The sequence below is a fragment of the Magnetospirillum moscoviense genome (assembly GCF_001650635.1).
In the GTDB taxonomy this organism is placed as follows: domain Bacteria; phylum Pseudomonadota; class Alphaproteobacteria; order Rhodospirillales; family Magnetospirillaceae; genus Magnetospirillum; species Magnetospirillum moscoviense.
The window spans coordinates 1-55,705 of record NZ_LWQU01000043.1; the positions used below are offsets into that span (position 1 = coordinate 1).

Genomic DNA, 55,705 nt, shown 5'->3' on the forward strand with positions numbered 1-55,705 from the left:
TGCCGATGCAGGCCGTAGCCGCAAGGGCCCGCCTCGTAGCAGAAGTTCAGCCGCCGCCCGCCCTTGCCGAGCTTCTCCACTAGCTTGGCGATGTGATCGGCGCGGTTCGGGATGCTGCCCAACTGGCGGACCTCGCCGCCGCGCGTCCCTTCGGCGATGGCGACCGCAACCGTCGCCTTATGGACATCCAGCCCTACGTAGATGATATCGTTCATCAGGTCCGTCCCCCATGTCTGAGGCTCGGCGCCGGCCTGTCCGGCGCAACCCTCGATTGGGACATGCCGTGGGACGGACCGCCAGCCGTTTCAGGGGGCGAACATAGGGTCTAGATCTTTCCCCCCGGCAGCAGGGCGCGGTGGCAGGCGCGCCAGGCGTCGGTCCAGTCGGTCATGATGGTGTCCAGCCCCGACGACATCTCGTCGGCCACCGTCAGCAGATCGGGCGGGTCCAGCGCCAGATAGGCCTCGGCGGTGCCGCTGTCGCGGGTGACCTCCATCCCCAGCTTGCCGGCCAGGCGGATCATTGCCCGGTTGTCGGCCAGGCACAGGGTGTAAAGCCGTTCGGCACCGCGATTCCTGGCCCAGCGGATGGCCCGCTTGAACAATTCGGCGCCGATGCCCGCCGATCGATGGGCGGGGTCCACCGACACCCCCACCTCGGCCACCGCATCGCTGAAGGCGACATGGGCGGCGCCGACCAATCGGGGGCCGTCAAACACACCCAAAATCAAATCGTCAGGATCGATGCCGCCGACATAGGTGTCGATCCAATCGTCGGACACCGTGCCGTGGGCGAAACGAAAACGACGGTCGGCCGGGGCCAACCCCTTGAGGTGAAAGGCGAAATCCGGCCGTTCGTCGGGTAATAGCTTGCGGATCAGCATGAGCATGCTCCTTCCGGCGGCGCTCCCTGGATTGAATCTAAAACGGTTCTTTGCTGCGATGCAACAAAAATGCTGCAGCGCAATATGAAGATTGCGATATGACGCTTGAAATAAGCCTGTAATGCCTATAATTTCACCAAGTTGGGATTGGTGCTTATCGTTTGTGCGCCGCATGAGATCGGGGGAGCCTATGTCCGAGCCGGAACGAATTCTGGAATTGACGCGCGCGGTTCACGATGTCGCCAGCGACAAGATCCAGGAGATCAAGCGTGTGACCGGCACCACCCGCATCCTGTCGCTGAACGCCTTGATCGAGGCGACCCGGGCCGGCGAGGCCGGAAAGGGCTTCGCGGTGGTGGCCAACGAGGTCAAGAACGTCTCGACCAGCATCGATTCCATCACCCAATCGCTGGAAGGCGAGCTGTCATCGACCATCGCCGACCTGATGAATCTGGGCGAGACCCTGATCGGGCAATTGCGCGGCTCGCGCCTGGCCGACCTGGCCTTGAACATGATCGAGATCATCGACCGCAATCTGTATGAGCGCTCGTGCGACGTGCGCTGGTGGGCCACCGATTCGGCGATGGTGGATTGCCTGGCCGACGCCACCCCGACTGCGACCGCCTATGCCTCGAAGCGGTTGGGGGTGATCCTTGATTCCTACACCGTCTATCTGGATCTGTGGGTGGTCGATGCCAATGGTCGCGTCGTCGCCACCGGCCGCCCCGATCGCTATCCGCGCGCGGTCGGCACCGACGTCAGCCGGGAGGCCTGGTTCCAGAACGCCATGGCGACCGCCGACGGGACCGAGTTCGCCATGGCCGACATTTCATCGGTCGGGGCGCTGGACGGGGCCTTGGTCGCGACCTATGCCACCGCCATTCGTGCCGGCGGCGACGTCAACGGCGAATTGCTGGGGGCGTTGGGCATCTTCTTCGACTGGCGGCCGCAGGCCGACGGGGTGGTCAAGGGCGTGCGCCTGCGGCCCGAGGAAAAGGACCGGACCCGCTGTCTGTTGATCGACGCCAACCGCAAGGTCCTGGCCTCGTCGGACGGCAATGGCATCCTGAGCGAGACCATCCGCCTGGAAACCGGCTCGACCGACATGGGCTCGTATGTCGACGAGGTCGGCCGCATCGTCGGCTTCGCTGCCACCCCCGGTTACGAGACCTATGAAGGCATGGGCTGGTACGGTGTGATCATCCAGTTGCCAAGCTGACGGTGAAGTGGAAGGTCGAGCCCTGACCGGGAACCGAATCGACCCAGATCCGCCCGCCGTGTTGATCGACGACGCGGCGGCAGATGGCCAGGCCGATGCCGGTTCCTTCGTATTCCTCGCGTCCGTGCAGGCGCTGGAAGATGCCGAAGATGCGGTCGTGATAGACGGGATCGATGCCGATTCCGTTGTCGGCGACGCTGAAGGTGACCACCTTGCCGTCGATGGTGAAGGATAGCCTGACCTCGGGAATCCGCTCGGGCGAGCAATATTTCAGGGCGTTGGCGATCAGGTTCTGGAACAGGTGGATCAAGTGGGTCTTGGCCCCCAGCACGGTGGGCAGGCCGGGCGCGATGTGGATTTCGGCGCCGGTCTCGGCGATGCGGGCGGCCAGGTTGTCCAGCGCGGCGGCGACCACGATCTCGCACTCGACCGGCGCCAATTGTTCGCCGCGCCCGACCCGGGAATATTCCAGCAGGTCCAGCATCAGGTTGTCCAGGCGCTTGGCGCCTTCACGGGCGAAGCTGATATATTCGCGGGCCTCGTCGTTCAGCTGGTCGGCGAAGCGCCGTTCCAGCAATGCGACGAAATTGGCGATCTGGCGCAACGGCTCGCGCAGATCGTGGCTGGCGATATAGGCGAACTGCTCGAGTTCGGCGTTGGACCGCTTGATCTCGGCCAGATGGGCCTGGATGCGGGCTTCGGCTTCGACCTGCTCGGTGATGTCGCGGGAATAGACGATGACCTGGCGGACCCGGTCGTCGGGGCCGATCAGCGGAAAGATCGTGTTCGACAAATGGTGGCCGCCGCGCACGTCGATCAGGGTGACCGGGGCGCGCGACGCGACCACGCCGGCCACCGCGCGCTTGCGGGCCTCGATGTTGACCGGCGGGAAATAGCTCCATAGGGAACTGCCCAGGATGGTGGCGGGATCGACGCCCAGGCGCTTGGCGAACACGTCGTTGAAGCCGCGCATGGTGCCATCGACATCGAACAGCATGCAGGCGTCGGTCGAGGCGTTCAGCATCTGCAGCGCGATCGCCTGCGAGGCGCGCACTTCCTGTTCGGCTGCGCGGCGCCGCCCGATCTCGCGGATCAGGCGGCGGTTGGCCAGGATCAGCATGGCGATGAACAGCAAGAAGCCGCCGGCGGCTAAACCGCCCCACAGCATCACCTGGCGCGGCGCGATGCCGAATTCGCTTTTGACCGGCAGCCACTTGCGCCTGATTTCCCGATGTTCCTCGGGGGTGATCGTGGCCAGGGCCTTGTCGAGCGCGCTGGTCAGCAAGGGCCAGTCGCCACGCACCCCCATGCCCATCTCGGCCCCCGATAGAGTCGAGGGAGCGGCGATTTTCAGGTTGGTGTAGCCGTTCTTTTCCATTTGCCAGGCCGCGACCGCCAGAATGCCGACATAGGCGTCGGCCTCGCCGACCGCGACCGCGCGTATCGCCTGGGAACTGCTGTCGACGATCTTCAACTCGATGCCGGGATATTTGCGCTGCAATTCGGTGGTGTACCAATAGGCCTTTTCGACGGCAACGACGTGACCGTTCAGATCGTCGAGCGAGCCGACGAAATCGGCGTTGGTGCGGGTGACGATGACCACCGGGAAGCTGAGATAGGGGCGGGTGAAGCCGATTTCCTTGGCCCGCTCGGGCGTCGGCCGGGTGACCGGCTGCAAATCCATGCCGTCGCCGGTCGGCAGGCGCTTCAGGACCTCGGCGAAGCCGCCGATATCGACCGGCTCCATGGTCAGGTTCAGCCGCTTCAGAACCAAGGTCAGATAATCGATGGACATTCCGCGGACCTGGCCCTGGTCCTGGAACAAGAAGGGCGGCAAGTCGCCGTTGATCCGGACACGGACGGTTGGATGGGCGGCCAGAAATGCCCGTTCCTCGGCGGTCAGCTCGATGGCCAAGGCGCTCCTTGCCCCGCCGGGCACACCCGCCATGGCGACAACCACGAAAAGAAGGAAGCGGACCAAGGCTGCCAAGGCACCCCCGCTGGGTCTTGATGATCGATAGTGTGGGGTGATGTTCGGCGCTTCGCAACGGCCTAAATGCCGGCCCCCATGTCGATCAGGCCGGTTTGTCGCTCGACTTCCACTAAAAGGGCGTGCAGGCTTTTGTCGATGAAACCGTCGGCTTCAAGCTGGCGGACGGTGTTGATCAGATAATCGCGGTTCAGGCCGGTGGCGCCGGCTCCGTCCATGATGATGGCGGCCTGCCGCTCGAGGCCCAACGCGCCGGCATAATGGCGGTGGCCGCGATCGGCGACGAAGGTATAGGCCCGCACCTTGCGGCCGTCATCCAGGGTGACCGCCGCCCAATGGGGGCGATAGGCATAGCCGACCAATTCGCGTTCGTTCAGATAGCCGATGGTGATGTCGGCCTCGGCGGCCGGTACCCGAAAGGCCAGTCCCTTGCACGAACCGCCCCGGTCCAGCCCCAGCACCAGGCCGGGTTGTTCCGGCGTGCCGCGATAATGCATCGAGTAAAGGCAGAACGAGCGGTGCCAGCCCTTCAGCAAGGCCGGCCGTACGTCGGCATAGGCGAAGCCCGGCCGCCACATCAGCGAACCGTATCCGAACACCCAAAGATCGTCGTGCTTGGTCATGAAGCGCCAAAGGGGGTAAGGTGGCGGACTTTTTTTCCGCCTTATCAAGATTGCACCATGACCGAGACCGAGAGCGCCCGCCAGCCTGAAATCGCCCTGAGTGACGAGGATCGGCGCGGTCTTTACCGCACCATCCTGTCGCGGCGCGACGTGCGCGGGCAGTTCCTGTCCGATCCGGTGCCCGACGAGGTGCTGGCCCGGGTGCTGGTGGCCGCCCATTACGCGCCGTCGGTCGGCTTCATGCAGCCGTGGAGCTTCATCCTGGTCCGCTCGCCCGAGGTGCGCGCCCGGGTCAAGGCGGCCTTCGAGGCGGCCAATGCCGAGGCCGCCGCCCTGTTCCCCGACGACCAAGCCGCCAGCTATCGAGCCCTGAAGCTGGAGGGCATCCTGGACGCGCCCTTGAACCTGTGCATCACCTGCGACCGCGACCGGGCCGGGCCGGTGGTTCTGGGCCGCACCCACATGCCCGAGATGGACCTTTATTCCACCGTCTGCGCGGTCGAGAATCTGTGGCTGGCCGCCCGTGCCGAGGGATTGGGCGTCGGCTGGGTCAGCATCATCGAGCCCGCGCGCCTGCAAGACATCCTGGGCCTGCCGGACCGGGTGGTGCCGGTGGCCTATCTGTGCCTGGGCAAGGTCAGCCATTTCCTGGCCAAGCCGGAATTGGCCAGCAAGGGCTGGCGCCAGCGCCTGGCCTTGTCCGATCTGGTGGCGATGGATCGCTGGGGCGGCGATGCCCCCGATCCCGAACTGGCGCGCGCGCTGGATGATGCGCAGGCCTGGGCCGAAGCCGGTGGATAAGGTTGCCGCCCTCGAGGTGCGCCACCGCATCTCGCTGGCCGGCTCGGCCGAGATCGCCGCCGCCGCTTTGGCCGGCCTGCCCGGATTGGTGCAGGTCGAGGGGCGAGGCCAGCGCCTGGACCTTGCCTACGATCTGCGGCTGGTGAACCTGGATTCCATCCTGACGGTGGTGCGCCTGGCCGGAATTCAGCCGAAGACGTCGATGTTGGCGCGGCTGCACCGCGCCTGGATCCGCTTCACCGACGACAATGCCCTGTCGAGCGCCACCGATCCCGGCCATGGCTGCTGCTCGCGCCCGCCGAAGGGGCGCTGATACCCTTCGTTACAAAATCGTGCGAAATCCGACATCACCCGGTTACCGGCGGGTGGTGGAATGCCTCTGTCGACAGATTGTCGAAATCGATGGAGAAACAGACATGACCAAGATTCTTGCCGGCCTGGCGTTGGGCGCCGCCTTGCTTGCCACCCCCGCTTTCGCCGAAAATCCGGCCATGCCGATGATGGGCATGGGCGGCGGCATGGGCATGCCGATGGGGATGGGCATGCATCGGGGCACGCATGGCTGCCCTGCTGGCGACATGACCCGTCACCTTGACGGCCATGTCGCCTTCCTGAAGGCCGAGCTGAAGATCACGCCGGCCCAGGAAGCCGACTGGGCCGTCTTCGCCGACGCGTTGCGGGCGGGTGCCGCCACCATGGGGCCGATGATGGGCCAGACCGGCCCGGCCGGATCGGTGGGCGAGATGTTCACCCAGAAGGAACGGATGCTGACCACCAAGCTCGAGAACGCCAAGCGCCTGCATGCCGCCTGGGCCAAGCTGGAACCGGTCTTGAGCGCCGACCAGAAGAAGGCGGCGTCCGAACTGATCGGGTCGCGGATGATGCGGATGTAGGAAAAAAAGCCTTCCATCGATAGTGGTTAGATGGTATGATGCTTCTCGTTTTCGGAGGGTGCCTCGGTGAGTGGCGCCCTCCTCAATTTGGAGGGTGTGTGGGCATCTGCCGTGTCCAATTAAGTGTATTATTTGATGAACATCACAGTTCCGGCGAGAAAAATGATTGAAGAACGTGACGGGCTGTATAAAATGGTTTTGTCAAACAAATTCTTTTAGCCGTTTAAAAAATTTTTCAGGATAGCGCTGACCTTGTGTGATGTCAAGGGGCGGTCCTTGGTGATCTAAGGAGAATGTGATGTCGGATCCCGCGCCTCGTGCTTCGTCAACTCGCCGGGTTTACGTCGTGAATGCTGGCGGACTCAGCGATTCGGAGCGTGCTCGAGCCAATCGTCCGTTCGCCAATCGCAGGCTTTGTGTCGGTCTGGACGCTGCCTATGAAGACCGGGGTCAAGAAAGCCCTGAGGATGCCGACACAACTGATCATGTTGCCTCGAAAGCTGTTCTGCGCGATTGACGTGTCGCCTGCCCTGATTTAGCGTGGCGCTCGTGCATAGCGGGCGCCAATTTTTTTGGGTGAAGGTCTGATGAATTGCGAGAATGGCAGTGAGGTGCAGGAAGAGCATCCAACATTGGCTGATATGAAGAAGCTTGGGGCTTTGATTTCAGACGCATGCGATGCACTGTATAGAAACCATAGCAACCTGTTTCTCGTCATGGACAATAAGATTGTCGAGGATTGCGCTATCCAGGCGAGGCAGTCTCTTGCTTCTTATAACATGGACTCATCAAAAGGCGTTCACTCTGCTCCAAATCATTTTAAAGAAGCAGGTCATTACGCCTACTGGGTCAGAAAGTTGAAGCCGTTGCAGGTCGTCTCTTTGTCTGGCTTGGTTGATATGTTGAGTGATTGTGGAATCGTCTGCGATTGCCGCAATGGCTCGCTGCCTGCTGACAATCCGGGAGTTGTTCTTGTGAACGAATATGCCGCGCTCCATGTTGCTCGGGCAATAGTCCGCGCTGTCGAGCAAAGGCACTACGACGCCCTGGATCAGAATGGCAAGGTCAACGAGCAAATGCGGCGTCAGTTTCAGGAATTTCGGAGCGTCGTCAATCGACGGCTGAAGCGGATGTCCGACGATATCTTGATGTCGATCCGCTATAATTCCCATTCACCCAACAGCATGGCGATCCTGATGGAGGCATTGCTGGGTTCAGCGGCCGACGTCATCGTCAACTGAGATCGTGCCTGATCGGGTTAGGGGCCGGCCCCTTGCGGAGCCGGCCCTTCCTTTCACCGGCCGAACAGGCCGCCCGGGTTGATCGGCAGCGGGCTCTTGCTGGCGCCCGAACCCGACGAGCCGCCGCCCAGCAGGCCGCCCACGCCCTTGGCCCCGCTCAGCGCACCTTCCACCGCCTTGGTGGCCGCGCCCTGGACCATGGCGGCCAGGTCGGGGCGATAGGACAGATTGTCCCACGGCCCCTCGACGATCACCGGCACACTGATGCCGGCGGCGTCGGCCTTGCCGCCCTGGCCTTCCAGGCTGGCCACCGCCTTGGGCTCGATACGGTAATGGACGGTGCGCGGCGGCATTTCCACCGTGCCCTTGCCCTCGACCCGCAACAGCGGCGACTTCATCGACAAATCGTGGTTGCTGACGATGCCGTTGGTGATGGTGAAGGTGCCGCCCAATTCGGCGAAGTCGGTCTTTTCCATCTCCTTGGCGCCGCCGGTGAAGGCGGTGGTGACGTTTCGGACCATCGCCGCCAGGTTGATGCCCTTGATCGAGCCGTTCAGGAAGCTGACCGCCCCCTTGCCGTCGAGATCCGAGATCAACTGGCGCTGGGTGCGGCCCTTGCCGGCCACCTGGATGTCGAAATTGCCGGTACCGTCCAGCCGGTTGAAATCGGCTGCGTCGGTCAGGAACGGCTCGGCCTGCAGGCCCTTCAGGGTGAACGAGGCGTCAAGGCCGGCGCCCGGCTGGCTGCCGTCCAGCCCGATGCGGCCCTTGCCCGAGCCCTTGTACAGGGCCAACTCGGTCAGGTCGGCGACCATGCGGCCGTCTTTCAGCCCGACATGCAGGGCGCTTTTGCCGACCTGGATCTTCCTGACCTTGATGCCGCCCACCGACAGGGCGAAATCGACGTCGGCCGCCTTCAGGTCGGAAGCGTCGATGGGGTCGTCGCTCCAGTCGCTCTTGGCCGCCTTGCCGCCGCCGGCCGGAGCCTGACCGCCGCCGCCGCCCGCCTTGGCCGGCTGTTCCGGCGGCAGATAGGGGTTGAGGTCCAGCATCTCGACATCCAGCTTGCCCTTCAGGGCCGGGCGCACGCCGCCGGTATCGACGGCGAAATCGCCCTTGGCCTTGATGGCGTCGATGGCGATGTCGGTGCCGGTCAGCGCCACCTTGGTGCCGCCGGCCGCCAGATTGCCCTTGATGGCCAGCGGGCCCAGGCCGGTGCCGGCCATCTCCAGCGGCTTGCCGGTCGCCCATTGGGCCAGGTTGCGGATCGAGGGAACCGCCAGGTCCAGCACGCCCTTGATGCCGGCGGCCTTTCCGCCGGTGACGTCACCCTTGTAGGACAGCTTGACCGTCTCGGCCGAAACCGAGATGTCGGCCTGGGTGGTGCCGCCTTCGATCACCGCCTTGGGCTTGGCCACCATCAGGGCCAGCTCGATGACCTTGGCATGCCATTTCAACGACCCCTTGGCGGTCAGCGGATCGGCCAGGCTTTTCAGGTTGACCGCCAGGTTGATGGCATCCACCTCTTCCTTGGTGCCGGCCGGGCCGTCGATATAGGTCAGTTTGCCATTGGTGATGCGCACGTCGCCCAGGGCGATGTCGGGCACCGTCGGCGCACCGCCGCCCGCGGCGGGCTGCTGCTTGGGCGTCGGCATCGGGTCGGCTGCCTTGGCACCGGCCGGCTTGTCGAACACCCAGTTGGCGCGGCCTTGCTTGTCCACTTCCAGGGTGATGGCGGGATCGACCAGCACGAAGCTGTCCACCTCGACCTTGCCCGACAGGATCGGCATGATCTTCAATTGCACGTCCAGCGCGCCCAGCCGGACCAGATCCTTGGTCGAGAAGCCGGCCGGATTGGAAAGCGCAACATTGGACACCTGTACCGACAGGGACGGGAAGGCCGACACCGACACCTTGCCCTGGATCGACAGGTCGCGGCCGGTGGCGGTCTTGACCTGGGCGATCAGCTCATCCTTGATCTTCTCGGCCGGCACGAACATCGGCAACGCCACCAGGGCGCCGATCACCAGCACCACCAGAACGCCCAGGGCGATCAGCAGTTTTTTCATGGGTGTTGCTCCTTAATTGGCGAAGACTTTGCGCAAGATGTCGCTGGTCCGCTTGGTGGGGTCCGAGCGGATGGCGGCTTCCTCGCGGCCGAGATAGGTGAACAGGCCCTTCAAGCCGCCGTCCAGGACATGGTCGGTCAGCATGGCGCGGCCATCGCCGACCATCGGCAGTCCCTTGGCCGAGGCGGTCAGCGATTCATAACTCTTGACCGCGCCGGCTTCCGACACGGTCTTGTCGACCACCGGGCGCATGGCGGTCTTGAGGTCGGGGGTCATGGTCCGCTTGAAATACTGGGTGGCGGCGTCGGATGGGCCGTTCAGGATCGCCTTGGCGTCGTCCAGGCTCATCTTTTCCAGCGCGTTCCAGAAGATGCGCTTGGCTTCCGGGGCCGCCGCCTCGGCGGCGCGGTTCAGCTTCAGTTCCAGGTCGTCGGTCAAGCCGGACATCCCGGCCATCTTCAAGCCGGCCTGGACCTTCTGCAAAGAATCGGGCAGCGGTATGTGAATGGCCGGGTCGCGGTTATAGCCGTCGGCGCGGCCCAACTGGCTGGACACCTTTTCGGTGCCGACCCGCAGCGCCTCCTTGAGGCCGCTGGCGATGTCGCCGGTCGACAGGCCCTGGCCGCGCGTGCCCGAGGATGGCAGCGACACGCCGCCGCCGCCGGTCTGCTGCTCGAGGACCGCCTTGCCGAAATCCTTGAGCGAACCCTGGGCCAGGGCCGGCGGTGCCGCCACGGTCAAGGCCAGCAATGAAAGGGCTATCAGTCGCATTTCATCCCCCCGGCGGTCACGACATCCGAAAAGCCTATCCCCTTTTCGGTGTCATCACCATGGGGGAAATGCAACGCACAGCTCTGGCATCCGCTTCCTGCCCCACCCATGTGGTATGGCAAAGGGGACTTGTCCATGCGTCAGGAACACGAGCCGAAAGCTTGGCTGGGACTGGCGGCAGGCGCCTTGGGCGCGGCCGGGCTGCTGGCGCTGGTGTTGGCCGCCTCGCGGGCGCCGGGGGCGGAAAACTGGCTGCCGTCAGGGCCGGACTTCTTCAAGAAAGGGCTGGTCACCCACGTCGTCTTCTCGTTCCAGGTATGGCTTTTGGCCATGCTGGCGGCCTTGGCGGCGCGCGTGGCACCTGCCGCCACGCGGGCCGGCGCATTGGTGCCGCTGGCGCTGTCGGGCCTGGGCTGCGTGTTGCTGCTGGTGCCGACCCTGGCCGGCTGGGGGCGGGCGTCGCTGAACAATTACGTCCCGGTGCTGATCCATCCGCTGTTCTATGCCGGCCTGGGCCTGGTGGCGGCCGGGGTGGCATCGGTGGCGATCCGGCCGCTGATGGTGTGGCGAAGCCTTGATACGGTCGGTTTCGGCATCGCTTGCGCCGGGCTGACCCTGGTGGCGGCGCTGGTCTGCTTTGGGGTGGCCGCTGCCGATCCCGGCCTGGGCGAGGACCCGGTCACCGCCAACGAGCGGCTGTTCTGGGGCGGCGGTCACATTCTTCAATTCGTCAACGCCCAATTGGCGATGATCGGCTGGCTGGTGGCGGCGGGGCGGGCGTTTGGCCGGGCGCCGCCCAATCCCCGCGTGATCCGGCTGTGTTTCGCCGCCCTGGCCCTGGCCGCCTGGATCGGCCCGGTGCTGGAAGCGACCCATGCCAGCGACGATCTGGCCCTTCGCCACGCCTTCACCGGCTTGTTCCAATGGGTGCTGCCGGCGCCCCCGGCCATTGTGATGATGATTGCCGTGTGGCCGCTGATGGCGCGTGGTCCCAAGGTCGGCGATCCGGTGGCCGGCCGGGCGCTGTTCTTGTCCTTGGCGGTGTTCGGGCTGGGCGGGCTGGCCGGTTTCGCCCTGGGCGAGGGCGATACCCGCACGCCGTCCCATTACCACGCCATGATCGGCGGGGTGAATCTGGCCCTGATGGGGCTGATCCATCTGTGGCTGCTGCCGCTTCCCGCCAGTCGCTGGCTGACGGCGCAATATTGGCTGTATGGCGGCGGCCAGTTGCTGCACGCCGCCGGCTTCTATCTGGCCGGCCTGGCCGGGGTGGCGCGCAAGACCGCCGGCGCGGCGCAAGGGCTGGATTCCGCCGTCAAGCTGGCGGCGATGGGAATCGTCGGCATCGGCGGCGCCATCGCGGTGGTCGGCGGGGTGATCTTCGTCGTCGGTCTAATGGCCCGTCTCGGCGCACAGCCGCCGCAACGAGCGGACATCGTCGATCCGCACTGAGTTGCCCTCGGTGCGCACCCCCATGTCGCGCAGACGGGCCAATACCCGCGACAGGCTTTCGCGGCGAATGCCGACCCGGCTGGCCAGGATTTCCTTGTTGAAGGGCAGGGACACCAGGGCCTCGCCGACCTGGGCGTCGGTCAGGGCCAGCAGGAACTCGGCCACCCGTTGCCACGGCGGCTGCTCTTTCAGGTGGCGGATTTCCGAGGACAGCCGCTGATGCCAGCGGCACAGGCTGGCCAGCATGCGATAGGCGACGGCGCGGTCGGATTGAAGGGTGGTGATGAAGGCGCGCCGGCCGACCTTGATCAGGGTGGCATCCTCGATCACCTCGGCATGCAGGGGGAATATTCCCATCGACAGCATCGCCGCCTCGCCGAACGACGAGACCGGGGTGAACACCTCGACGATGCTTTCGCGGCCGTCGGGGGTCAGGGCGAACAGTTTCACCTGGCCGTCCAACACGATGTAGAAGGAATCGGCGGCGGCGCCGGCGGAAAACAGCAAGGTGCGGCGGTCGCAGGCCAGGGCGGTGGAATCGGCCATCAGCCGTTCCAGCACGTCATGTTCCAGTCCGTCGAACAACGGCAGGGCCATGACCTGGCGGGCCAGGGCCGGGCCGGTGGCGCGGTGGCGCGGCAGCGGGCCGTCGGGCTTCGAGCAATTGGGCTTGGGGACCAGGCATAAAGGCCGGCAGGGGCAGCTCATGAAAAGCCTCCCTCGATCAAGGATTCCAGCGAATCGCCCACCGCGCGCAACTGATCCAGGTTGGAAATCTCGACGCGGTCGCCGCGTCCGGTCTCGACGCCGAACTCGCGCAGGCGGGCGAAGGCGCGCGACAAGGTGGCGGGTTCCATCCCCAGGCGGTCGGCCAACAGGCGCTTCTCGAACGGCAGCCTTACGATGGTGCGGCCATCTCCGTCGCCGGCCAGGGTGACCAGATAGCTGGCCAGCCGCTCGGTGGTCGATTGCAGCTTGAGCTCGGTGATTTCCCGGATCTGGCCGCGCAACGAGCCGGCCATCACCGCGATCAGCGACAAGGTCAGGGCGAAGTCGCCATCGAGCAGACGGTGCAGGGCGGGGCCCGAAATCACCACGGCCCGGCCCGTTTGCACCACGCGGGCGGCGGCGGCATGGCGGGAATCGGGCATCAAGGCATTGGCGCCGACGAATTCGCCCGGTCCCAACCGGGCCAGAACTTCGTCGGGCAGATCGCTTCGTTCGGCCATCAGCTCGACCGCGCCGGCGGCCAGGACAAAGATGCGATCCGCGCTGTCGCCCTGACGGAACAGCACCTGGCCTTCCATAAGGTCGATGGTGTCAGGACTATCCAGGACCATAGCCAGCGATTCGGGCGTCATCGCCTCGAACAGCGGGTGCTCCGTCAGGACGGCAAGGGTGTCTGAGTGCATCTCCCCCTCCGAGCAGCGAGGTGGCGTTACACCCCGGCCTCTCTTCCGGCGGAGATTGCATCGATTCCATATTGGCGCCCCTTGACTTTGGTCAGGGTCAAAAAAGTTACCCCCGGGAAGCACGGCTTCCCGGGGGCGCAAGGTGGAGAAGTCAGCTCTTAGTAAATGTCGTGCTGAGTGTTGTAGACGTTGAACTTGCCGGTCGGCGTGATCAGCTTGGGATCCTTGATCACCGACTTCATCTTCCGGGTCTTGTCGTCGATGACGACGATCGCCGAAGGATCGGTCTTGCCAGCCCAGATCGAGAACCAGATCTCGTCGCCGGCGGCGTTGTACTCGCCGTGGACGACGCGCTTGATCGCCTTGGTCTCGGGCAGGTCAGCCATCTTGGCGACGTTGATCACCTCGGGGCCCTTGTCCAGGTTCTTGATGTCGTAGACCGTCACCGACTCGGCGGCTTCGCGATCGGGCATCAGGGGGGCGTCGGCCCACAGGTTGCTCGACTTCGGATGGGTCTTGACGAACAGCGAGCCCGAACCGTGGTTCTTCAGTTCGGCGACGACCTTCCAGGCGTACTGCTTGTGCTTGGCCGGATCGGTGCCGATCAGGGTGATCACGTCGGCGCCCAGGTGCGAGGTCGCCCAGACCGGGCCGAACTTCGGGTGCACGAAGTTGGCGCCGCGGCCCGGATGGGGCTTCGACTTGGTATCGACCAGGGCGGCCAGCTTGCCTTCCTTGGTATCGACAACCGCCACCTTGTTCGAGGCGTTGGCGGCGACCAGGAAGTAACGCTTCGACGCGTCCCAACCACCGTCATGCAGGAACTTGGCGGAGTCGATGGTGACTTCCTTCAGGTTCTTGATGTCGGAATAGTCGACCAGCTTGATCAGGCCGGTTTCCTTGACGTTGATGACCCATTCCGGCTTGATCTGCGACGACACGATCGAGGCGACGCGGGGTTCCGGATGGTACTCGCCGTCCACGGTCTGGCCGCGGGTCGAGACGATCTTCAACGGCTCGAGGGTCTGGCCGTCGAGGATGGCGTATTGCGGCGGCCAGTACGAGCCGACCACGGCATACTTGTCTTCATAGCCCTTGAACTTCGAGGTATCGACCGAACGGGCGTCGATGCCGGACTTCATGGTCGCCACGGTGGTCGGGGTCTCGGTCCACATGTCGATCATGTCCAGGCGACCGTCGCGGCCGATGACGTACACATAGCGGCCCGAATAGGACACGCGGGAGATGTGCACGGCGTAGCCGGTCTTGACGATGGCCCAGATCTTCTTGGTGTCGCCGTCGATCAGGGCGACTTCGCCGCTGTCGCGCAGGGTCACCGAGAAGACGTTCTTCAGGTTGATCTTGTTCATCTGCTTGGTCGGACGCTTGTCGACCGGAATATGCAGCTTCCAAGACGCCTTCATATCCTTCATGCCCCACTCCGGCGGAGTGTCCGGGGTCATCTGGATATAGGTGGCCATCTTCGCGATCTCATCCTTGGTCAGGATGTCGTCGAAGTTCGGCATGCCGCCTTCGGTGCCGTTGGCCAGAATCTTCTCGAGGCGCTGCTGACCCAGCTTCTTCGAAGCGTCGGGCTCGAGGTTCTTGCCGGTGGCTCCCTTGCGCAGGACGCCATGGCAGCCGGCACAACGCTCAAAGTAAATCTTGCCAGACGTTTCCTTGGACTCCTTGTCCAGAGTCGGCGCCGCTTCCTGAGCGAATGCCGCGCTGGCCAGCGCCATCGGCAACGCGGAAAGCATCAGGGCGTGTTTCAGTCCCTTCAACATCCTCTACCTCCACTTCTCGTCACAATTCGCCGTGCTCCCCCTGGGGCCCAGCGGTGCGGGTGGTGGCACAATGGAAGGGTTCGAAGGCGATCTCTTTAACCAAAGTCAAATGGAGGTGCTGAATTCGTATAGGGATAAAAGCGTATATGTGAGGGCGGCGTTCAAATTGACCAACATCACAAACCGCCCCGCCAACCATCGCTAGTGTGCCGGCGTCGAGCGGAGCCAAACCAACCCAGTTTGCCCAAAGTCAAGTTTCGTGGGGCAGGGACGTGTTAGGCCTCGGATATATCGGGTCGAATGACCGTCGGGATTCAAGACGATGGCTTCTAACCATTCATTTTTTGGGCGCCTTTCGCGCATGAAGATCTTCGGCGCCACTTTGGTCGGCGCGACGGTCCTGTTCGTCGGTGGCATCATATTCTGGGGAGCCTTCAACACCGCGATGGAGGCGACCAATACTATGGAGTTTTGCATTTCGTGCCATGAGATGCAGAACAATGTATACAAAGAGTATGTGAATACCATCCATTACACCAATCGGTCCGGCGTCCGCGCCACCTGCCCCGATTGCCACGTGCCGCGTGACTGGGTGCACAAGATCGCCCGCAAGATCCAGGCCTCGAACGAGCTGTATCACAAGGTGCTGGGCACGGTATCGACGCCCGAGAAGTTCGACGCGCAGCGCCTGACCATGGCCAAGCGCGAATGGACGCGCATGAAGCTGTCCGACTCTCGCGAGTGCCGCAATTGCCACACCTTCGAAGGCATGAACCCCGAATTCCAGAAGCAGCGTGCCCGCAAGCAGCACGAGAACGCCAAGGCCGACGGCATGACCTGCATCGACTGCCACAAGGGCATCGCCCACAAGCCGGTTCACGAGCAGCTGACCGACGAGGAAGTCGAAGCGTTCGAGAAACTGGGCAAGAAATAATCCGGTCCTAGGAGGGAAATGATGAAGACCACGCGCCTGTTGACCACCCTCGGTGCCGCCGCCTGCGCCCTGATACTGGGCATCGGCCCGGCCCTGGCGGCCGGCAAGACCATCGACTGGGCCAAGGCCCCAGAGGCCAAGACCACCTTGTTCTATCCGGGCCAGTCCTCGTTCGAGTGGATCCAGAACGGTCCCGACCATGGCGGTGCACGGTCCTTCACCAAGAAGGGCGAGACCTGCTCGGGCTGCCATGCCGAGGAAGCCGCCGACATGGGCAAGAAGATGGTCACCGGCCAGAAGATCGAGCCCGTGGTGATCCCCGGCAAGCGCGGCCATATCCCGCTGAAGGTCAAGGCCGCCTTCGACGAGGACACCTTGTACATGCGCTTCGAGTTCCCGGCCGGCCCGCACAACGCGGCGCCGAACGCCCCGGGCGGCAAGATGGATGCCGACAACGAGATCAAGCTGGCGATGATGATCGACGACGGCAAGGTCGATACGGCCGATCGCTCGGGCTGCTGGGCGTCATGCCACCATGATGCCCGCGACATGCCGGACGCACCCAAGAAGGACGGCCTGGTGGTCACCAAGTACCTGCCGGAAAGCCGCACCGCCATCTCGCTGAAGGATTCCCCGCGCGGCGGCTGGGACAAGACCAAGCCGGCGGCCGATCTGGACGCCGCCCTGAAGGCCGGCACCTATCTTGATCTGGTCCGCTACAAAAGCGGCAAGGGCGGCGTGTCGGAAGACGGCTACGTCCTGGCCGAGCGCGTGCTGAAGACCGGCGGAGCCGCCAATTTCGCCGGCAAGAAGGAAGGCGACAATTGGGTGGTCACCATGACCCGCAAGCTCAATCCCGGCCAGCCCGGCGACAAGGTGCTGGAAGCGGGCAAGGCCTATACCGTCGGCATCGCCGTCCATGACGACCACACCATCGGCCGCTTCCACCACGTCTCGCTGGACCTGAAGCTGGGTCTGGGCACCGACGGGGTGATCAAGGCGGTCAAGCAGTAAGGACCCTTATCCCCATCGACCTCGGGTCGGGAGAAACGCCATGCCGCGCCCTGGCAAGGTGATCCTGGTGGGAGCAGGTCCGGGGGACCCGGACCTGCTGACCGTCAAGGCCATGCGGACCATCATGCAGGCCCGCGTGGTGGTGTTCGACCGGTTGGTCGGCGAAGCGGTGCTGGACCTGATCCCAGCCCACGCTCGGCGCATCGATGTCGGCAAGGAAACCGGGCGGCACCCGCTGCCGCAAGGCCAGATCAATCAATTGCTGGTCGATCTGGCCGGGCAGGGGGAAGACGTCGTGCGGCTGAAGGGGGGCGACCCTTTCATCTTCGGCCGCGGCGGCGAGGAGGCCCAGGCCTTGGCCGAGGCCGGCATCGCCTTCGAGATCGTGCCCGGCATCACCGCCGCTTCGGGCTGCGCGTCGATCGCCGGCATCCCGCTGACCCAACGCGGCGTGGCGGAAAGCGTGCGTCTGGTCACCGGCCATCGCCAAGATGACCGCGACCTGGATTTGAATTGGGGTTCGCTGGCCGATCCCCGGTGTACCCTGGTGGTATACATGGGGGTGGCCAGTGCGCAGCGTCTCGCCGGCGGCCTACGGGGCGCGGGGCTCGCCGGCGAGACGCCAGTCGCCATCATCGAACGCGGCACCACGCCCAGGCAGCGAACCTTCTTCACCACCTTGGACCGGCTGGCCGACGACATCGCCCGCTGGCAACCGCAACCGCCGTCGCTGCTGATCATCGGCCAGGTGGTGGCCCATGCCCTGCTGCCCTCGGCGGAGGTTTCCTGTCAGGAGGCGGCGCAATGAGGGCAGCCCTGTTTCTGGCCCTGCTGTGTTCGGCCCCGGCCGTCGCCACCGAAATTCTCGCCGTCCGCCAGGGCGAGTTGCGCGACTTCGTGTCGCAAGATTGCGGCTCGTGCCACGGCATGACCCGGAATGGCGGGCTGGGTTCGCCGCTGACCGTCCAGGCGATGCGTGAGCTGGGCGACGAAGCGCTGGTCGCCACCATCCTGGACGGCCGCCCCGGCACGCCGATGCCGCCCTGGCGCGGCCTGCTGACCGAGCCCGAGGCACTGTGGATCGTCAAGCATCTGAAGGGGGACGTGCCATGAAACGGCTGATCGCCGGCCTGTCCCTGCTGTGTCTGGCCGCCTGTTCCGCGCCGTTGCGCGGTACCGGCGATCTGGGCCTGGTGGTCGAGCGCGCCGACGGGCGTCTGCAGGTGGTGGAATCGACCCATTCGACCCGGCTGGCGACCATTTCCGGCCTGGGCGATCTGTCGCACGCCTCGCTGGTCTATTCCCGTGACGAGCGCTTCGCCTTCATCTTCGGCCGCGATGGCGGCCTGACCAAGGTCGATCTGCTGGAGGCTCGCATCGTCAAGCGGGTGGTGCAGTCGGGCAATTCCATCGGCGGCGCCATCTCGCAGGACGGAAAGCTGGTGGCGGTGGCCAACTACACGCCCGGCGGCGTCAAGGTGTTCGATTCCGACGATTTGGAACTGGTGGCCGACATTCCGGCCATCGGGGCCGACGGCCAGCGCTCGAAGGTGGTCGGGCTGGAAGATTCCACCGGCAATATTTTCGCCTTCAGCCTCTACGAATCGGGCGAGATCTGGCTGCTGGACATGAAGGACCGGAAGAACCCCAAGGTCCGTAAGTATCCGGGAATCGGCAAGCAGCCCTATGACGCCCTGGTCACCGAGGATGGCCGCTATTACCTGGCCGGGCTGTTCGGCGAGGACGGTATCGCCATGCTGGATCTGTGGAACCCCGACAAAGGGGTGACGCGGATTTTGAATCATTACGGCCGTGGCGCCGAGCCCTTGCCGGTCTACAAGATGCCGCATCTCGAAGGGTGGGCGGCCTCCGGCAACCTGGCCTTCCTGCCGGCCATCGGCCGCCACGAGGTGCTGGTGGTTGATATGACCACCTGGAAGGAAGTCGGCCGCATCGCGGTCGCCGGCCAGCCGGTCTTCGCCATGCTGCAGCCGGGCGGCCGGCGCTTGTGGGTCAATTTCGCCCTGCCCGACAACGGCAAGGTCCAGGTGGTCGATGTTCCCAGCCTGAAGGTCGTCAAGACCCTGGAGCCGGGCAAGGCCATCCTGCACATGGAATTCACTCCCCGGGGCGAGCGGGTGTGGCTGTCGGCCAGGGATTCCGATCAGGTGACGGTGTGGGACACCGAGACGCTGGAACAGGTGGCGATGCTTCCGGCCGCCAAGCCGTCGGGCATCTTCTTCACCGCGCGCGCCCATCGGATCGGGCTGTAAGATGATGGACCCGCTCGACCGCCGCCTGCTCGACGAATTCCAGCGCGATCTGCCGCTGGTGTCGCGCCCCTATCTGGCGATGGGCGAACAGCTGGGTATCTCCGAGGACGAGGTGATCCTTCGCCTGGAACGGCTGCGGCTGGCAGGCTCGGTCGCCCGGGTCGGCGCGGTGGTGCGCCCGCATGCCGCCGGCGCCTCGACCCTGGCCGCCATGGCGGTGCCCCCGGTTCGCCTGGACGAGGTGGCGGCGCTGGTCTCGGCCTATCCCCAGGTCAACCACAATTACCAGCGCGAGCACCGACTGAATCTGTGGTTCGTGGTTGCCGCCGGCTCGCAATCCGAGGTCGCCGCCGTGCTGGATGGCATCGCCCGCCAAAGCGGCCTGGCGGTGCTGGATCTGCCGATGCTTGAAGATTTCCACATCGATCTGGGGTTCGGATTGTCATGGACGTGAACGGACGCGACCTTGAACTGATCGGCGCCCTGTCGGGCGGCTTGGCCCTGCAGGCGAACCCGTTCGCCGCCCTGGGCCAATCCATCGGCATGGACGAGGCCGAGGTGCTGGCCCGGCTTCAGGATTTGCGGGACAGGGGGGTGATCCGCCGCCTGGGGGTGATCGTGCGCCACCACGAGCTGGGCTACCGCGCCAACGCTATGGTGGTGTGGGACATCCCCGACGAGAAGGTGTCCGAGATCGGCAAGATTTTGGGCGCAGCACCGGAAGTGACCTTGTGCTATCGCCGGCCGCGCCGGCTGCCGGACTGGCCCTATAACCTGTTCACCATGATCCACGGCCGCGACCGCCTTTCGGTCGAACGCGCCCTGGCGGCGATGGCCGAACGGGAAGGGGTGGCCCATTATCCGCGCCATGTGCTGTTCTCGCTGCGCCGCTTCAAGCAGTGCGGGGCCCGCTATGGCCGGGCCATGGCGGCGGAATGATCGACGACACCGACCGCGCCATCATCAACGCGCTGCAAGGCGGCTTTCCGGTCTGCGACCGGCCGTTTCTGGTGGCCGCTGAATCGCTGGGCCTGACCGAAACCGCCCTGATCGATCGCATCGCAAAGCTTCGGGCCGATGGGGTGTTAAGCCGCTTCGGGCCGATGTACAACGCCGACCGCTTCGGCGGCCACAATACCCTGGTGGCGATCGAGGTGCCCGAAGATCGCTTCGACGAGGTCGCCGCCATCGTCAATGCCTTCCCCGAGGTCGCCCACAATTACGCCCGCGCCCACCGCCTGAACATGTGGTTCGTGGTGGCCGCGCAATCTCGCGCCGAGGTCGATCGGGTCTTGACCGAAGTCGAGGCGGCGACCGGCCTGACCGTCCACGATATGCCCAAGCAACGGGAATTCCACGTCGGCTTGAGATTCGAGGCATGAGGCAACTGGACGATCTGGACCGCCGCATCATCGTCGCCACCCAGGACGGCTTGCCGCTGGTGCCCGAGCCGTGGCGCCAGGTCGCGGGCGAACTGGGGGTGGAGGCCGAAGACCTGATGGACCGGGTCCGTTCCATGCAGGAAGACGGCATCATCCGCCGCATCGGTGTGGTGCCCAATCATTACGCCCTGGGCTATCGCCATAACGGCATGAGCGTGTGGGACGTCGCCGACGAGGATGTCGAGGCCGCAGGGCGGGCGATGACCGAACTGGGTTTCGTCAGCCATTGTTACCAGCGCCCGCGCTGTCCGCCGGCCTGGCCCTACAACCTGTTCGCCATGATCCATGCCCGTGACGCGGCCACTGCCGATTCCCTGGTCCAGCGCCTGGCCGAGGCGCTGGGGCCGATGAACCGGGGCCATCTGGTGCTCTACAGCACCAGGATACTGAAAAAGACCGGTTTGCGGCTGGGGGCCTGACCATGTTCCGCCTGACCCAATTCTTGCGCGAGTTGCACCACCCCACCCCGATCGGGCCGAAACGCAACCCGCCCGGCCCGGTGGTGATCTGGAACCTGATCCGCCGCTGCAATCTGTTGTGCCGGCATTGCTATTCGACCTCGACCGACAAGGAATTCGAGGGCGAGCTGTCGATGCCTGAGATTTTCGCCACCATGGAGGACTTAAGGGCCTTCGGGGTGCCGGCCCTGATCTTGTCGGGCGGCGAGCCGCTTTTACGCCCCGACATTTTCGACATCGCGGCCCGGGCCAAGCAATTGGGCTTTTCCTCGGTGGCGCTGTCGTCCAACGGCACCTTGATCGATGCCGCCATGGCCGATCGCATCGCGGCGGCCGGCTTCGACTATGTCGGCGTGTCCGTCGATGGCATCGGCGCCGTGCACGATGCCTTTCGCGGCAAGGACGGCGCCTTCGCCCAATCGCTGGCCGGCATCCGTCTGTGCCAGGCCAGGGGCGTCAAGATGGGCCTGCGCTTCACCATGACCCGCGACAATGCCCACAACCTGCCCGACATCTTGGACCTGACGGCGGCCGAAGGGGTCGGCAAGTTCTATCTGTCGCACCTGAACTATGCCGGTAGGGGCAACCGCAACCGGGGCGAGGACGCCGCCACCCAGATCACCCGGCGTGCCATGGATCTGCTGTTTTCCTGGGCCGAGGCCCATCCCCATATCGAGGTGGTGACCGGCAACAACGATGCCGACGGCCCGACCTTCCTGTTGTGGGTCAAGGGCCGCCAACCGGCCTTGGCCAGTCATGTCGAGGCCAAGCTGAAGCAATGGGGCGGCAATTCGTCGGGGGTGAATGTCGCCAATATCGACAATCTGGGCTGGGTCCATCCCGACACTATGTGGTGGCACGAGCGGCTGGGCAATGTCCGCACCCGGCCGTTCTCGGCCATCTGGTCCGACGTCTCCAACCCGCTGATGGCCGGCTTGAAACAGTATCCACGCACGCTTGGCGGGCGCTGTGGCACGTGCCGCTGGCTGGACATCTGCAACGGCAACAGCCGGGTGCGCGCCGAGAAGGCGGGCAACGACCGCTGGGGCGAGGACCCCGGCTGCACCCTCACCGACGAGGAAATCGCATGAAGTCCGTCATCCTCGCCGCCCTGGTCGCCCTGGCCTGGGTTCCCGCCTGGGCCGGTGACGACACCGCCAAGCTTTACACCGAGACCTGTGCCGCCTGCCACGGCGCCGACCGGCTGGGCGCCATCGGCCCGGCCCTGCTGCCCGAGAATCTGGGCCGCCTGAAGCCGGCCGAGGCCGAGAAGGTGATCGCCGAGGGCCGCGCCGCCACCCAGATGGAGGGCTTCAAGGACCGCCTGAGCCCCGACCAGATCAAGGCCTTGGCGGCCTATGTCTACCAGCCGCTGGCCAAGGTCCCCGATTGGGGCATGGAGCAGATCAAGGCGTCGCACCACATGGTCACGCCGCTGGCCGACCTGCCGGCCAAGCCGCCTTTTTCGTCTGACCCGTTGAACCTGTTCACCGTCGTCGAGGGCGGCGACCACCATGTCAGCATCGTCGATGGCGACCGGCTGGAAGTGCTTTACCGCTTCCCCAGCCGCTTCGCCCTGCATGGCGGCGCCAAATACTCGCCCGATGGCCGCTTCGTCTATTTCGCCTCGCGCGATGGCTGGGTGTCGAAGGTCGACATGTGGACCGGCAGGCTGATCGCCGAAATCCGCGCCGGCATCAACACCCGAAACGTCGCGGTGTCCGATGACGGCCGCTTCCTGATGGTTGGCAACGTGCTGCCGCACAGCCTGGTGGCCTTGGACGCCCGCGACCTGTCGCCCTTGCAGGTGATCCCCGTGGCCGGCGACGGCAAGACCAGCCGGGTCTCGGCGGTCTATACCGCACCGCCCCGGCATTCCTTCGTGGTGGCCCTGCGCGACCTGGAAGAAATCTGGGAATTCCCCTATGCCGACGATGCCGGTCCGGTGTTGAACGGCCTGGTCCATTCGCGCGAGAAGGGGATGGAGGAAGGGGTTTCGACCGGCGGCCGCTTCCAGGCCTTGCGCATCCGTATCCCCGATTTCATGGACGACTTCTTCTTCGACCCCACCTACGAGCGGGTGATGGGGGCGTCGCGCGACGGCTCGAAGGGGATGGTGGTCGATCTGGACCTGAAGCGGAAGGTCGCCGACCTGGACCTGTCGGGCATGCCGCATCTGGGCTCGGGCATCGTCTTCAAGAAGGACGGCAAATGGCTGATGGCGACGCCGCACTTGAAGGATTCGGCGGTCAGCATCATCGATATGGAAAGCTGGAAGACGGTCAAGCGGCTTTCCACCTTGGGGCCGGGCTTCTTCATGCGCGGGCACGAGAACACCCCGTTCGCCTGGGTCGATGTGTCGATGGGCAAGGAAAAGGACGCCCTGCAGATCATCGACACCCGCACGCTGGAAATCGCCCACACCATCCGCCCGGCGCCGGGTCGGCTGACCCGCCATGTCGAGTTCAGTCGAGACGGCAAATATGCGGTGGTGTCGCTGTCGGAAAAGGACGGCGCCATCCTGATCCTGGATTCCGCCACCTTCGCCGAGATCAAGCGGCTGCCGATGAGCGCGCCGATCGGCAAGTACAATGTGTGGAACAAAATATCCTATTCGTCTGGGACCAGCCATTGACCAAGGGCAAGGACTTGCCGCGGCTGGCTGGGAAACTATAGGGTGACGAACCGCGAAAGACGGATCGAAAATGAGTTCAGGGACCTTGATCACGCTTGAGACCTTGCGCCGCCGCAATTGGCGGGGCCTGGTGCTGTTCGCGTGGCTGGCCCTGGCCGTGGTCAATCTGGCCGGCGCCTTCTCGGCCCAGGCCGGTACTCTGCCCTCGGACGCCGAAATCCGGGCCAGCATCTGCCATGCCGGCGGGGCCGCCGACGATGCCGGCTCCCCCGAGGCCACCTCGCTTCGTCATTGCCCGCTCTGTCTGGTCATTGGAAGCGGCAGTTTCGCACCGCCGCTTGGCCAGGCCGTGCTGTTGCGCCGGCCGGTCGAGGCCTCGACCGTCGCGCTGGCCCTGGCCGATCCCGAGCGTCCGTCGCAATCGGCTTCCCGTGTCTTCGCCCCCAGGGCACCCCCATCCGTCGCGTGATGCACTTTTGATCGCCGGACCTTCGGGTCCGCCTGCATTCACGTTTTGACGGGAATTCCCTCCATGCCGTTGCTTGTCCGTGGCCGCCACCGGCGGCTTGCCCTCGCCCTTGTCTTGTCTTCCGCCCTGATCCCGGTCCCGCTATTGGCCCAGGAAGCCCAGCAACTGCAAGAGATGACCGTTACCGGCACCCGCGAGGGCGAGCTGAAATCCGAGACCCCGGCCGCCATCACCATCATCAAGGGCGGCGCCGTCGGCTTCGTCAAGCCGGCCCATCCGTCGGAAATCATCGGGCGCGTGCCGGGCGCGGTGCTGATGCAGACCAACGGCGAGGGCCACACCACCGGCCTGCGCCAGCCCATCGGCACCGATGCGGTCTATTCCTACCTGGAAGACGGCGTTCCGACGCGGGCGACCGGCTTCTTCAACCACAACGCCTTGTTCGAGGTGAACGTGCCCCAGGCCGACGGCATCGAGGTGACGCGCGGCCCCGGTTCGGCCCTGCAAGGCTCGGACGCCATCGGCGGCGTGTTCAACGTGCTGAGCAAGCCGCCCGCCGACAAGCCCGAGGCCTCGACCACCCTCGAGGCCGGATCCTATGGCTGGGGCCGTTTCCTGGGTTCGGCCAGCGACACCATCGACGGCTGGGGCCTGCGCGGCGATTTGAACCTGACCCATTCCGACGGCTGGCGCGACGCCACCGGCTATGACCGCCAAAGCGCCGGCTTCCGGATTGATCGGCCGCTATCGTCGGGCGCGCTGATCAAGGCGTCGATGTCGGTCACCAATGTCGATCAGCAGACCGGCGCCAACGCCCGGCTGTCGGGAATGGATTACAAGAACCGCGCCAGCGACAATTACCATTACCTGGCCTATCGCAAGGTCAAGGCGGCCCGCGCCTCGCTGTCCTACGAGCGCGAGGATGCCGACAGCCTGGTGTCGCTGACCCCCTTCGTGCGCTGGAACGAGATGGATCTGCTGGCCTCGTTCCTGATGTCGTCGGACCCGTCGGCGGCGCTGTCCGGCCACCAGTCGCTGGGCCTGCTGGCCAAGTACCGCCATGATTTCGCGCCCTGGCGGACCCGCCTGGTCACCGGGGCCGACCTGGATTACAGCCCCGGCTTCCGCGAAGAGGACCGCCTGCGCTTCACCAAGTCGGGCGAGTTCTTCCGCAGCTACACCAACCAGGGTCGCATCTACGATTACGACGTCACCTACATGCAGGCCTCGCCCTATGTCCATGCCGAGACCTCGCCCTTTTCGCCGCTGCGCCTGCAGGCGGGGCTTCGCTACGACGCCATGAGCTACGATTATCAGAACAACCTGTCGACAGGGGCCTTCACCGTCCCCAACGCGCTCACCAGCAGCGCCACCACCTCGACCTATTACCGGCCGGGCGACGCCACCCGCTATTTCAGCCATCTCAGCCCCAGCCTGGGAGCGACCTGGGCCTTTTCGCCCGATCTCAATACCTTCGCCCGCTACAAGCACTCGTTCCGGGCGCCGTCGGAAAGCCAGCTGTTCCGCTCGGGGCAGAATTCGGACTCGATCCATCTGCGCCCGGTCAAGGTCGATAATTACGAAATCGGCCTGCGCGGCCCCGACCGTGGCGACTTCACCTGGGAGACCGGCATCTTCCACATGCTCAAGCGCGACGACATCCTGACGCTGCAGGATGCCAGCCAGCGCATTTCGTCCAACAACGGCAAGACCCGCCATTACGGCTTCGAGGCGGCGGCGTCCTGGAAGTTCCTGCCGGAATGGACCATCGGCGGGTCGGGCACCTATGCCCGGCACCGCTATGCCGGCTGGGTGGCGCGCGGGACCTCGGGCAATGTCGACCTGACCGGCAACGACATCCCCACCGCGCCGCGCGTCGTTCACAACGCCACCCTGGTCTGGCAGCCCAAGGGCGATTGGCTGAACGGACTGACCCTGGAAGCCGAATGGGTCCATGTCGGTCCCTACAAGATGGATGACGCCAATACCAACACCTATTCCGGCCACCACCTGTTCAACCTGCGCGGCGCCTATGCCCTTGCGGAAAATCTGGAACTGTTCGGCCGGGTAATCAATGTCGGCGACAGCCAATGGGCGACCAACGCCACCTACACCAGCGGACGAGAAGAGTTCGCCCCCGGGGCGCCGCTCAGCGTGTTCGCCGGCATCACGGCGAAGTTCTGATCATGCGGCGCGTGATTTTCGTCCTTCTGGCGATGCTGGCCGCCCCGGCGGCGGCCCAGCATGCTGTCCATCAGCCGCCGGGATCATCCTGCACCGAGGTCTCGCTTCGCTGCGCCTCTGCGGTGACCCCGTGGGCAGCGCCCGACGGCACCCTGTGGCTGGCCTTCGCCGCCGCCGGCCAGGTCGCGGTGGCCCGTGCCGAGGCGCCTGGCTGGGTGCAGGTGGTGTCGGGGCCGCCGGCCGCCATCGACGACAATGGCGAGGCCCGGCCCAAGGTCTTTGCCGACGGCAAGGGCCTGGTGCTGGTGACCTGGACCGTGCGCAAGGAGCAGGCCTTTAGCGGCCAGGCGTGGATCGCCCGTTCGGCCGACGGCGGCCGCAGCTTCGAGCCGGCCCGGCCCTTGTCGAACGATCCGGTCAGCCAGCGTTTCGAGGTGGCGGGCCTCCTGCCTGACGGCACCTTGGTCCTGGTGTGGATCGACAAGCGGGCCGGGGCGGCGGCCAAGCGCGCCGGCCAGGCCTATGCCGGCGCGGCCGTGGTGGCGGCATGGTCCAAGGATGGCGGGCGTACCTTCGAACGCGAGCAGGTCGTCGCCGACCATTCGTGCGAATGCTGCCGCCTCGCGCTCGCCCCCACCGGCGATGGCGGCCTGGCCTTGGCCTGGCGGCATGTCTTCGAAGGCGGCGTGCGCGACCACGCCGTGGCCAGGCTGGATGCGAAAGGCCTGGGCGCCCCGGCCCGGCTGGCCGTCGATGACTGGCCGGTCCAGGCCTGCCCCCATCACGGCCCGGCCCTGACGGTGGCCGCCGATGGCGGCTGGCACGCCGCCTGGTTCACCAAGGGCCGGGCGCGCCAGGGCCTGTTCGGGGCGCGGTCGATGGATGGCGGCCAAAGCTGGAGCCAACCGGAACCCATCGGCGATCAGGCCCGGCGACCCGGCCATCCGGCCCTGCTGGCGGCGCCGTCCGGCCTGTGGCGGGCGTGGAAGGAATTCGACGGCGAGACCAGTGCCGTCAAGGTCCAGCACTCGGGTGACGGCGGCGTCAGTTGGGACGCCGCCCGCGTGGTCGCCACCACCGCCGAGGCTTCCGACCATCCGCAACTGGTGAACAGTGGCGGGCGGGCCATGCTGTCCTGGGCCAGCCGGGCCGAGGGCTGGCGCTTGTTGGGGCTGGAGGGGCCATGAAGGCGATCCTGACCGTGCTGGCCCTGTTGTGGGCGATTGCTCCGGCCCAAGCCGGCGACATCCGGCCCTTCGGGCGCGGCGATTGGGCGCGGCTGAGTGCGGCCCAGGCCGGCCGGCCGGCGGTGGTGCACTTCTGGTCGCTGACCTGCGCGCCGTGCCTGGCCGAATTGCCGGCCTGGGCCGCCTTCGCCAAGCGCCATCCCGGCATCGAGCTGATCCTGGTCGCCACCGATCCGGTGGCGCAGGCGCCCAAGCTGGCGGCGATTTTGGCCCGGGCGGGTCTGGGCGGCGCCCAATCCTGGGCCTTCGACGGCAGCCTGGCCGAACGGCTGCGCTTCGAGATCGATCCCGACTGGATGGGGGAATTGCCCCACACCGCCCGGTTGGACGCCGCCGGCCGCGCCGCCTTCCGGACCGGCTCGTTGACCGAGGACGGACTATCCGAGTGGATCATAAGCGGGGGAGGAGTGGCCGATGTCCATCGCGCTCACCATTGACGACCGTGCCTTGTCCGAACTGGCTCGAAGCTCATGGGGGCGCGGGCTGGTTGGGGCGGCCCTTGTTCATGGGGCGCTGGCTTGCCTGATCCTGGCCTGGCCGGCGCCCGCCCCAACGATCGAGCCGGCGACCATCGTCGAACTGGTGCTGGCCCCGCCGCCGCAGGCGGCAATCGAGAAAACCTCGCCGCCGGCCGCGACCTTGCCACCGGAACCGCCAGCGGCGCGACCGTTCGCCCAGACGTCGCCGCCGATCCGCGCCAAGTCCCCTGCCATGTCCGCGGCCAAGCCGGCTCCGGTTGCCGTTTCCCCCGACGGTGCCGCCCCGGCTTTTGCGCCATCCGAACCAAGCCAGGCGGCGGCACCAGCTCCACAAGGTGCAGCGTCTTCTCCTTTGGTCGAAGACGAGGTCAAGGCGACGCCGCTGTCTCAGCCCAAGCCCTTCTACCCCCGGATAGCCCGCCAGCGCGGTTGGCAAGGCGTGGTGGTGGTTCGCGTCGGTATCGACGAGGCCGGCCAGACCTGCCATGTCGCGGTTCGCGACAGTTCCGGCCATGCGGTGCTGGACGAAGCCGCCCTGGAAACGGTGCGGCAGTGGCGCTTTTCCCCGGCCCGGCAGGGCGGAAGGGCGGTCGCTTCGGCGATCGACGTGCCGATTCGCTTCTCCCTGACCGAGGGGTGATGGCATCGGGTATTCACCCTATACGTTTGTTGCTGCGTATAATTCGCGCCTGTGCGTTTCTACTTCCTTTGGAATCTTGACCTGAGAGTTGGTTTCATTGTTCTTTGGTGCGGTGCACAATCGAGGAAATTCGCGGCCGGAACCAACCGGACCGCAAGAATAAGAAAATCCTCAGGTTCGGGATCAAAGCAGCGATGTTCATCGATAATTGGAGTTTTCGGGCCAAGATGCTGCTGATCGTGGCTGCGTCCATGGTCGGCATGATGGTGATGGTCGGTCTGGGGCTGTCCAGCCTGCATGACGAACTGCTGAGCGGTCGCCGGGTCAAGACCCAGCATCTGGTCGAAAGCGCGGTGACGCTGGTCGATCATTACGTCGCGCAGGAGAAGTCGGGGGCCATGACCCGCGAGCAGGCCCAGGGCGCGGCGCTCGCCGCCCTGAAGACGCTGCGTTACGGCGGCTCGGAATATTTCTGGGTCAACGATCTGCTGCCGCGCATGGTGATGCACCCGATCAAGCCCGAACTGAACGGCAAGGACCTGTCCGAGTTCAAGGATCCGGCCGGCAAGAAGCTGTTCGTCGCCTTCGCCGAGGAAGTGCGGGCCAACAAGGCCGGCTTCGTCGATTATCTGTGGCCGAAGCCCGGCTTCGACCAGCCGGTCGCCAAGGTGTCCTTTGTTCAGGGCGTCGAGGCGTGGGGCTGGGTGGTCGGTTCGGGCATCTATCTCGACGATGTCGAGACCGCCTTCCGTGCCGAGGTCAAGCGCCAGGCGCTGCTGATCGGCGCCGTGGTGATGCTGGTGCTGGGCCTGTCCTATTGGGTCGGGCGCCGTGTCATCGACGCCCTGGCCGCCATCACCGACGGTATGAACAAGCTGGCCGATGGCGACACCGCCGTCGTGATCGATGGCGTCGCCCGCAAGGACGAGATCGGCGCAATGGTCCGCTCGGTCGAGGTGTTTCGCGCCAATGCCCTGGCGGTCAGCCGCCTGCAAAGCGAGCAGGAGGAAAGCCGCCTGAAGGCCGAGGCCGAGCGGCGCGACACCCTCGAGCACCTGGCCCGCGAACTGGATGCCGGCGTGTCGTCGGCGGCCCACGCGGTCAATGCGGCGGCCGCCCAGATGCGGGCCACCGCCACCTTGATGAGCGGCTCGGCCGACCGCACCAGCGCCGAGACGGCGGTGGTGGCCGCCGCCGTGCAACAGACCTCGTCCAATGTCGGAATCGTCGCCGCCGCCGCCGAGGAATTGAACAACTCGGTCGCCGAGATCGGCCATCAGGTCGGCCAGAGCTCGGCCATCGCCCGCGAGGCGGTTGCCGCCGCCCGGCGCACCGACGAAGTGGTGCGCGGCCTGGCCGCCGCCGCCGGCCGGATCGGCGAGGTGGTCAGCATGATCAACGCCATCGCCGGCCAGACCAACCTGCTGGCGCTCAATGCCACCATCGAAGCGGCGCGTGCCGGCGAAGCCGGCAAGGGTTTCGCGGTGGTCGCCAACGAGGTCAAGCATCTGGCCAACCAGACCGCCAAGGCCACCGGAGACATCACCAGCCAGATCAGCGGCATCCAGGCCACCACCTCCGAGGCGGTCGCCGCCATCAGCGAGATCAGCCGCACCATCGAGGCAATGAACCAGATCGCCGATTCGGTGTCCCAGGCGGTGCAGCAGCAAGGGGCCGCCACCGGCGAAATCGCCCGCAACGTCGCCGAGGCGGCAAATGGCGCCAGCGAGGTGTCGAACTCGATCGGCACGGTTTCCGAGGCGGTGGCCGAAACCGGCGATGCCGCCCGCGAGGTGTTGAGCGCCGCCGACTCGCTCGCCCGCGATTCGGAAGGCCTGATGGGCGGTCTCGACCGCTTCCTCAAGGGTGTCAAGGCGATGTGATGCCGGTGTCCTGCCCCAGAAATTCGCTTGCGAATTCCTGGGAAATGCAGGCCGCGAATCTGTTGAATCGTATGGTAATTCCGATGTCCGCATTTTCATGCGAACCTCGAAATCACCACGCTGGCGGTCGGGGCCGATACATTCGACCGCTGGTCAAATCACCCATTCTTGACGGTGGCCCGACTGTCCATATATCTGTACAGGCGGGCCGCCGGAGGATGAGCGTCATGGACAGTTGCAGCTATACCGACCTGCGTTCGCACCTGCGCGAGCGTCTGGACGAAGTCCATGCCAGCCGAGCACCCTTGCTGGTGACCCGTCAGAATGCGCCGTCCGCCGTGCTGCTCGACAAGGATGAATACGACAGCATCATGGAAACCCTGCACCTGCTGCGTGGCCCGGCCAATGCCACCCGTCTGCTGGATTCCATCGCCCAGGCCGAGGCCGGCCAACTGGCGACAGGGGCGCTGATCGAGCCGTGAACCTGCTGTGGACGGCGTCCGCGTGGGATGATTATCTCTATTGGCAGAGAACAGACCCGGATGTGCTGACCCGCCTCAACGCGTTGGTCCGCGATGCCCATCGCTCGCCATTCGCCGGGTTGGGCAAGCCCGAGCCCCTGAAGGGAAGTCTGAAGGGCTGGTGGTCGCGCCGGATCACCGCCGAGCACCGGCTGGTCTACCGCATCGTCGGGTTTGGTGAGGGGCAGCGGCTGGAGATTGTCCAGTGCCGCTATCATTACTGATCATCCGCCACGGGCCGGCGTGTCAAGCAGCCAATCATCCACCAGCCGCCGGGCGATGGCGTCGGGGCGGGGCAGGAAGGGGCGGCCGCTGCCGTCGGTGCGGTGCGCATCGGAAAACTCGGCGGCGATGCGGGCCTTGCTGAACCATTGGGCGTCTTCCAACTCGTCCGGATCGGGGGCCAGGGTGCCCCCGATGGCGGTGGCGGAAAAGCCCAGCATCAAGGATGACGGAAACGGCCAGGGCTGGCCGCCGTGATAGCGGACCGCCGCCACCTCGATGCCGCTTTCCTCACGCACTTCGCGGGCGACCGCCTCTTCCAGGGTCTCGCCCGGCTCGACGAAGCCGGCCAGCACCGACCACATGCCGGGCGCCCAGATCTTCTGGCGATGCATCAAGATCGCCGGCTGCCCCGCTTCGTCGGTGCCGTCGACCCGCATGATCACCGCCGGGTCGGTGCGCGGATAATGCGGCGCGGCGCAAGTCCCATCCTGGCATTGGCGCATGTGGCCGCCTTCGCGCGATTGGGTGGGGGCGCCGCAGATGCCGCAAAAGCGAGCCCGGCGGTGCCACAGCACCAGGGCGCGGCCATAGGCCAGGATCGCCGCATGATCGGCTGGCAGGGTGCCGCCGACCGCCTTCAACGCGGTCCAGGCGCCATCCGGCCCCAGGCGTGGCGGCGTGCCGTCGGGCTCGGCCTCAGCCTCGGACAGGTCGGCGGCGAACACCGGCCGCCCGGCCCACAAGCCCAGGAACACCGTGACACCCGCAAGGTCGAGCAGGCGCGCGGCGATGTCGCCGGCGGGCATGACCGCGCCTTCCGGGGTGGCGAGCGACAGATCGCGCCATAGCGGCACCAGCAGCCGGTCGGGACGGCGGACAAGGGCGCCGATCGCCGCGTCGTCGCGGCGTAAATGATGGGCACGGTCCAGCGGAACGGCAGAATAAAGGATGGGGTCCATAGGGCAAACGATGGCATCGTCGCATGATTCGCACAAGGTCATTGCCATTCTGTCGGGTTTCATGAAAATGGGGGTTCCTGGGGGAGACGATGATCGATCAAAGCGCGCTGCTAGAGACCTTGCTGGAGACGATCCGTGACGCCGTCGTTGTGTGCGACGCCGAGCGACGTCTGGTGCGTGTCAACAAGGCCTTCGAGGTGATGACCGGCCACTCGACCGAGGGGCTGGTCGAAGGCGACGATCGCTTCGCCAGCGTCGCCCGCAAATCCTTGCTCGAGGCGGTCTCGGCCAAGGGTGGGCGCTGGCAGGGCAATGTCGCTTGCGTCGGCGGCACCGAGAAGGCGGTGGTGATCAGCACCTCGGCCGTCAACGGGCCGGGAACCGACTTTCCCTGTTATTACCTGGGGCTGGTCCGCTTGGCCGCCGATGCCGCGCGCGACACCGGCGAGCAGCGTTTCGGCCACGACCAGCTGACCGGCCTGCCCAACCGCGACATCTTCGGCGACCGCGTCGATCGCGCCGTGCTGACCTGCAATCGCGTCGGCGGTTCGGTCGCGCTGCTGATGATGGGCCTGGACCGCTTCACCATGGTCAACGACGCGCTGGGCCATGCCGCCGGCGACCGTTTGCTGATCGAGGTGTCCAACCGTCTGCGCCACTGCATCCGCGAGACCGACACCGTGGTCCGTCTTGACGGCGACAAGTTCGCCATGGTGATGACCATCGCCGACATGGACGACAGCGTCATCGTCGCCGAGAAGGTGCTGCATTCCATCAAGCAGCCTTTCGCGATGGATGGGCAAGAGGTGGTGGTGACCTTCTCGATCGGTATCGCGCTGTTCCCGCAGGATGCGCCCGACGCCTCGGGGCTGGTCAAGCAGGCGGAAAACGCGCTGCATCACGCCAAGGTGTCGGGGCGCAACCAGTACCAGTTCTTCTCGAAGGACATGAACCGCAAGGCCAAGGTCCGCCTGGATCTGGAATCGCGGATGCGCCGGGCCCTGGTCAACGAGGAATTCACCGTTTTCTATCAGCCCAAGGTGTCGGCCGACGACGATCGTCTGGTCGGGGCCGAGGCGCTGGTGCGCTGGATCGATCCCGACAAGGGCATGATCGGCCCCGGCGAATTCATCCCCGTCGCCGAGGAAACCGGCCTGATCGAGCAGATCGGCTCGTGGGTGCTGCGCCGCTCGTGCGAGCAGACCATCGGCTGGCAGAAGATGGGCTTAAGCCCGGTCAAGGTGTCGGTCAACGTTTCGGCCCGTCAGTTCCGCTCGCGCGCCTTCATCGACATCGTCACCGGGGTCCTGGGCGATACCGGCCTAGACCCCAAGTGGCTGGAACTGGAAATCACCGAAAGCATGCTGATGAACGACGTCGAATCGGCGGTGCGCAAGATGGGCGCCATTCGCGATCTGGGCGTCGGCCTGTCCATCGACGATTTCGGCACCGGCTATTCGTCGCTGTCCTATCTGGGGCGCTTTCCCATCACCACCTTGAAGATCGACCGCGCCTTCATCGCCGACGTCGATACAAACCCCAAGACCGCCGAGATCGCCCGGGCCATCATCGGCCTGTCGCAGGGCCTGAACCTGGAAGTAGTGGCCGAAGGCTGCGAGATATCCGAGCATGTCGCCTTCCTCAAGGAACATGGCTGCTCGACCATCCAGGGGTACTATTACTCCAAGCCAGTGCCGGCCGAACAATTCCAGCAGATGCTGCAGGCCGGGCGCGTTCCCCGCCCGAAAGACTGATATCTTTCGGTACCATAGCCGACATTTCAATCTCTGCGCGTAAATACCAGAGCGGTGGAGTCGGATAACCCCTTACGGATTGTGGGGTTGTTGACCAAAGTCAAACCGCCTACCCTAACGCAGTGGCACTGTTCAGCCTGTCGGGTCCTTCTGGGGAGTGGGACCTTGAATGTGAGGCAGAGCGATGACGGGACCCTTATCCCGCCGGGCCCTTTTCGGACGGTCCGACGATCGCAGTGAACAGAGTGAGTTGCGACCGAAGGTGGCGGTCGTGGCGGCGGGCTGTCTGGCCGTCCGCGGCGTCACCTGTGTCGCCTGCGCCGATCCTTGCGAGCCCCGCGCCCTTCGCATCCGCCCCATGCTGGGCGGTCGCGCCATGCCGATGATCGATGCCGCCACCTGCACCGGCTGCGGCGACTGCCTGGCGGTCTGCCCGGTGGGTGCGCTTTCCCTGCAACCGGTGGATCCCGCCGCATCGGAGATAAAATCATGCGCATGAATGCCTTTGTGGCCCGCGAGCGCGCGGCGCCGCCGGTCGAACCCGTCAATATCTGCGGCGTGCTGGTGCACGCCCAACCTGATCAAAGGGTGGCCGTCAAGGCCGCCCTGGAAGAATTGCCCGGAACCGAGGTCCATACCATGACCGACGAGGGCAAATTGATCGTCGTCGTCGAGGACGCCGACGGCCAGTGGGCGAGTGAGACCATCACCCGCTTTTACGACGTCGAGGGAATCCTGTCGGTGGCCCTCGTTTACCATCATTTCGATAATGAGCTGGAAGGGGAGATCGTTCCATGAGCCTCAGCAGGCGCGACTTCATCAAGGCCAATGCGGCCGCCGCGACCGCGGCCGCCGCTGGCATCGCGGTGCCCGCAGTGGCGCAGCCGGCCAAGGCCAACATCCGCTGGGACAAGGGCGTGTGCCGGTTCTGCGGGACCGGTTGCGGCGTGCTGGTCGGCGTGCAGGACGGACGGGTGGTCGCCACCCAGGGCGATCCCGACGCTCCGGTCAACCGTGGCCTGAACTGCATCAAGGGCTATTTCCTGTCCAAGATCATGTATGGCAACGACCGTCTGACCAAGCCGCTGTTGCGCATGAAGAACGGCAAGTTCGACAAGAACGGCGAGTTCGCGCCGATCTCGTGGGACCAGGCCTTCGACATCATGGCCGAGAAGTGGAAGGAACAGCTGAAGAAGCCCGACGGTCAGACCCGGGTCGGCATGTTCGCCTCGGGCCAGTGGACCATCTGGGAAGGCTATGCCGCCGTCAAGCTGATGAAGGGCGGTTTCAGGTCCAACAACATCGATCCCAACGCGCGCCATTGCATGGCCTCGGCGGTGACCGGCTTCATGCGCACCTTCGGCATCGACGAGCCGATGGGCTGCTATGATGACATCGAGCATGCCGACGCCTTCGTGCTGTGGGGCTCGAACATGGCCGAGATGCATCCGATCTTGTGGTCGCGCCTGACCGATAGGCGCCTGACCCACGAAGGCTGCAAGGTCGCCGTGCTGTCGACCTATGAACACAAATCGTTCGACCTGGCCGATATCCCGATGGTGTTCACGCCCAACACCGACCTGGCCATCTTGAACTTCATCTGCAACTACATCATCCAGACCGGCGCGGTGAACAAGGCGTTCGTCGATAAGGCGGTCAACTTCAAGAAGGGCGTTACCGACATCGGCTTCGGCCTGCGCCCGACCCATCCGCTGGAGCAGGCGGCCGGCAATAACGGCTATGGCGAAGGCAAGGGCGACCCCAACAAGGTCGAGAACTTCACCTTCGACGAGTTCAAGGCCTTTGTGTCGGAATACACCGTCGAAAAGGTGTCGAAGCTGTCGGGCGTGCCCGAAGACAAGCTGATCGCCATGGCCAAGCTCTATGCCGATCCCAAGGTCAAGGTCACCTCGTTCTGGACCATGGGCTTCAACCAGCATACGCGCGGCACGTGGGTCAACAACATGATCTACAACGTGCATCTGCTGGTCGGAAAGATTTCCGAACCCGGCAACAGCCCGTTCTCGCTGACCGGCCAACCCTCGGCCTGCGGCACCGCCCGCGAGGTCGGCACCTTCGCCCATCGTCTGCCCGCCGACATGGTGGTGATGAACGAAGGCCACCGCAAGGCCACCGAGGAAATCTGGAAGCTGCCGCCCGGCACGCTGAACCCCAAGATCGGTTATCACGCCGTGCTGCAGCATCGCATGCTGAAGGATGGCAAGCTGAACGCCTATTGGGTGATGTGCACCAACAACATGCAGACCGCCCCCAACATGAACGAGGAAGGCTATCCGGGTTATCGGAACCCCGAGGCGTTCGTGGTGGTGTCCGATCCCTATCCCACCGTCACCGCGCTGTCGGCCGACCTGATCCTGCCCACCGCCATGTGGATGGAGAAGGAAGGCGCCTACGGCAACGCCGAGCGCCGCACCCAATTCTGGCGCCAGCAGGTCAAGGCCCCGGGCGAGGCCCGGTCCGACCTGTGGCAGATGATGGAATTCGCCAAGCGCTTCAAGATGGAGGAGGTCTGGCCGGCCGAATTGCTGGACAAGGCGCCGCAATACAAGGGCAAGACCGTCTTCGACGTGATGTTCGCCAACGGCACCGTCAACAAGTTCCCGTTGTCCGACCTGCAGGCCGGCCACGACAACGACGAGAGCAAGGCGTTCGGCTTCTATGCCCAGAAGGGCCTGTTCGAGGAATATGCCGCCTTCGGTCGTGGCCATGCGCACGATCTTGGGCCGTTCGACCTGTACCACAAGTCGCGCGGCCTGCGTTGGCCGGTGGTCGATGGCAAGGAAACCCTGTGGCGCTTCCGCGAGGGCTACGACCCCTATGTCAAGGCCGGCGAGGGGGTCAAGTTCTACGGCAAGCCCGACGGCAAGGCGTGGATCATCGCCCTGCCTTACCAGGACCCGCCGGAAAAGCCGGATGCCGAGTTCAATCTGTGGCTGTGCACAGGCCGCGTGCTGGAACATTGGCATTCGGGCTCGATGACCCGGCGCGTGCCGGAACTGCACAAGGCGGTTCCCAACGCGGTGTGCTTCATGCACCCCAACGACGCCAAGAGCAGGAATCTGCGCAACGGCGACGTCGTCAAGGTCAAGAGCCGGCGCGGCGAAATCAACCTGCGTCTGGATACGCGCGGCCGCAACCGCGTGCCGGAAGGGCTGATCTTCGTTCCGTTCTTCGATGAAAGCATCCTGGTCAACAAGCTGACCCTGGATGCCACCTGCCCGATCTCGAAAGAGACCGACTTCAAGAAGTGCGCGGTCAAGGTCGAGAAGGCCTAGCTCGCGCGTGGTGATCAAGGGGGCCGCTCGCGGGCGGGCGGCCCCGGCCCGGATGAGGTGACGATGACGGACAAGGGCAAGCATACGGGCGCGGTCAGCCGGCGAGGTCTTCTCGCCCAGACCGTGCGCGCGGCCTGCGGGGCGGGGGTTCTTGCCCTGCTTCTGGCCGTGCCTGCCCGTAAGCGGGCCGAAGCCGTCGCGTTGCGTCCTCCGGGGGCGATCGCCGCCGATGATTTCCTGTCGGCCTGCGTTCGCTGCGGTTTGTGCGTCCGTGATTGCCCCTACGATACCCTGAAATTGTCCGATATCGGCGACGGCCAGCCCTTGGGCACGCCGTTCTACAACGCCCGCTCGGTGCCGTGCGAGATGTGCGAGCACATCCCCTGCGTCACCGCCTGCCCGACCGGCGCCCTGGACAAAAGCCTGACCGACATCCGAGACGCCCGCATGGGCACGGCGGTCCTGGTCGGCCAGGAAACCTGCCTGAATTTCCTGGGCTTACGCTGTGACGTCTGTTACCGCGTCTGCCCCCTGATCGACCAGGCCATCACCCTGGAACGCCATCACAACGAGCGGACCGGCAAGCACGCCATGTTCATTCCCACTGTGCACACCGACAAGTGCACCGGCTGCGGCAAGTGCGAGAAGGGCTGCGTGCTGGACGAGGCGGCGATCCGGGTGCTGCCGCACAATCTGGCGGTGGGCGTCTTGGGTGCCCATTACCGCCTGGGTTGGAAGGAAAAGGAAAAGGCCGGAAAGTCGCTGATCGACGGCATCATCGACCTTCCCGACCGTATGCCCGAACCGCCGGCGGCGATGCCCAGCCCCGAGCGTCTGCCCGGCGGCGGCTTCAAGGAGTTCAAGCCATGAGCGCCGAACTCCACCCCGGCCGCACCAAAGCCCTGTCCCAAGGCTGGCTGGCCGCCCACAAATGGCTGCTGGCCCGCCGTTTGGCCCAATTCGGCTTCCTGGCCCTGTTCCTGACCGGCCCGCTGTTCGGCCTGTGGATCACCAAGGGCACGCTGGCCGCCAGCCTGACCCTGAACGTCCTGCCGTTGGCCGACCCGATGATGGTGGCCCAGGCTTTCCTGGCGCGCCATGTCGTCGAAACCAGTGCCTTGGTGGGCGCCGCCATCGTGCTGGTGGCCTATGGCCTGGTGGGTGGGCGGACCTATTGTTCGTGGGTGTGCCCGGTCAATGTGGTGACCGATCTGGCCGCCTGGCTGCGCGCCCGCTTCGGCCTCAAGGAAGGCTGGAGCCTGGACCGGCGCACCCGCTTCGTCGTCCTGGGCGGCGTCCTGGTCGCCTCGGCGGCCACCGGCACCATCGCCTGGGAATTCGTCAACCCCGTCACCATCCTGCATCGCGGTCTGGTCTATGGCGGATTGTTCACCGCTGGATCGGCGCTCTTGGTGACGCTGGCCTTGTTCCTGTTCGACTTGGGCGTGGCCTCACGGGGCTGGTGCACCCATCTGTGCCCGGTCGGCGCCTTCTATGGCCTGCTGGGCAGCCGCAGCCTGGTGCGGGTCACGGCAAGGCGTCGCGACGCCTGCGACAATTGCATGGAATGCTTCGCCGTGTGCCCCGAGCGACATGTGATCGCCCCGGCACTGCGCGGCAAGTCGGCCGGTGCCGGCCCGGTGATCACTTCCCGCGACTGTACCAATTGCGGGCGGTGCATCGATGTCTGCGCCAAGAATGTTTTCGAGTTCGGGACCCGCTTTCGCAACGGTTTGGACGATGTCGATCACATCGTGCCGCCGGCGAAGGAAGGACCCGGGAATGTCGCGCGGGCGGGCTGAGATGGCCGACGCCCAAGGAAATGGAAGTTCTGGAAGGGGAGTGACCGCTGTGAAAATCAAGATCATGGCCATCGCCGTCGCCCTGGGGCTCGCCCTGGGTCAGGTTGCAGGTTTCAAAGACGCCGTGGCGGCCGATGTGCGGGCGCTCCGGGACTCGCCGGTCAGCGCGCCGGACAAGGCGCCCGACGTCTACAAGGTGCAAGACGGCGTCAAGCACGAACGCGCCTATCGGCAGCAGCCGCCGTTGGTGCCGCATGCCACCGAGAAGTACGAGATCGACCTGAAGGTCAATCAGTGCCTGCGTTGCCACGAATGGCCCTATTCCGACCAGGAAAAGGCGCCGAAGATTTCCGACCTCCACTACATCGACCGCAATGGCGTCCGTCAGGATACCGTCAACGGCAACCGCTATTTCTGCACGCAGTGCCATGTGTCGCAGGTCGATGCCAAGCCGCTGGTGGAAAACAAGTTCCAGCCCGCGGTCACGGGCCGCTGATACCCTTCGAGAGTAGGAAAGGATCACGGCCATGAGCAACGACACCGACGGCAAACAGCCCAGCCTGATGTGCCAGGCGTGGGAATTGCTGCGAAAGCCCACCGGCCGCTGGTCGCTGGGAGCCATCCTGATCGTCGGCTTCGCCACCGGCATCATCTTCTGGGGCGGCTTCAACTGGGCGATGGAACTGACCAACACCGAGGCGTTCTGCCTGTCCTGTCACGAGATGGAGCAAAACGTCTATCGCGAGTATCGCGGCACCATCCACGACCAGAACCGCTCGGGCGTGCGGGCGACCTGCCCGGACTGCCACGTTCCGAAGCCGTGGGTCTACAAGATAAAGCGCAAGATCCAGGCCTCGAACGAGGTGCTGCATAAGATCCTGGGCTCGATCGACACCCGCGAGAAGTTCGAGGCCAAGCGCCTGGACCTGGCCAAGAATGTCTGGCTGGCGATGAAGGAGACGGATTCGCGGGAATGCCGCAACTGTCACACCTTCAGCGCCTTCGACCTGAGCCGTCAGCAAAAGCGCGCCCAGATCCGCCACGACGAGGCCGTCGAGGAAGGCAAGACCTGTATCGACTGCCACAAGGGCGTCGCTCACAAGCTGCCCGACGGTGCCTTCAACGCCGAGCGCGAGATGAACGAGACCTGGAACGCCGTCCACAAGAAGAAGTAAGGCGGTGAAAGAAAAGGGGCGCTCCGGGTGACCGGGGCGCCCCATTCCTTTTAGGCAAATGAAAGGCTCAGGCTGCGTTCCAGCTGATGCCGAACGAGCCCAGGGTCTTGGAAAGCAGGGCGATCTTCTTGGCCCGGTCCTCGCCCGAGGCACCGGCGACATATTCGCTCAGGAAGGTGGGATCGCGCAGATAGGTCTGCAGGACCGGCCCGACCGCCGCCAGCGGCTCGCCCTCGATGAAGGTGCCCTTGCGGGCCAGATCGACCAGGGTCAGAACCTTCTGAGCCGCACCGCCGCCCTTTTTCTCGATCTGCTCGAACAGGCGGGCGCGCTTCAGCAGTTCCATCTGGGCCTGCTCGACCTTGGCCATGGCCGGATACTTCTCGTTCTCCGGCAGCCACGACCCCTTCAGCGCCTTGTAGATGGTGGTCAGGGTCTGCATTTTCGGCACCGGCGGTTCCGGGCCGCCGATGGTGCGCGGCACGAAATCCTGGTCGCCGAAATAATGGTCGATGAAGGTCTTCAGCGTGTTGCGGTTGGTCGGTCCGATGGCCAGGGTGGTCAGGGTCATCAGATAGGCCAGCCGGTCGGCGACCACCTTGCGCTCGCGCAGCAGGTCGGTGACGCCTTCGGTGGTGATCCAGCGGTTCTGGCGGCGTTCCAGATTGCCGACGGTCTTGGCCCCGCCGCAGATGTCGCCGCCGTTCCACAATTTGCGGAACATGTCGAAGATCGCCTGGATTTCGATTTCCGGCTCGGCCGAGCGCAGCGGGTCCTTGGCCGCCAGCGTGCGCAGCAGGCCGTATTCGACGGAATTGCGGCAGTTGGGGGCGACGCCGCTGGCGATCAGGGCGTTGATTTCGCTCATGACCGGGGCGGCGGTCTCGCGCACCTGCAAGGCGCCGCGCCACAAGTCGGCCAAATCGGTACAACGGTCTTCCAGACGGTCGGCGAAGCCCAGCAACTGGTCCAGCGCCTGGTCCGACCGTAAGGTCTCGGCCAGCCACGGTTCCATGAAGGTGAACAGTGGGGTTCCCTTGGTCTGGCTCAGCAGGGCGACCAGGGTGGTCGCCTTGTCGCGCCAAGTCTTTTGCTGGAACAGGACTTCGGTCAGCAGGCGGCCGATCTGGTGGTCGCGCTCGGCCCCCGAGGCGCGCACGGCCTCGACCTGCTTCAGGAAGGTGGCGGCGGTAACGCTGGGGACCGGCTTTTCCTTGTCCTCGTCCCACGCCTTGCGAACGCCGGTGCTGACCAGCGTGTGCAGTTCCTTGACCCGGGTGGCGGCGCTGACATTCTTGGCCTTGGCCTGCAGGGTGCCGACCTTATCGACGGCATTCATCAGCACGCGGCCGGAATCGCTCAGGCGCTTCAGATACTTGGAGGAATGAACCAACTCAGACGGCGTGATGACCAGCGGGTCAAGAAAACTGCCGAGATAACGGCCCATCATCTCGCGGGCGGCGACGCTCGCGAAATCCTCGATGTTGGTGCAATAGGACCGCTCGACAACGTCCCCGGAGGCATCGTTGTTGTCGTCCTTTACTGGATTGTTCATGTCCGTCCGCCCAGGCCTTCTCTCCTGGGTCCCCAATGTGCACAGTCTTAAGACTAACGCAAAACTTTTTCCCAAAAAACAGGTTTAGGCCCTAGGCGACGTGATGTCGACCGTCAGTTCGCCCACACCTTCGACACTGCCGACAAGGTGGTCGCCGGGGTGCACCGGGCCGACCCCTTCCGGGGTTCCGGTATAGATCAGATCGCCGGCCGACAGGTGGTAGTACTGCGACAAATGGGCGATGATTTCCGGGATCGACCAGATCATGTCGGCGATGTCGCCCTTTTGACGGATCTCGCCATTGACCTTCAGGCCGATGGCCCCGGTCATGATCGGCTGGCTGGCCTTGATGATCGGTGTGATCGGGGCCGAGAACTCGAACGACTTGCCCAGGTCCCACGGGCGGCCCTTGTCGCGGGCGGCGAATTGCAGGTCGCGCCGGGTCATGTCCAGGCCGACGGCATGGCCGAAGACCGCCTTGGCGGCGGCTTCGGGGCCGGCCTGATAGACCGAGGCCCCCAGTGCGACCACCAACTCGATCTCGTGATGCAGGTTGGCGGTGGCCGGCGCATAGGGGATGGCGCCGCCGCCGGGTACCAGGCAGTCGGGCGATTTCGAGAAATAGAAGGGCGGCTCGCGGTTGGGGTCCGACCCCATCTCACGCGCATGGCCGGCATAGTTGCGGCCGACGCAGAACACCCGGCGGACCGGATAAAGGGCGGTTTCACCCACCACCGGCACGGCCGGTTGGGCAAGCGGAAACAGAAGTGCGGTCATCCCAGGCTCCCGGTCTGGTGGTGCCCCAGGATGCACCCGACCGCGCGGAAGGACAATCCCCGTCGCTGTGGGGTTCGTGTTGCATCGCCATGGTAATACGCACTAAAGTACCGATTTAACGGCGGCCAACGCCGAGCAATAATGTCCGCCTCCGACCAGGAGGCGAAGGGGCCGATCCGAGCCCCGATCGTGGAGGCAACAGCGCCCGGCGAAGACGGGCCGGTCTAGGAGTAGGGACGACATGGATTCCAAACCCGTTTCCCGCAGGACGATCCTGCAGGGTGCCGCCGTGGCCGGTCTGGCCGGGGCTTCCGGCTTCGTGCCGACCAAGTTCGCCATCGGCAACACCGCCAAGGTCAAGGTCGGCATCATGCTGCCCTATTCCGGCACCTATGCCGGCCTGGGCGAGGCGATCACCAACGGCATGAAGATGGCCATCGCCGAAAAGGGTGGCAAGCTGGGCGGCCGCGACATCGAATATGTCGCCGTCGATGACGAATCCGATCCGGCCAAGGCGCCCGAGAACGCCAACAAGCTGGTGACCGGCGAGAAGGTCGATTTCGTGGTCGGCACCGTCCATTCCGGCGTCGCCATGGGCATGGTCAAGGTGACCAAGCAGTCGGGCACCATCACCATCATCCCCAATGCCGGCGCCAACGCCGCCACCGGGCCGATGTGCTCGCCCAACATCTTCCGCACCTCGTTCTCGAACTGGCAGACCACCTTCCCGCTGGGCAAGGTCGCCATCGAGAAGGGCTACAAGAACGTCGTCACCATGACGTGGAAGTACGCCGCCGGCGAAGAGATGATTGGCGCCTTCGAGGAACATTTCACCAGCCGCGGCGGCCGCATCGCCCGTCAGATCCTGGTGCCGTTCCCCAATGTCGAGTTCCAGGCCAACCTGACCGAGATCGCGGCCTTGAAGCCCGATGCGGTGATGTGCTTCTTCGCCGGTGCCGGCGCCTTGAAGTTCGTCAAGGATTACGCCGCCGCCGGTCTGAAGGGCATTCCGCTGATCGGCCCAGGCTTCCTGACCGACGGCGTGCTGAAGGGCCAGGGCGAGGCGGCGGAAGGCATCCTGACCACGCTGCATTACGCCGACAACCTGGACACGCCGGTCAACAAGACCTTCCGCGCCGCTTATGAAAAGCAGTTCGGCAAGGGTGCTGACGTCTATGCCGTGCAGGGATATGACGCCGGCCAGTTGCTGGTCCAGTCGATGGCTGCCGTGAAGGGCGACACCTCGGCCCAGCCGGCCCTGATCGCGGCGATGGAAAAGGCCGAGATCAAGAGCCCGCGCGGCAATTTCACCTTCTCGAAGGCCCACAACCCGATCCAGGACATCTATCTGCGCGAGGTCAAGAACGGCCAGGAAATGGTGCTGGGAGTGGCCCAAAAGGGCCTGATCGACCCGGCACGCGGCTGCATGGCCGTCTAACGGACAGGATTTGCCCGCCGCCGTTCCGCAAAGGATCGGCGGCGGTTTTCTTCAAAGGGTGGGCAAAAACCATATGGATGTTTGGTTCTTCCTGATCCAGGCGCTGAACGGGGTCCAGTACGGATTGCTGCTGTTCCTGGTGGCCAGCGGACTGACCCTGATCTTCGGGATCATGGGCATCATCAACCTGGCCCATGGTTCGTTCTACATGCTGGGCGCCTATACCGCCTATTGGCTGGCCTTGAAGACCGGCTCGCTGCTGGCGGCTTTGGTCTTGTCGCTGCCCATTGCCGCTCTGGTCGGCTTTGGCATCGAAACGCTGCTGGTGCGTGCCCTTTACAAGCGCGACCATCTGGATCAGGTCCTGCTGACCTATGGCCTGATCTTGGTGTTCAACGAGGCGCAGAAGCTGATCTGGGGCTCGGATGTCCATGCCGTCGCTATGCCGGCGGTGCTGAATTGGTCGTTTCCGCTGACCGACAATTTGTCCTATCCCATCTATCGCCTGGTCATTTCCGCCGTCTGCGCCGTCGTGGCGCTGGGCATGTGGTGGGTGATCGCCAAGACTCGCTTCGGCATGTGGGTCCGGGCCGGGGCAAGCAACCGCGAGATGGTCCAGGCCCTGGGCATCAACGTCAAACTGCTATTCGGGCTGGTCTTCGCCATCGGCGCCGCCCTGGCCGGCCTGGCCGGCGCCATCGCCGCCCCGGTCAGTTCGGTCTATCCCGGCATGGGTGATTCCGTGCTGATCTTGTGTTTCGTGGTGGTGGTGATCGGCGGCGTCGGCTCGGTCAAGGGTGCCTTTCTGGGCGCCATCCTGATCGGCCTGGCCGACACCTTCGGCCGGGTGCTGGTGCCCGACTTCGCCAGCTTCTCGGTCTATGCGGTGATGGCGGCGGTGCTGCTGTGGAAGCCCAAGGGGCTGTTCGCATGAGCCGGCTGCCTCGCCCCGTCGCCATTGCGCTTCTGGCCCTGGTGGTCCTGCTGGCGGCCTATCCGCTGTATGGCGCCTGGCTGTTTCCGGCCAAGCACGCCTTCCTGATGCAAAAGATCACCGGCATCATGATCCTGGCCATCATGGCCATGAGCCTGGACCTGTTGGTCGGCATCGCCGGCATGGTCAGCCTGGGCCATGCCGCCTTTTTCGGCCTGGGCGGCTATATGCTGGCGATCCTGTCGCCCGAATACGAGGCGGCCAACATCTGGATCGTCCTGCCGGCCGCCTTGGCAATTGTGGCCGCAGTGGCGGCCATCATCGGCGCGCTTTCGATCCGCACCACCGGCATCTCGTTCATCATGATCACCCTGGCCTTCGGGCAGATGGGCTTCTACTTCTTCAATGATTCGCGCCTGGCCGGCGGATCGGATGGCGCCTACATCTACGTCATGCCGGCGGTCGAGATCGCCGGCATCAGCCTGATGAACCTGGAAAACAAGCTGGTGTTCTATTACCTGGTTTTCGGCCTGTTCATCGGCGCCTATCTGCTGTTGAAGGTGCTGCTGGCCTCGCCGTTCGGCCGGGTGGTCCAGGCCATCGGCGTCAACGAGAGCCGGGTCAAGGGCCTGGGCTTCAATCCCGACCATTACAAGCTGGTGGCCTTCGTCATCGGCGCCACCATCGCTGGCCTGGCCGGCTTCCTGGGCGCCGCCCAATACGGCTTCGTCAATCCGGCGATGCTGTCGTGGCACCAGTCGGGCACCGCCCTGGTGATGGTGATCCTGGGCGGCATGGGCACCATCTTTGGCCCGGCCTTGGGCGCCTTCGTGCTGGAACTGGCCCGGATGGGCTTCGAGGGCATGACCGAGCATTGGCTGCTGCCGATGGGCCTGTTCGTCATCGCCGTGGTGTTGCTGCTGCCCAAGGGGCTGGCCGGGCTGCTGCTGCAATTGGGCGCCAAGCCGGCGCCCGAGCCGGAGGACGAGGCATGAGCGCCCCCAAATCCTCCCCCGAATCCTCCATCGTTCTGGAAACCCGCGAGCTGACCAAGGCGTTCGGCGGCCTGGTGGCGGTCAATTCGGTGTCGATCGTGGTGCGCGAGGGCGAGCCCCACGCGGTGATCGGTCCCAACGGCGCCGGCAAAAGCACCTTCGTCAACCTGCTGACCGGGCATCTGCCGGCCTCGGGCGGGCAGGTGCTGTTTCGCGGTCGCGACATCACCAGCCTGCCGGCGCATCGCATCAGCCGGCTGGGCATCGGGCGCAGCTATCAGAAGACCAACATCTTCCCGACCTTTACGGTGTTCGAGAATTGCCGCCTGGCGGCGCAGTCGCGGCTGTCAAGCTCGATGCGCTTCTTCCGTCCGGCCCGCGCCCTGGCCGACGTCAATGCCCGTGCCGAACGGGCGATGGAGCTGGCCGGGCTGGCGGCGCGTTCGGGCCGGGTCGCCGGCACCATGTCCTATGGCGAGCAACGCCAGTTGGAAATCGCCATGGTGCTGGCCACCGGCCCCGACGTGCTGGTGCTGGACGAGCCGCTGGCCGGTATGGGCCGGGAAGAAAGCGAGCGGATGGTCACCCTTCTCAAGGGGCTGGCCGCCCAGTACACCCTGGTCCTGGTCGAGCACGACATGGATGCGGTGTTCAGCCTGGCCCACACCTTGACGGTGATGGTCAACGGCACGCTGCTGGAAAGTGGCCCGGTCGACGTGGTGCGCGCCTCGCAGGCGGTGCAGGACGCCTATCTCGGTGACGGGGCGGAGGCCTATTGACCATGATCGTCGCCAAGGGCATCCACACCTTCTACGGCAACAGCCACATCCTGCATGGCGTGGATTTTTCCGTCGCCAAGGGCGAGACGGTGGCCCTGATGGGCCGCAATGGCATGGGTAAATCGACCCTGCTGAAATCGATCCTGGGGCTGGTCAGCCCCAAGCAGGGCAGTGTCACCATCGCGGGCACCGACATGACCGGGGCCCAGACCCACGCCATCATGCGCAAGGGCATCGCCTATGTCCCGGAAGGGCGCGGCATCTTCCCCAACCTGAATGTCCGGGAAAATCTGGTGATGGCGGCGCGCCCGGGCATCGGGGGCCGGCGCGACTGGACCTATGAGCGCGTGCTGGACACCTTCCCGCGCCTGGCCGAGCGGCTGGACAACATGGGCAACCACCTGTCGGGCGGCGAGCAGCAGATGCTGTCCATCGGTCGCGCCCTGATGACCAATCCCGACCTGTTGATCCTGGACGAGGCCACCGAAGGCCTGGCGCCGCTGATCCGCCGCGAGATCTGGCACACCATCCGCACCATCAAGGACAGCGGCATCGCCAGCATCATCGTCGACAAGAACGTCCATGTGCTGCTGGGCCTGGCCGAACGCCATGTCATCCTGGTCAAGGGCCGCATCGTTTATGACGGCGGGCCGCAGGCCCTGAAGGACGATCCCGAAATCCTGAAACGCCATATCGGACTGTAGACCATGAGCGTACCGGACCTGATCAGCCTGATCGCCCCGATCGCCGAGTTCTGTGCCGGCAAGGATGTCGATACCGCCCTGATGGCTGAACTGAACCGGCGCTTCCCCGGCGACGGCCCCGATTTCGCCGCCATCGCCGCCTGCCTGGCCGAGGGCATCGATGCCGGGGATTTCTGCGGCAAGGAAGCTGGCGGCATCCGTTTTTCGCGTCCGGCCAAGCCGTCTGCGGCCACCTTCGAATTCTCGGTCGACGTGGTCGCCTATGGCGATCTGGCCGGGCCGCACCACATTCACCCCACCGGCGAGATCGACATGATCGTGCCGGTGGACGAAGCCGCCACCTTCGACGGCCATGGCCGCGGCTGGCTGGTCCATGGCCCGGGTTCGGGCCATCGGCCGACCATCGCCGGCGGCATGGCCATCGTTCTTTACCTGCTGCCGCAGGGGGCAATTCAGTTCACTGGCGCGTGAGACGACCGCAAAACCAACGAAGAACGGCCGCCACGCCCTCATGGGAGAGGGAACATCCGAGATGACCAACGCCACCGCGTCGCACGTCGTGACCGAGCCGAAGCCGCTGGAACTGCCGCGCGCCTATAACGCCGCCACCCATTTCATCGACCGCCACCTGGCCGAGGGCCGAGGCGCCAAGGCCGCCTATATCGATGTCGGCGGCACGCACTCCTATTCCGACCTGGCCGGGCGGGTCAACCGCGCCGGCAACGCCTTGCGGGGCCTGGGTCTGGAGATGGAAAACCGCATCGCCATGATCATGCTGGACACCATCGACTTCCCGGCGGTGTTCTGGGGCGCCATCAAGGCCGGCATCGTGCCGATCCCCTTGAACACCCTGCTGACCACCAAGGATTACGGCTATATGCTGGCCGACAGCCGCGCCCGCGTGCTGGTGGTGTCGGAAGCCCTGCTGGACAAGGTGACGCCGATCCTGGCCGATCTGCCGTTCCTGAAGCAGGTGGTGGTGTCGGGCGCCGATGCCCACGGCCATGTGCTGCTGTCGGACCTGACCGCCAAGGCCGGCGCCCATCTGGAACCCGCGCCCACCACCAGCGACGACGTCGCCTTCTGGCTTTATTCGTCGGGCTCGACCGGGGCGCCCAAGGGCGCGGTGCACCTGCAGCGCGATCTGGCCGCCACCGCCCATTTCTACGGAGACGGCGTGCTGGGCATCCGCGAGGACGATCTGTGCTTCTCGGCCGCCAAGCTGTTCTTCGCCTACGGCCTGGGCAACGGCATGACCTTCCCGCTGCATGTGGGCGCCACCACCATCCTGCTGGCCGACCGGCCGACGCCGGAATCGGTGATGGCCATCTTGAAGGACCATCAGCCGACCCTGTTCTTCGGCGTGCCGACCTTGTACGGCACCATCCTGGCCGATCCTTCGAACCGCCGCGAAACCGCGTCTTTGCGCATGCGGGCCTGCGTATCCGCCGGCGAGGCGTTGCCGGAAGACGTCGGCAAGCGCTGGCAGGAACGCTTCGGCGCCGAGATCCTGGACGGGCTGGGCAGTACCGAGATGCTGCATATCTTCCTGTCCAACCGCCATGGCGAGGTGCGCTACGGCACCTCGGGCAAGCCGGTGCCCGGCTACGCCATGAAGATCGTCGGCGATGACGGCCGCGAGGTGCCCCAGGGCGAGATGGGCGAACTGGTGGTCAATGGCCCCAGCGCGGCGGTCGCCTATTGGAACCAGCGCGAAAAGAGCATGGCCACCTTCCGCGGTGCCTGGACCCATACCGGCGACAAGTACTATGTCGATGACGAGGGCTATTACCGCTATGCCGGGCGCGGCGACGACATGCTGAAGGTCGGCGGCATCTGGGTGTCGCCGTTCGAGGTGGAAGCCGCCCTGATCGCCAACGAGAAGGTGCTGGAAGCCGCTGTGGTCGGTTTCCCCGACGGCGAGGGGCTGATCAAGCCCAAGGCCTTCGTGGTGCTGCAATCGGGCCTGAACGGCGGCGAGGCGCTGGTCGAGGAATTGCAGGCCTTCGTCAAGGCCCGGCTGGCGCCCTATAAGTATCCGCGCTGGATCGAGTTCGTCGAGACCCTGCCCAAGACCGCCACCGGCAAGATCCAAAGGTTCAAGCTGAGGACCAAGTGATTGCCTGAGTTTCCGTCACTCCCGCGAAGGCGGGAGTCCACGTCGAAGCCTGGAATCCGTGTCATGCATGGATTCCCGCCTTCGCGGGAATGACGCGGGGGCGGGATGGCTGAAATGGGTGCCGACGTTTTGAATGTCGGCGGCGTTTCCCTGGAAACCCGCCGCATCGGGGGCGATCCGGCCCGCCCGACCCTGGTGCTGCTGCACGAGGGGCTGGGCTCGGTGTCGCTGTGGCGGGACTTTCCCGACCAACTGGCCGCCGTAACCGGTCACCCGGTCCTGGCCTTCAGCCGGGCCGGCTATGGCCGCTCGGACCCGGTCGATCTGCCGCGACCGCTGGATTACATGCAGCGCGAGGGCAGGGACGTCCTGCCCCGTCTGCTCGATGCCGCCGGCCTGGACCGGGTGGTGCTGGTCGGCCATTCGGACGGCGCCTCGATCGCCCTGGTTCATGCCGGCAGCAGCGCCGGGACGCGGGTCGAAAAGGTGGTGGTGATGGCGCCCCACACCTTCGTCGAACCCATCTGCCTGACCAGCATCCGGGCCGCGCGTGAGGCCTATCTGAACAGCGACCTACGGGACAGATTGCAGCGCCATCACGGCGCCAATACCGATTGCGCCTTTTGGGGCTGGAACGATTCCTGGCTGGCCCCCGATTTCGTCCATTGGGATATTCGCGGCTTCCTGCCCGCCGTCGGGGTGCCGGTGCTGGTGATCCAGGGCCAGGACGACGAATACGGCACCATCTTGCAGGTCGATGCCATCCGGGGTGCGGTGCCGGGCGGGGCCGCCACCTTGCTGCTGCCCGATTGCGGTCATTCGCCGCATCGCGATCAGCCCGGTGCGGTGCTGGCCGCCATCGGCGCCTTCCTGCGCTGATCCCCCCATTCCACAAACGAAAAAGGCCGCCGGACAAGCCGGCGGCCAAGTTTTCTTCGAAGATTGATTGGAGCGTCGCTGCCCTTAGTGGGCGGCGGCACCCTCGGCACCCAGGCCGGTCTCGGACCGGATGGCCTGCGCCGGGTAAGCGGCACGCTCCTTCTGACCACGCTCGCTGTTGTCCATGATGGAGAACACGTAGCAGGCCAGGAAGGCGGCGGGCATGGTGAACAGGGTCGGGTACACGAACGGGAAGATCGGGTCCTTGAAGCCGAAGCTCGAAACCCAAACCACCTTCGACAGGATCACGCAACCGACCGAGCCGACCAGACCGATGTAACCGCCGATGACGGCGCCACGGGTGGTCAGCGACTTCGAGAACATCGACATGACCAGCACCGGGAAGGTGGCGGACGCGGCGATGGAGAAGGTCAGGGCGACGATGAACGCGACGTTCTGCTTCTCGAAGATCACGCCCAGGATCACGGCGATGACGCCGAGGCCCAGCGAGGCGAACTTCGACACCATGACTTCGGTGCCTTCCGTGGACCTGCCACGGGCGAACACCGACGCATAAAGGTCGTGCGAGATGGCCGAGGCGCCAGCCAGGGTCAGACCCGACACCACCGCGAGGATGGTGGCGAACGCGACCGCCGAGATGAAGCCCAGGAACAGGTTGCCGCCGATGGCGTGGGCCAGCCACACCGCGGCCATGTTGTTGCCGCCCTTCAGATCCAGCTTGCCGGCGGTGATGATGTATTCCGGGTTGGTCAGCACCATGGTGATGGCGCCGAAGCCGATGATGAAGGTCAGGATGTAGAAGTAACCGATGAAGCCGGTGGCGTAGAAGACCGACTTACGGGCTTCCTTGGCATTCGGCACGGTGAAGAAGCGCATCAGGATGTGCGGCAGACCAGCGGTGCCGAACATCAGGGTCAGACCCAGCGAGATGGCGTCAACCGGGTTGGTCACCAGCGAGCCCGGGGCCATGATGGCGCCCTTCTTCGGGTGAACTTCCACGGCCTTGGTGAACAGAGCCTCGAACGAGAAGCCGAAGTTCGACAGCACGCCCAGAGCGATGAAGGTAGCACCACCCAGCAGCATGCAGGCCTTGATGATCTGCACCCAGGTGGTGGCGGTCATGCCGCCGAAGGTCACGTAGACCATCATCAGCGCGCCGACGACGATCACCGCCATCAGGTAGTCCAGACCGAACAGCAGCTTGATCAACTGACCCGCACCGACCATCTGGCCGATCAGGTAGAAGATCACGACGATCAGGGCGCCGGTGGCCGAGAAGATACGGACCGGGCCCTGGGCCAGACGATAGGACGCCACGTCGGCGAAGGTGTACTTGCCGAGGTTGCGCAGGCGTTCGGCGATCAGGAACAGGATGATCGGCCAACCGACCAGCCAGCCCACCGAGAAGATCAGGCCGTCAAAGCCCGAGCCGTACACCAGGGCGGAAATACCCAGGAACGAGGCGGCCGACATATAGTCGCCGGCGATGGCCAGACCGTTCTGGAAGCCGGTGATGCCGCCACCGGCGGCGTAGAAGTCGGCAGCGGTCTTGTTCTTCTTGGCGGCCCAGTAGGTGATGCCCAGGGTGATGCCCACGAAGATCACGAACATGACGATCGCGTGCCAGTTGGTTTCCTGCTTTTGCGCGTTGCCGAGATCGGCACCGGCGGCGAAAGCGGCGGTAGCGGCCAGGGTCCCGCAGACAGCGAGAAGGGCCGCGAGAGCGAGCTTCTTGTAATTCATTAGCGGGCTTCCTCGAGGATCTGGCGGTTCAGTTCGTCGAACTCGGTGTTGGCGCGACGGACATAGATACCGGTCAGCGCGATCGCCGACAGGATGACGCCGACGCCGATCGGGAAACCGACGGTGGTGACGCCGCCGGACAGCGACTGTCCGAGGAACGACTTGCCATAGGCGATCAGCAGGATGAAGCCGAAATAGATGGCCAGCATGACCACCGACAGGGTCCAGGAGAACGCGGTGCGCTTCTTCACCAGTTCCTGGAACTTCGGATTGGCCGTGATCTTGTCATGGGTGACTTGGCAATGTTGGGCTTGTTTCACTTTGACCCTCCACAATTTGTGCCGCCTTGGCCGAGGCCGACGGCTTGTCGTTTTGGTCGCCGGTCTTGGTGCCGGCTCGAACCATCTTTTTCCCGCATCGCCGGCCAAAGGGGCATGGCGGACCTATGCGTCCACGGCATATCCCCCCAGCTTGCGCGGGGCATTAGACGTCATTAGCATTGGTGCACATTGACGTCAACAGCATACGCGTGTTTCTGCAGTGCAAAAGAAGGACACCTTTCCGTCATGAAAGTTTTCATCCGTTACGAAATATAAGAGCGTTCGAAGTAAATGGTGTTTTCGTTACGGTTGTGTTTAGTTGATGGGCAGTAGGCACTTGCGGCACAATTTTGTTACTGGTTTTTTTCCATGTTGCATGGCAATACACGGCCCTGTGTCTTCTCTTTCGACACTTTTGGGTGGGGCGGAATGGGGTGGGGGATGACTTCGACCGTGCAATTTATCGGTTGCGCCGCTAGAAACCGCCATTATGGTGAACTTCCATGAATGACATTGGCGCCCTGGCGAGAATCGACAGTTTCCCGTATCAGCACCGTCTGCGCGAGGTGATGAGTACCCCTGTCTTGACCGGTTCCGAAACCATGAGTTTGGAACAGGCGGTCAAGGCGATGTACCAGGCCAAGGTGTCGTCGATCGTCGCCGTCGATGATCGCGGCCGCTGCCTGGGGATCCTGACCGAGCGCGACCTGTTGCGCATCCTGTCCGGTCAAGGAATGGCCGGAATGGATGCCAGCCTGGGCGCGGTGATGACCCGCCCGGTGGCGGCGGTCCCCGGCGACGCCTTCGTCTATGTGGCGCTGGCCAAGATGAACCGGCTGGGCTTGCGCCATCTGGTGGTGGTCGATGAAGTCAACCGCCCGATCGGCATGATCACCGGCCGCGCCCTGTTGAAGGTCCGGGCCACCGATGCCCTGGCCATCGGCGATTCGGTGCACGAGGCCAAGGGCGCCGACGACATGCGGGCCGCCATGGCGGCGTTGCCCGGTCTGGCCCGGTCGCTGCTGGCCGAGGGTGTGTCGGCCCGCAATATCGGTTCGGTGATTTCGCTGGTGGTGCGCGACCTGACGGCGCGGGCCACCGAACTGGCCGAGGCCAGTATGGCCGAGGATGGATGGGGCGCGGCGCCGGCCGCCTATGCCATGCTGGTGCTGGGTTCGGGCGGTCGCGGCGAAAGCCTGTTGGTGTTCGACCAGGACAACGCCATCGTCCATCGCGGCAGCACCGCCGACGACGTGTGGTTCGCCGAGCTGGGCAAGCGCGTCAACGAGATGTTGAACCTGGCCGGCATTCCGTTGTGCGACGGCGGGGTCATGGCGCGCGAGCCGAAATGGCGGAAAAGCCTCGAGGAATGGAAGGACGAGGTCCACTCCTGGGTCTATTCGGTCGAGAACCAGACCGTGATGTATTGCGACATCTTCTTCGATTTCCAGCCGGTGTGGGGCGACCGCGACCTGGCCGAGGAATTGCGGGTCTACGCCATCGAGAAGGCGTCGCAATCGGGCTTCTTCATGCAGTATCTGGCCCAGCACGTCGCCAAGATGGATGTCGCCACCGGCCTGTTCGGCGGCTTCATCACCAAGCAGGGCCGTCTGAACGTCAAGAAGTTCGCCTTGCTGCCGCTGGTGTCGGCGGCACGCTTTCGCGCCATCCGCGCCCATGTTCTGGCCACCGGCACCGACGAACGCTATACCGCGCTGAAGGACCAGGACCTGCTGCACGAGGACGATTGGCGCGACCTGCTGGAAATCCGCGAGATCGCCTTTCGCATCATGCTGGAGCAGCAACTGGCCGATTTGGCGGCGGGCATCCCGGCCTCGGCCAAGGTCGATCCCAAGCGCTTGCCCAAGCGCTTGCGCGAAAGGCTGCGCTGGGCGTTCAAGCGCCTGAAGACCCTGAAATACATCTGCGGCGTCGGCGGCGGCTAAGGGCGGGGAAAAGTCCCTCGCTTCGCTCGGTGTACTTTTCCCCGAGAATTTAAACGGAGAAAAATTAGGCTTGGGGCGGCCCTGCGCCTATTTTTCACTTTCCCGGGGAAAAGTACACCGAGGCTCAGCCGAGGGACTTTTCCCCGCTCAAGGCCCGGCCGAAGGATTCGGCATCGATCGCCGGGCTGTACAGGAAGCCCTGCATGGTGCCGACCCCGCGTGCGCGCAGGTAATCGGCCTGCGCGACGGTCTCGACCCCTTCCGCGATCAATTCGAAGCCCAGATTGGTGGCCAGCGCCACCACCGAGGCGACGATGGCGCCGTCCTTGCTGTTGCCCGGCAATTCGCGCACGAAGGCGCGGTCGATCTTCAACGCGTGCACCGGGAACAGCTTCAGATAGGCCAGCGACGAATAGCCGGTGCCGAAATCGTCGATCGAGATGCGCACGCCCATCTGGCCCAGGTCGGACAGGATGGTGATGGCGCGATCGACCTCGGTGGCCATCATGGTTTCGGTGATTTCCAGTTCCAGCGCGCTGGCGGGCAGGTGGTTGTCGGCCAGCGCCTGCTCGACCTTGGTCTTCAGGCGGGCGTCATGGAACTGGGCCGGCGACAGATTGACCGACACGCAGCCGAAATCCAGCCCGGCCTCGGTCCAGGCCCGCATCTGGCGGCAGGCTTCGGTCAGGGCCCAGTCGCCGATGGCGCCGACCAGGCCGGCCCGTTCGGCCACCGGGATGAACAGGGCTGGGCTGACCGGGCCACGCTCGGGATGCGACCAGCGGATCAACGCCTCGGCGCCGACGATGCGGCCGGAAACGCTGTCGATCTTGGGCTGATAGTGCAGGCGGAACTGGCCCTCGGCGACGGCGCGGCGCAGGTCGATCTCGAGATTGATGCGATCGACCGCCTGGCGGTTCATCTCGGCATCGTAGAAGCGGTAGGACATGCCGCCCGACTTGGC

At 64.9% G+C, this 55,705-nt stretch carries 56 protein-coding genes and 1 pseudogene (1 of these 57 cut by a window edge); 42 read left to right on the forward strand and 15 right to left on the reverse strand.

Translation table 11 applies throughout. From position 1 onward, the window contains the following. Positions 1-215 (reverse strand): annotated as a pseudogene (locus A6A05_RS02330) (IS110 family transposase); the annotation flags it as partial. 110 nt (positions 216-325) lie between these two features. After that, positions 326-883 (reverse strand): GNAT family N-acetyltransferase, encoded by a 558-nt coding sequence (locus A6A05_RS02335; RefSeq protein WP_068497072.1) that lies wholly within the window; start codon positions 881-883, stop codon positions 326-328. 190 nt (positions 884-1,073) lie between these two features. On the opposite strand from A6A05_RS02335, the gene A6A05_RS02340 reads away from it, so the two are divergent. After that, on the forward strand, positions 1,074-2,102 hold the full coding sequence (locus A6A05_RS02340) for a methyl-accepting chemotaxis protein (RefSeq protein WP_068497074.1): 1,029 nt from the start codon (positions 1,074-1,076) through the stop codon (positions 2,100-2,102). Here A6A05_RS02340 and A6A05_RS02345 read toward each other — a convergent pair. Next, positions 2,083-4,017 (reverse strand): ATP-binding protein, encoded by a 1,935-nt coding sequence (locus tag A6A05_RS02345; protein ID WP_216635733.1) that lies wholly within the window; start codon positions 4,015-4,017, stop codon positions 2,083-2,085. The two genes, A6A05_RS02340 and A6A05_RS02345, sit on opposite strands and share 20 nt — an antisense overlap. 137 nt (positions 4,018-4,154) lie before the next feature. Continuing rightward, on the reverse strand, positions 4,155-4,715 hold the full coding sequence (locus tag A6A05_RS02350) for a gamma-glutamylcyclotransferase (protein ID WP_068497078.1): 561 nt from the start codon (positions 4,713-4,715) through the stop codon (positions 4,155-4,157). Between the two features lie 57 nt (positions 4,716-4,772). On the opposite strand from A6A05_RS02350, the gene bluB reads away from it, so the two are divergent. From bluB to A6A05_RS20570, 4 genes are all read left to right on the forward strand, one after another. Further along, positions 4,773-5,516, forward strand: a complete 744-nt coding sequence (gene bluB, locus A6A05_RS02355; protein WP_068497080.1) for a 5,6-dimethylbenzimidazole synthase — start codon at positions 4,773-4,775, stop codon at positions 5,514-5,516. Then, positions 5,509-5,829: a hypothetical protein gene (locus tag A6A05_RS02360; RefSeq protein ID WP_068497082.1), complete on the forward strand. Its 321-nt coding sequence runs from the start codon at positions 5,509-5,511 to the stop codon at positions 5,827-5,829. The genes bluB and A6A05_RS02360 overlap by 8 nt, the downstream gene beginning before the upstream one ends. A gap of 103 nt (positions 5,830-5,932) precedes the next feature. Then, on the forward strand, positions 5,933-6,409 hold the full coding sequence (locus tag A6A05_RS02365) for a Spy/CpxP family protein refolding chaperone (protein WP_068497084.1): 477 nt from the start codon (positions 5,933-5,935) through the stop codon (positions 6,407-6,409). Positions 6,410-6,996: 587 nt separating this feature from the next. Continuing rightward, positions 6,997-7,650, forward strand: a complete 654-nt coding sequence (locus A6A05_RS20570; RefSeq protein WP_156520854.1) for a hypothetical protein — start codon at positions 6,997-6,999, stop codon at positions 7,648-7,650. A gap of 53 nt (positions 7,651-7,703) precedes the next feature. Here A6A05_RS20570 and A6A05_RS02380 read toward each other — a convergent pair whose 3' ends face one another. Together A6A05_RS02380 and A6A05_RS02385 are read right to left on the reverse strand one after the other, a co-directional pair. Continuing rightward, positions 7,704-9,719, reverse strand: coding sequence for an AsmA family protein (locus tag A6A05_RS02380; RefSeq protein WP_068497088.1), 2,016 nt, complete (start codon positions 9,717-9,719; stop codon positions 7,704-7,706). A 12-nt stretch (positions 9,720-9,731) separates the two neighbouring features. Beyond that, complete coding sequence (locus A6A05_RS02385; protein ID WP_068497091.1) at positions 9,732-10,490, reverse strand: DUF4197 domain-containing protein; 759 nt, start codon at positions 10,488-10,490, stop codon at positions 9,732-9,734. 135 nt (positions 10,491-10,625) lie between these two features. Here A6A05_RS02385 and A6A05_RS02390 point away from each other — a divergent pair, with 135 nt between their 5' ends. Then, positions 10,626-11,942: a heme-copper oxidase family protein gene (locus A6A05_RS02390; RefSeq protein ID WP_156520855.1), complete on the forward strand. Its 1,317-nt coding sequence runs from the start codon at positions 10,626-10,628 to the stop codon at positions 11,940-11,942. Here the strand turns inward: A6A05_RS02390 and A6A05_RS02395 are convergent. The 3 genes from A6A05_RS02395 to A6A05_RS02405 all read right to left on the reverse strand — a co-directional run bounded on the left by A6A05_RS02395 (position 11,883) and on the right by A6A05_RS02405 (position 15,141). Next, complete coding sequence (locus tag A6A05_RS02395) at positions 11,883-12,650, reverse strand: Crp/Fnr family transcriptional regulator (protein WP_068497095.1); 768 nt, start codon at positions 12,648-12,650, stop codon at positions 11,883-11,885. The two genes, A6A05_RS02390 and A6A05_RS02395, sit on opposite strands and share 60 nt — an antisense overlap. Continuing rightward, on the reverse strand, positions 12,647-13,354 hold the full coding sequence (locus A6A05_RS02400) for a cyclic nucleotide-binding domain-containing protein (protein WP_068497097.1): 708 nt from the start codon (positions 13,352-13,354) through the stop codon (positions 12,647-12,649). Before A6A05_RS02400 ends, A6A05_RS02395 begins: the two co-directional genes overlap by 4 nt. 158 nt (positions 13,355-13,512) lie before the next feature. Continuing rightward, positions 13,513-15,141 (reverse strand): nitrite reductase, encoded by a 1,629-nt coding sequence (locus tag A6A05_RS02405; RefSeq protein WP_068497098.1) that lies wholly within the window; start codon positions 15,139-15,141, stop codon positions 13,513-13,515. A 361-nt stretch (positions 15,142-15,502) separates the two neighbouring features. Between A6A05_RS02405 and A6A05_RS19865 the strand changes: the two genes are divergently transcribed. From A6A05_RS19865 to A6A05_RS02500, 19 genes are all read left to right on the forward strand, one after another. After that, positions 15,503-16,075 carry a NapC/NirT family cytochrome c gene (locus A6A05_RS19865; protein WP_245644153.1) on the forward strand — a complete coding sequence of 191 codons (573 nt, stop codon included), beginning with the start codon at positions 15,503-15,505 and terminating at the stop codon, positions 16,073-16,075. Between the two features lie 18 nt (positions 16,076-16,093). Continuing rightward, positions 16,094-17,089: an ethylbenzene dehydrogenase-related protein gene (locus A6A05_RS19870; protein WP_216635734.1), complete on the forward strand. Its 996-nt coding sequence runs from the start codon at positions 16,094-16,096 to the stop codon at positions 17,087-17,089. Positions 17,090-17,129: 40 nt separating this feature from the next. Continuing rightward, positions 17,130-17,897, forward strand: coding sequence for a uroporphyrinogen-III C-methyltransferase (cobA, locus tag A6A05_RS02415; RefSeq protein WP_068497100.1), 768 nt, complete (start codon positions 17,130-17,132; stop codon positions 17,895-17,897). Further along, on the forward strand, positions 17,894-18,202 hold the full coding sequence (locus tag A6A05_RS02420; protein ID WP_068497102.1) for a c-type cytochrome: 309 nt from the start codon (positions 17,894-17,896) through the stop codon (positions 18,200-18,202). Before cobA ends, A6A05_RS02420 begins: the two co-directional genes overlap by 4 nt. Then, positions 18,199-19,362 carry a cytochrome D1 domain-containing protein gene (locus A6A05_RS02425; RefSeq protein ID WP_068497104.1) on the forward strand — a complete coding sequence of 388 codons (1,164 nt, stop codon included), beginning with the start codon at positions 18,199-18,201 and terminating at the stop codon, positions 19,360-19,362. The genes A6A05_RS02420 and A6A05_RS02425 overlap by 4 nt, the downstream gene beginning before the upstream one ends. Before the next feature lies 1 nt (position 19,363). Continuing rightward, a complete protein-coding gene (locus tag A6A05_RS21165; protein ID WP_068497106.1) occupies positions 19,364-19,816 on the forward strand; it encodes an AsnC family transcriptional regulator in 453 nt (150 codons plus the stop codon). Then, the gene (ahbB, locus tag A6A05_RS21170; RefSeq protein WP_068497108.1) at positions 19,807-20,301 is read left to right on the forward strand and encodes a siroheme decarboxylase subunit beta; all 495 of its coding nucleotides are present in this window, start codon (positions 19,807-19,809) and stop codon (positions 20,299-20,301) included. Before A6A05_RS21165 ends, ahbB (A6A05_RS21170) begins: the two co-directional genes overlap by 10 nt. After that, positions 20,298-20,744, forward strand: a complete 447-nt coding sequence (locus A6A05_RS02440) for an Lrp/AsnC family transcriptional regulator (RefSeq protein ID WP_245644155.1) — start codon at positions 20,298-20,300, stop codon at positions 20,742-20,744. Before ahbB (A6A05_RS21170) ends, A6A05_RS02440 begins: the two co-directional genes overlap by 4 nt. Then, positions 20,741-21,223: a siroheme decarboxylase subunit beta gene (gene ahbB, locus A6A05_RS02445; protein ID WP_068497111.1), complete on the forward strand. Its 483-nt coding sequence runs from the start codon at positions 20,741-20,743 to the stop codon at positions 21,221-21,223. Before A6A05_RS02440 ends, ahbB (A6A05_RS02445) begins: the two co-directional genes overlap by 4 nt. A gap of 2 nt (positions 21,224-21,225) precedes the next feature. Beyond that, a complete protein-coding gene (gene nirJ, locus A6A05_RS02450) occupies positions 21,226-22,353 on the forward strand; it encodes a heme d1 biosynthesis radical SAM protein NirJ (protein ID WP_068497113.1) in 1,128 nt (375 codons plus the stop codon). Continuing rightward, positions 22,350-23,897 (forward strand): cytochrome D1 domain-containing protein, encoded by a 1,548-nt coding sequence (locus A6A05_RS02455; protein WP_068497115.1) that lies wholly within the window; start codon positions 22,350-22,352, stop codon positions 23,895-23,897. The genes nirJ and A6A05_RS02455 overlap by 4 nt, the downstream gene beginning before the upstream one ends. Before the next feature lie 70 nt (positions 23,898-23,967). Then, positions 23,968-24,366: a DUF2946 family protein gene (locus A6A05_RS02460; RefSeq protein WP_156520856.1), complete on the forward strand. Its 399-nt coding sequence runs from the start codon at positions 23,968-23,970 to the stop codon at positions 24,364-24,366. A 63-nt stretch (positions 24,367-24,429) separates the two neighbouring features. Beyond that, complete coding sequence (locus tag A6A05_RS02465; protein ID WP_068497119.1) at positions 24,430-26,550, forward strand: TonB-dependent receptor; 2,121 nt, start codon at positions 24,430-24,432, stop codon at positions 26,548-26,550. Between the two features lie 2 nt (positions 26,551-26,552). Continuing rightward, on the forward strand, positions 26,553-27,737 hold the full coding sequence (locus A6A05_RS02470) for a sialidase family protein (RefSeq protein ID WP_082910636.1): 1,185 nt from the start codon (positions 26,553-26,555) through the stop codon (positions 27,735-27,737). Beyond that, the gene (locus A6A05_RS02475) at positions 27,734-28,234 is read left to right on the forward strand and encodes a TlpA family protein disulfide reductase (RefSeq protein WP_068497122.1); all 501 of its coding nucleotides are present in this window, start codon (positions 27,734-27,736) and stop codon (positions 28,232-28,234) included. The genes A6A05_RS02470 and A6A05_RS02475 overlap by 4 nt, the downstream gene beginning before the upstream one ends. Further along, positions 28,212-28,916, forward strand: a complete 705-nt coding sequence (locus A6A05_RS19880) for an energy transducer TonB (RefSeq protein WP_082910637.1) — start codon at positions 28,212-28,214, stop codon at positions 28,914-28,916. The genes A6A05_RS02475 and A6A05_RS19880 overlap by 23 nt, the downstream gene beginning before the upstream one ends. A 194-nt stretch (positions 28,917-29,110) precedes the next feature. Further along, positions 29,111-30,799, forward strand: coding sequence for a methyl-accepting chemotaxis protein (locus tag A6A05_RS02490; protein ID WP_068497127.1), 1,689 nt, complete (start codon positions 29,111-29,113; stop codon positions 30,797-30,799). 227 nt (positions 30,800-31,026) lie between these two features. Continuing rightward, the gene (locus A6A05_RS02495; RefSeq protein WP_068497129.1) at positions 31,027-31,281 is read left to right on the forward strand and encodes a type II toxin-antitoxin system Phd/YefM family antitoxin; all 255 of its coding nucleotides are present in this window, start codon (positions 31,027-31,029) and stop codon (positions 31,279-31,281) included. Beyond that, positions 31,278-31,544: a Txe/YoeB family addiction module toxin gene (locus A6A05_RS02500; protein ID WP_068497131.1), complete on the forward strand. Its 267-nt coding sequence runs from the start codon at positions 31,278-31,280 to the stop codon at positions 31,542-31,544. Before A6A05_RS02495 ends, A6A05_RS02500 begins: the two co-directional genes overlap by 4 nt. Here A6A05_RS02500 and nudC read toward each other — a convergent pair whose 3' ends face one another. Continuing rightward, entirely contained in the window at positions 31,545-32,504 is a 960-nt protein-coding gene (gene nudC, locus A6A05_RS02505) for an NAD(+) diphosphatase (protein WP_068497195.1), read from the reverse strand. It abuts the gene before it with no gap. An 89-nt stretch (positions 32,505-32,593) separates the two neighbouring features. On the opposite strand from nudC, the gene A6A05_RS02510 reads away from it, so the two are divergent. The 8 genes from A6A05_RS02510 to A6A05_RS02545 all read left to right on the forward strand — a co-directional run bounded on the left by A6A05_RS02510 (position 32,594) and on the right by A6A05_RS02545 (position 40,531). Then, on the forward strand, positions 32,594-34,258 hold the full coding sequence (locus tag A6A05_RS02510; RefSeq protein WP_068497133.1) for an EAL domain-containing protein: 1,665 nt from the start codon (positions 32,594-32,596) through the stop codon (positions 34,256-34,258). Positions 34,259-34,529: 271 nt separating this feature from the next. Beyond that, the gene (locus A6A05_RS02515; protein WP_245644156.1) at positions 34,530-34,757 is read left to right on the forward strand and encodes a 4Fe-4S dicluster domain-containing protein; all 228 of its coding nucleotides are present in this window, start codon (positions 34,530-34,532) and stop codon (positions 34,755-34,757) included. Further along, on the forward strand, positions 34,748-35,056 hold the full coding sequence (locus A6A05_RS02520) for a chaperone NapD (protein ID WP_068497139.1): 309 nt from the start codon (positions 34,748-34,750) through the stop codon (positions 35,054-35,056). The genes A6A05_RS02515 and A6A05_RS02520 overlap by 10 nt, the downstream gene beginning before the upstream one ends. Beyond that, the gene (napA, locus tag A6A05_RS02525; RefSeq protein WP_068497140.1) at positions 35,053-37,554 is read left to right on the forward strand and encodes a nitrate reductase catalytic subunit NapA; all 2,502 of its coding nucleotides are present in this window, start codon (positions 35,053-35,055) and stop codon (positions 37,552-37,554) included. The genes A6A05_RS02520 and napA overlap by 4 nt, the downstream gene beginning before the upstream one ends. Before the next feature lie 63 nt (positions 37,555-37,617). Next, entirely contained in the window at positions 37,618-38,424 is an 807-nt protein-coding gene (gene napG / locus A6A05_RS02530; RefSeq protein WP_068497142.1) for a ferredoxin-type protein NapG, read from the forward strand. Then, positions 38,421-39,356, forward strand: coding sequence for a quinol dehydrogenase ferredoxin subunit NapH (napH, locus tag A6A05_RS02535; RefSeq protein ID WP_068497143.1), 936 nt, complete (start codon positions 38,421-38,423; stop codon positions 39,354-39,356). Before napG ends, napH begins: the two co-directional genes overlap by 4 nt. A 40-nt stretch (positions 39,357-39,396) precedes the next feature. Further along, positions 39,397-39,852, forward strand: a complete 456-nt coding sequence (locus A6A05_RS02540; protein ID WP_245644158.1) for a nitrate reductase cytochrome c-type subunit — start codon at positions 39,397-39,399, stop codon at positions 39,850-39,852. A 31-nt stretch (positions 39,853-39,883) separates the two neighbouring features. Beyond that, positions 39,884-40,531 (forward strand): NapC/NirT family cytochrome c, encoded by a 648-nt coding sequence (locus tag A6A05_RS02545; protein ID WP_068497145.1) that lies wholly within the window; start codon positions 39,884-39,886, stop codon positions 40,529-40,531. Positions 40,532-40,598: 67 nt separating this feature from the next. Here the strand turns inward: A6A05_RS02545 and A6A05_RS02550 are convergent, their stop codons facing one another. Beyond that, positions 40,599-42,086: a hypothetical protein gene (locus tag A6A05_RS02550; RefSeq protein ID WP_068497147.1), complete on the reverse strand. Its 1,488-nt coding sequence runs from the start codon at positions 42,084-42,086 to the stop codon at positions 40,599-40,601. Between the two features lie 84 nt (positions 42,087-42,170). After that, positions 42,171-42,863, reverse strand: a complete 693-nt coding sequence (locus A6A05_RS02555) for a fumarylacetoacetate hydrolase family protein (RefSeq protein ID WP_068497150.1) — start codon at positions 42,861-42,863, stop codon at positions 42,171-42,173. A gap of 241 nt (positions 42,864-43,104) precedes the next feature. Here A6A05_RS02555 and A6A05_RS02560 point away from each other — a divergent pair, with 241 nt between their 5' ends. The 8 genes from A6A05_RS02560 (at position 43,105) to A6A05_RS02595 (ending at position 50,711) form a co-directional block, all read left to right on the forward strand. Then, positions 43,105-44,301, forward strand: a complete 1,197-nt coding sequence (locus A6A05_RS02560; RefSeq protein WP_068497152.1) for an ABC transporter substrate-binding protein — start codon at positions 43,105-43,107, stop codon at positions 44,299-44,301. Between the two features lie 73 nt (positions 44,302-44,374). After that, the gene (locus A6A05_RS02565) at positions 44,375-45,235 is read left to right on the forward strand and encodes a branched-chain amino acid ABC transporter permease (protein ID WP_068497153.1); all 861 of its coding nucleotides are present in this window, start codon (positions 44,375-44,377) and stop codon (positions 45,233-45,235) included. Next, positions 45,232-46,230 carry a branched-chain amino acid ABC transporter permease gene (locus A6A05_RS02570; protein WP_068497155.1) on the forward strand — a complete coding sequence of 333 codons (999 nt, stop codon included), beginning with the start codon at positions 45,232-45,234 and terminating at the stop codon, positions 46,228-46,230. The genes A6A05_RS02565 and A6A05_RS02570 overlap by 4 nt, the downstream gene beginning before the upstream one ends. After that, entirely contained in the window at positions 46,227-47,009 is a 783-nt protein-coding gene (locus A6A05_RS02575) for an ABC transporter ATP-binding protein (protein WP_068497158.1), read from the forward strand. Before A6A05_RS02570 ends, A6A05_RS02575 begins: the two co-directional genes overlap by 4 nt. A 2-nt stretch (positions 47,010-47,011) precedes the next feature. Beyond that, positions 47,012-47,713 (forward strand): ABC transporter ATP-binding protein, encoded by a 702-nt coding sequence (locus A6A05_RS02580; RefSeq protein ID WP_068497160.1) that lies wholly within the window; start codon positions 47,012-47,014, stop codon positions 47,711-47,713. Between the two features lie 3 nt (positions 47,714-47,716). Beyond that, a complete protein-coding gene (locus A6A05_RS02585) occupies positions 47,717-48,184 on the forward strand; it encodes a 4-hydroxylaminobenzoate lyase (RefSeq protein WP_068497162.1) in 468 nt (155 codons plus the stop codon). Positions 48,185-48,245: 61 nt separating this feature from the next. After that, a complete protein-coding gene (locus tag A6A05_RS02590) occupies positions 48,246-49,832 on the forward strand; it encodes a benzoate-CoA ligase family protein (protein ID WP_068497164.1) in 1,587 nt (528 codons plus the stop codon). A 114-nt stretch (positions 49,833-49,946) separates the two neighbouring features. Then, complete coding sequence (locus A6A05_RS02595) at positions 49,947-50,711, forward strand: alpha/beta fold hydrolase (protein WP_245644160.1); 765 nt, start codon at positions 49,947-49,949, stop codon at positions 50,709-50,711. A gap of 84 nt (positions 50,712-50,795) precedes the next feature. On the opposite strand, the gene A6A05_RS02600 is transcribed toward A6A05_RS02595, so the two are convergent. After that, positions 50,796-52,475 (reverse strand): cation acetate symporter, encoded by a 1,680-nt coding sequence (locus A6A05_RS02600; protein ID WP_068497167.1) that lies wholly within the window; start codon positions 52,473-52,475, stop codon positions 50,796-50,798. After that, positions 52,475-52,795: a DUF485 domain-containing protein gene (locus A6A05_RS02605; protein ID WP_068497169.1), complete on the reverse strand. Its 321-nt coding sequence runs from the start codon at positions 52,793-52,795 to the stop codon at positions 52,475-52,477. The genes A6A05_RS02600 and A6A05_RS02605 overlap by 1 nt, the downstream gene beginning before the upstream one ends. Positions 52,796-53,298: 503 nt before the next feature. Between A6A05_RS02605 and A6A05_RS02610 the strand changes: the two genes are divergently transcribed. Further along, entirely contained in the window at positions 53,299-54,741 is a 1,443-nt protein-coding gene (locus A6A05_RS02610) for a DUF294 nucleotidyltransferase-like domain-containing protein (protein ID WP_068497171.1), read from the forward strand. A gap of 124 nt (positions 54,742-54,865) precedes the next feature. On the opposite strand, the gene A6A05_RS02615 is transcribed toward A6A05_RS02610, so the two are convergent. Then, positions 54,866-55,705, reverse strand: the final stretch of a protein-coding gene (locus A6A05_RS02615) for a putative bifunctional diguanylate cyclase/phosphodiesterase (protein ID WP_245644161.1). The gene runs 1,233 nt beyond the window's last position; the window shows 840 of its 2,073 coding nt (coding positions 1,234-2,073); its start codon lies off the right edge, out of view; its stop codon occupies positions 54,866-54,868.

Excerpts from the sequence above, each read along its gene's own strand:
- A6A05_RS02335 (WP_068497072.1), bottom strand. The coding sequence starts at position 883 with ATGCTGATCCGCAAGCTATTACCCGACGAACGGCCGGATTTCGCCTTT.
- A6A05_RS02340 (WP_068497074.1), top strand. The coding sequence starts at position 1,074 with ATGTCCGAGCCGGAACGAATTCTGGAATTGACGCGCGCGGTTCACGAT.
- A6A05_RS02350 (WP_068497078.1), bottom strand. The coding sequence starts at position 4,715 with ATGACCAAGCACGACGATCTTTGGGTGTTCGGATACGGTTCGCTGATG.
- bluB (WP_068497080.1), top strand. The coding sequence starts at position 4,773 with ATGACCGAGACCGAGAGCGCCCGCCAGCCTGAAATCGCCCTGAGTGAC.
- A6A05_RS02365 (WP_068497084.1), top strand. The coding sequence starts at position 5,933 with ATGACCAAGATTCTTGCCGGCCTGGCGTTGGGCGCCGCCTTGCTTGCC.
- A6A05_RS20570 (WP_156520854.1), top strand. The coding sequence starts at position 6,997 with ATGAATTGCGAGAATGGCAGTGAGGTGCAGGAAGAGCATCCAACATTG.
- A6A05_RS02380 (WP_068497088.1), bottom strand. The coding sequence starts at position 9,719 with ATGAAAAAACTGCTGATCGCCCTGGGCGTTCTGGTGGTGCTGGTGATC.
- A6A05_RS02385 (WP_068497091.1), bottom strand. The coding sequence starts at position 10,490 with ATGCGACTGATAGCCCTTTCATTGCTGGCCTTGACCGTGGCGGCACCG.
- A6A05_RS02390 (WP_156520855.1), top strand. The coding sequence starts at position 10,626 with ATGCGTCAGGAACACGAGCCGAAAGCTTGGCTGGGACTGGCGGCAGGC.
- A6A05_RS02395 (WP_068497095.1), bottom strand. The coding sequence starts at position 12,650 with ATGAGCTGCCCCTGCCGGCCTTTATGCCTGGTCCCCAAGCCCAATTGC.
- A6A05_RS02400 (WP_068497097.1), bottom strand. The coding sequence starts at position 13,354 with ATGCACTCAGACACCCTTGCCGTCCTGACGGAGCACCCGCTGTTCGAG.
- A6A05_RS02405 (WP_068497098.1), bottom strand. The coding sequence starts at position 15,141 with ATGTTGAAGGGACTGAAACACGCCCTGATGCTTTCCGCGTTGCCGATG.
- A6A05_RS19865 (WP_245644153.1), top strand. The coding sequence starts at position 15,503 with ATGAAGATCTTCGGCGCCACTTTGGTCGGCGCGACGGTCCTGTTCGTC.
- A6A05_RS19870 (WP_216635734.1), top strand. The coding sequence starts at position 16,094 with ATGATGAAGACCACGCGCCTGTTGACCACCCTCGGTGCCGCCGCCTGC.
- cobA (WP_068497100.1), top strand. The coding sequence starts at position 17,130 with ATGCCGCGCCCTGGCAAGGTGATCCTGGTGGGAGCAGGTCCGGGGGAC.
- A6A05_RS02420 (WP_068497102.1), top strand. The coding sequence starts at position 17,894 with ATGAGGGCAGCCCTGTTTCTGGCCCTGCTGTGTTCGGCCCCGGCCGTC.
- A6A05_RS02425 (WP_068497104.1), top strand. The coding sequence starts at position 18,199 with ATGAAACGGCTGATCGCCGGCCTGTCCCTGCTGTGTCTGGCCGCCTGT.
- A6A05_RS21165 (WP_068497106.1), top strand. The coding sequence starts at position 19,364 with ATGATGGACCCGCTCGACCGCCGCCTGCTCGACGAATTCCAGCGCGAT.
- ahbB (WP_068497108.1), top strand. The coding sequence starts at position 19,807 with ATGGACGTGAACGGACGCGACCTTGAACTGATCGGCGCCCTGTCGGGC.
- A6A05_RS02440 (WP_245644155.1), top strand. The coding sequence starts at position 20,298 with ATGATCGACGACACCGACCGCGCCATCATCAACGCGCTGCAAGGCGGC.
- ahbB (WP_068497111.1), top strand. The coding sequence starts at position 20,741 with ATGAGGCAACTGGACGATCTGGACCGCCGCATCATCGTCGCCACCCAG.
- nirJ (WP_068497113.1), top strand. The coding sequence starts at position 21,226 with ATGTTCCGCCTGACCCAATTCTTGCGCGAGTTGCACCACCCCACCCCG.
- A6A05_RS02455 (WP_068497115.1), top strand. The coding sequence starts at position 22,350 with ATGAAGTCCGTCATCCTCGCCGCCCTGGTCGCCCTGGCCTGGGTTCCC.
- A6A05_RS02460 (WP_156520856.1), top strand. The coding sequence starts at position 23,968 with ATGAGTTCAGGGACCTTGATCACGCTTGAGACCTTGCGCCGCCGCAAT.
- A6A05_RS02465 (WP_068497119.1), top strand. The coding sequence starts at position 24,430 with ATGCCGTTGCTTGTCCGTGGCCGCCACCGGCGGCTTGCCCTCGCCCTT.
- A6A05_RS02470 (WP_082910636.1), top strand. The coding sequence starts at position 26,553 with ATGCGGCGCGTGATTTTCGTCCTTCTGGCGATGCTGGCCGCCCCGGCG.
- A6A05_RS02475 (WP_068497122.1), top strand. The coding sequence starts at position 27,734 with ATGAAGGCGATCCTGACCGTGCTGGCCCTGTTGTGGGCGATTGCTCCG.
- A6A05_RS19880 (WP_082910637.1), top strand. The coding sequence starts at position 28,212 with ATGTCCATCGCGCTCACCATTGACGACCGTGCCTTGTCCGAACTGGCT.
- A6A05_RS02490 (WP_068497127.1), top strand. The coding sequence starts at position 29,111 with ATGTTCATCGATAATTGGAGTTTTCGGGCCAAGATGCTGCTGATCGTG.
- A6A05_RS02495 (WP_068497129.1), top strand. The coding sequence starts at position 31,027 with ATGGACAGTTGCAGCTATACCGACCTGCGTTCGCACCTGCGCGAGCGT.
- nudC (WP_068497195.1), bottom strand. The coding sequence starts at position 32,504 with ATGGACCCCATCCTTTATTCTGCCGTTCCGCTGGACCGTGCCCATCAT.
- A6A05_RS02510 (WP_068497133.1), top strand. The coding sequence starts at position 32,594 with ATGATCGATCAAAGCGCGCTGCTAGAGACCTTGCTGGAGACGATCCGT.
- A6A05_RS02520 (WP_068497139.1), top strand. The coding sequence starts at position 34,748 with ATGCGCATGAATGCCTTTGTGGCCCGCGAGCGCGCGGCGCCGCCGGTC.
- napA (WP_068497140.1), top strand. The coding sequence starts at position 35,053 with ATGAGCCTCAGCAGGCGCGACTTCATCAAGGCCAATGCGGCCGCCGCG.
- napG (WP_068497142.1), top strand. The coding sequence starts at position 37,618 with ATGACGGACAAGGGCAAGCATACGGGCGCGGTCAGCCGGCGAGGTCTT.
- napH (WP_068497143.1), top strand. The coding sequence starts at position 38,421 with ATGAGCGCCGAACTCCACCCCGGCCGCACCAAAGCCCTGTCCCAAGGC.
- A6A05_RS02545 (WP_068497145.1), top strand. The coding sequence starts at position 39,884 with ATGAGCAACGACACCGACGGCAAACAGCCCAGCCTGATGTGCCAGGCG.
- A6A05_RS02550 (WP_068497147.1), bottom strand. The coding sequence starts at position 42,086 with ATGAACAATCCAGTAAAGGACGACAACAACGATGCCTCCGGGGACGTT.
- A6A05_RS02555 (WP_068497150.1), bottom strand. The coding sequence starts at position 42,863 with ATGACCGCACTTCTGTTTCCGCTTGCCCAACCGGCCGTGCCGGTGGTG.
- A6A05_RS02560 (WP_068497152.1), top strand. The coding sequence starts at position 43,105 with ATGGATTCCAAACCCGTTTCCCGCAGGACGATCCTGCAGGGTGCCGCC.
- A6A05_RS02565 (WP_068497153.1), top strand. The coding sequence starts at position 44,375 with ATGGATGTTTGGTTCTTCCTGATCCAGGCGCTGAACGGGGTCCAGTAC.
- A6A05_RS02570 (WP_068497155.1), top strand. The coding sequence starts at position 45,232 with ATGAGCCGGCTGCCTCGCCCCGTCGCCATTGCGCTTCTGGCCCTGGTG.
- A6A05_RS02575 (WP_068497158.1), top strand. The coding sequence starts at position 46,227 with ATGAGCGCCCCCAAATCCTCCCCCGAATCCTCCATCGTTCTGGAAACC.
- A6A05_RS02580 (WP_068497160.1), top strand. The coding sequence starts at position 47,012 with ATGATCGTCGCCAAGGGCATCCACACCTTCTACGGCAACAGCCACATC.
- A6A05_RS02585 (WP_068497162.1), top strand. The coding sequence starts at position 47,717 with ATGAGCGTACCGGACCTGATCAGCCTGATCGCCCCGATCGCCGAGTTC.
- A6A05_RS02590 (WP_068497164.1), top strand. The coding sequence starts at position 48,246 with ATGACCAACGCCACCGCGTCGCACGTCGTGACCGAGCCGAAGCCGCTG.
- A6A05_RS02595 (WP_245644160.1), top strand. The coding sequence starts at position 49,947 with ATGGGTGCCGACGTTTTGAATGTCGGCGGCGTTTCCCTGGAAACCCGC.
- A6A05_RS02600 (WP_068497167.1), bottom strand. The coding sequence starts at position 52,475 with ATGAATTACAAGAAGCTCGCTCTCGCGGCCCTTCTCGCTGTCTGCGGG.
- A6A05_RS02610 (WP_068497171.1), top strand. The coding sequence starts at position 53,299 with ATGAATGACATTGGCGCCCTGGCGAGAATCGACAGTTTCCCGTATCAG.